A 57,671-nucleotide genomic window follows, 5' to 3' on the forward strand; every position below is an offset into this window, starting at 1 on the left:
TGAGTAGCCGACCTCTCACACCACCGTACGTCAGTCTGTCTAACAATTATTGAACTCTCCGTTTTCGGGCATGGAAATGGATGACCTTTGTCGAATCTCTGTATCTAAGGAGATGAGCGTATATGCCATTTATCGAAGGTGAAGATAGACATCAAATTTATTTATTTCCAAATACGTTGGACGATTTTGTAGAAGAAGAAAATCCTGTCAGAGTTATCGATGCGTACGTCGATAGCTTGACCCTAGAAGAGTTGGGATTTCAGATCTATTCGGGCTCCAAAGCGGGGCAAAAGCCTTACCGCCGGGAAGAGCTTCTCAAGCTCTATCTTTACTGTTATATGAACGGTATCCGATCCTCTCGCAAGATGGAATCCGAGACGAAAAGAAATATTGAACTGATGTGGCTAATTGGTAAACTCCAGCCGGATCACGGCACTTTATCTGCTTTCATGAAGAGTAACCAAACGGCCATAAAAAAGCTGTTTAAAGAATTCACCTTAATGTTAAAAGGTTTCGGGTTAATCGATGGTCGGCTTGTCGCGATTGACGGCACAAAAATAAAGGCGAACTGCTCTAAAAAGAAACACTTTAACGACAACATTATCAGTAAGAAGCTGGAGCATATCGATGAAAAAATCGATGCCTATTTACGCGACTTTTTAACAGAGGACAATCGCCTCAAAAAGCAGGAAATCACAGAAAAGTTAGAAGTCTATCAAGAGAGAATGCACGAGCTACAGGTCATGAAACAAGAACTCAAGGAAACAGGTGAAAAACAGCTTTGTGTTTCCGATTCGGATGCCAAATCAATGAAAAACAACGGGAAGCATGAAGTCTGCTTCAATGTTCAAACTGTAGTGGACAGCAAGTATAAATTGATCGTGGACTGCGATACGGTTAATGATGTCAATGATCAAGGGCAACTTTCCAATATGTCAAAGAAAATAAAGCAAGTTTTCCGTGATCAAAAAAGCACAATTCTGGCCGACACAGGCTACTACAACTACCTTGAAATCATCGGCGTTGTCGACGAAAGCACCGAGCTCTTAATTAAGCCGCAGAAGGGAAAGCAAAACAAAGTAGCTAGCGGATTTGATAAAGAAAACTTTGAATATGATGCCGTAAACAATAGATATATTTGCCCGTTGGGTTATGAATTACCTTTCAAATGGAATGGAAAACAAGATGGAAAAGAGTACAGGCGGTACACATGTGAAGCCTTTGATATCTGTGGACAAAAGGATCTCTGCACGTCTGCTAAAGGCGGAAGGTCGGTAACCAGACTTAAAGATGAAGAACTGATCGAACAGATTGCCGAAAATACACGCAGTCAAAGTCATATTTATAAGCAAAGAGGGGCAATCGTTGAGCACCCTTTCGGAACAATAAAGCGTCACTGGGGCTATACACACTTTTTAACACGAGGGCTGGCATCAGTAGGCACTGAGACCAACCTAATTTGTCTTGCCTACAATCTCAAGAGAATAATAAAAATAAAGGGAGTGAATGAGCTCGTACGTCACTTCAGATACCGAGCTCATTCGATTTCTAAGATGCGCAACGTTTCTTTGGGTAAAATCGCATGAATTTAGATTTTGCAGAATGCTCAGCAATCAATTGTTAGACAGACTGACGTACCGTTCGGTATACGGCGGTTCAACCGTTTGAGTGCAATTGACGTAATCGCTCGTATTGTGCAGGGAAGTCATAATACCCTGCCCGTGCGAGCCTTTCGTTTGTTATGGAGCGAGACAGCACCGGGCTCCCGGCGATCCGCCAGTATCCCAACCGCGTATTTGCCCATTGGTAGGCTTGCCACTCTGGCACTCCCAGCTTGCGCAGGTTTTGTGCCTTGGTCCCCGGTTTCTTCCACTGCTTCCAGATGTACATGCGAAGGCGTCTTCTTAGCCACTCGTTCCAGCTTTGCAGAATTCGTTTCATGTCCGCTGCATAGAAATACCCGACCCAGCCGCGAATAAAGACTTTTACATCCTCCATGACTTGTCGAACATTTTTGCCTCGGCTCCGGCCCGTCAGTTCTCTCAATTTCTTCTTCGCTTTCGCGAGGGATTGCGGATGAGAGCGGATGTACACTCCCTTTCCGTCCTTTCCCAGCGCAAAGCCTAGGAATTTGAAATGCTTCCGCGCCACTACGCTAACCACCTTACTCTTCTGCGTATTCAGCTTGAGTTTCAGCTTGTTCTCCAGGTATATCCGGCAGGATTCCAGAAGCCGCATTGCTGCCCGTTTGCTCTTGGCCAGCACTACGATGTCGTCAGCGTATCGAATGACCTTCACCCCTCGGCTTTCCATCTCCTGGTCAAACTCGTTCAGGTAGATGTTCGCCAGCAGCGGGGACAAGGGTCCGCCTTGCGGCGAACCTTCCTCCGTCTTGACGACTACCCCGTCTTCCATGACACCGCTTTTCAGGTATTTCTTAATCAGCTCCGTCACGCGGGTATCCCGGATTTGTCTGCGCAGCAGGTTCATGAGCAGTTCGTGGTTCAGGGTGTCGAAATATTTCGACAGGTCGATCTCTACCGCGTAGCCGTACCCTTCTTCCGCATAAGCTTTTACCTTCCGAATCGCTTGTTGCGCGCTCCGTCCTGGTCGGTAACCATAGCTGCCCTCCGAGAATTTCGGTTCATACAGCGATTGCAGCTGTTGGGCGATCGCCTGTTGGATGACGCGATCGACTACGGTGGGAATGCCGAGTTTTCGAACTCCTCTGCCGTCTGGTTTGGGAATTTCCCTGCGTCGCACCGGGCTTGGCTTGTACCTTCCTTCCCGGATGTTTCGCAAGAGTTCGTCTCCATGCTCCCGCAGCCACGGCAGCGCCGCTTCGACGGTCATTCCGTCGATTCCCGGTGCTCCGTGATTGCTTTTGACCCGCTTGTAGGCTCTGTTCAGGTTGTCTCTGCTCAGAATCTTTTCCAGCAAGTCGCTTGCACCATCCCTTTCCCTGCTTTCCCGAGCTCCGATACTCCGCGCTCCTGCATACTCTTCGTGTTCCACACTATCCCTTTGCGGGCAGCCCTTTCGGTACTCTGCTTTCATCGCACCGGCTCTCCTTCCTGCATGTACTTGAGACTTACGATTGTTCGGCCCTTCCCGAAAAAAAATTTCGGTATTATGGCCTCTGCTGACTTCTCACAGCAAGCTTTACTCCGTCTTTCGGATTTTTTTTTCCTACTCCACGTCTGTGAGATCTCCCCGGGTAAGAGCGATAACCTTCCCCTCATCTATCTGCCACATTTACAAGATGGGATTCGGGCAGTATTGGACTTTGCTTTGTTACGCAAGCTCGTCCGTCCCATCTTGCCTTGTATGTGATTTCTGTTCGTCAGACCGAGGGTTTGCCTCCGGCTTCCTTCAGATTCCGCCTCGCGGCGGACACCCTTGCCCTTGGCTAACAGTTCCTACTGCCAAGCCTGTAGCGGACTTTCACCGCCAAGTTATCGCCCATGCCGGGCGCACGTAAAAAAGAGAGGACGATTTCTTTTTAAGATCGTCCTCTCTTCTTATCTTGTTGTAGTCTTAATTACTCAACTTTCGCAGCATGAAATCGGCAAACAAGCCTTGATGTAACTAGGCAAAACTGCAATCCATTGCTGGAGTTGACGCTGAATCAAAGCCGAGAGTTTTTTCCCCGCCTTCGCAGCGATTTCGTTGATGAGATCGAGTAGTTGCTTCAAAGCAACCGCCCAATCTAACGTACCGACTTCGTCGCACAGCAAATAAAACAAGCCGCCGAATGAGCGCGAGTCTGTGCTTTGTCGATGCTGCCAAGCAAGCAGAATATAGCGCGAAAACACAATTGTGGTATGGCTGACCATCAAATCATAAGAGCGACCTTGAGACTCTTTTTGTAAACGAAGTAGTGATTTGGTGCATTTGAAGAAGACCTCAATGTCCCAGCGGATCGCATAAATGCGGATGGTATCTTCCACTGTAAGGGAAAGATCCGTTGTTAGAAGTGCGAGCCATTCGTTCTTCTTAGTACGGTGACGAACAAATACCACATGAACCGGAATGTTGAGGGCCAACTCAGTCCGAATGCAGCGAAGGACGCCATGTTTCTTGCTCTCGACAGAAGACGCGACCGCATACAGTTCCTTTAGCGACAATTTACGGCCCTGAACCAGAAAACGCTTATTGGCATTCTTGACCATGCCGATCACGTTCAGCACACGGGCAACGATTTCGCCAATGAGCGGTGCATGCGTGAACCAGCTGTCCATCAATACGTAAGAAGCAGTAGCTCCGGCTTCCAAAGCACGATCCAGCATGGATGCGATTACTTGTGGAGCCGACTGTAGCGCTTCCTAACGGCGCTTGTAGCCATGTGTCCGCTTGTCGATGTTCTCGTTTATGCCGTTGATCGCCGAGTAATTGGAACTGAGTAGCGAAATCGAGCGGCAAGAAGGTGTGACCGTCCGACCAACCCATGGTAAGCATGCGAAATCCTTTATAATATGCGCCAGTGGCATGATCTTTGAATCTGGCAAGCAATTCAACAGCTTTGCTACGATTGCGCTCGAACATCGAATCGTCAACAATGAAAACGGAGTCCCGGTCCGCAGACGTCAGAACACTGACCTTCTGTACCGTGGCGACGCTGAGCGACGTCAAAAAGCCGGTATTATTAAGGAAACGATAAACGGCATCCTTACCAGGAAACGAGTCTCCCTTGCTGCTTTCAAGCAGACGAAACCAACTTTTCTGGTGAAACAAAAGGACGAAGACAAGTTGGAAGAGCCGGAAACAGCTGAAACCAAAACGCTTGCAAAATCCAGCTTGTCGAAGATATTTCATGATGTTCAGTTCTTGAAAAGCAGACTTTAATTCGGTTGGCAGTTGATTTAGATCGTGTTGATGATCTATCATGATGGAAGACACCTCTTCTGTTTGATAGTGATTGCTGGACACTCTCACTGTACCAAACAAAGCGGTGTTTTTCTATTTTGCAAGAAAAGTATCTCATTGCTTACAAAGCCAGTAGCTACATTAGTTTATGCCAATTTTGGCTCTGCGGAGTTGAGTTTATAACAATTAAAATCTTATCATTCAAAATTTATAAACAACAAAAAAACAAACACTTTGACTGCTTGTAGATCAAATTTAAAAGTGATTACTTGACTGACCCTTGTCTCGCTCTTTTATTGCCTCAAGCCTTAATTCTTTTTGTCTTTTTCTATTCAGTTCGGTACCGTTATTGTATACTCTATATCCGTCCTCTTCACAAACAATTTCTTGTTCCATGTCGCGTAGTCGTCTATCCTTTTCGAGTTTGACAAGAGCTCGATTGTTACTATTATCAACTCTTACATCAGCAATTAAATTTGTTGTCCCCCCTAACATTTTTTTTAGTTCGGCAAAGGATATCTCCTTTTTCTCAAGAACCACGATTTTATTTTCCGTTGGGTGAAATTGGATATCTATTAAGCGTCTGTTAGTTCCCTCTGTACGTAATATGGTATCAGCCGAAATTGAATGATTAGACATTGTTTTATTCCCCCGTTAAATTTGATTTTTTTCATTATTTATATATTTATTTTCCTACGTTATTTTAAAATGTTTATAAATTTGGGATCTCTAAAATCCTTTATATTTAAGCTAATTCATGTGTTGGTTAATATAGCCACAAGTGATCGTTACTTATAGTTTTTCGATATGGCATTCTTTAATCCAAATCATAAATCGATCTGGTGTTGATACTAAATAATTCACCATAAATCTTTTCTGCGAAGGAATCTGTCATTCCTGCAATATAATCTAAAACGAATCTCTCCCACCCCCAATCAGGCGACTCTCCGAATCTCTCCATCCAATCTTTTGGTATAATTTTCCCATCCCTATCATTAATAAACGAATCCCATAAACCATTTATTATTTTCTCACTTCTTTTTTGAAGCCTCTGAACCCTCAGATCATTGATCATAGTTACCCAAGCTAATTTCTTTAATATTAATACTTCCCGTAAGATTTCATTATTTTCTGTATTATTGCTCTTATTAACAAACGTTACTTTTTTCCAATCTTCATAATCAATAACCCCAATATTGTTTACGAACCAATTAACTGTGTCTGCCTTCAACTCTCTACGAGCACGAGACTCATCAAAATTGTAATCAGATAGTACTAATTTCCATTTATCAATATAACGCGTTATTACCTCTTTTACTCTTTCTTGAATGCTTCGGCCCTCCCAAATAAGGTGGCCCTCAGGATAGAGTGTAGTTAGTTCAGAAACAACCTTGTCAGAGTAAAGTTCGGCACCTCGTATATTAGTCAGGTCAATTTTTTTTGATTTTATCCCATCTTCAATATCATGGGTGGAATATGCTATGTCGTCACATAGATCCATCAACTGTGCTTCAAGTGTTTTCTTTTTCGATGGAATGCCCCATTCATTTCTTAAATGATTGATAAATTCCCACTCTGTTGGATACATCCCTTTTAAGCTTTCCTGGCTACCTTCAAACGGATACTTGTTAATCCCAAGCAAAACCGCCGAGGTCAAGTTTAATCCGTTTTCCTTCCTTCTTTTCTCTAAAAACATTAATATTCGGAAATTTTGAGCGTTTCCTTCAAAATGCAAGGGGTGATTGTCCCTACCAATTTTAATAAGTGCTTCATTAAGAACTTCTTCACCTTTATGTCCAAACGGGGGATGGCCCAAGTCGTGGGCTAAAGCAGCACACTCTACAATTTCAGGATCAATTACAAAAGCTGGATTTTTAGCCCCCGCCTCAGTATGTTCCTCTCTCTCTGATAGTACGGATGCAGCGTGCCGTGCAATTTGAGCCACTTCTAGGGAATGCGTTAATCTAGTTCTGAAGTAATCACCACTTCCAGCGCCGAAGACTTGTGATTTCCCTTGAAGTCTTCTAAAAGCAGGTGAATGAATTAATCGTGCATAGTCTCTTGAAAACTCTTTCCTAGAATCATTCGGGCGCTCTGTTGTTGAACCATCCATAATTGTGTCAGGTGAAAACCGTTTTCGTCTAAGTGAGTGTGTATTCATTTCTCTTCCTCCGCACAGGTATATTTACTTAGGATAAATATACCATAAATACACACCGCAGTTCACCAAAATTTGGAACCTAATATTATTTGTAAATTTTCCCCTATGCTCAAAGCTAAAGACATTTCTATTATTCTGAAATTCAGGTCGATGGATTACAAACCACTTAGTACTTCGGGCTTATGGAAGATACTTAAATATGAATTAAGAACTTAATTATTGTTTTTGTGTTGTAACCAATACTAAAGTTTTTATGCACTAATACATCCTTTTTATAGACATATTTTGTATACTTGATTAATATACCCATGGTATAATTTTCAAAATCATACCTATAGAGGTGATTCTTATGTCCCACAAAGGAAACGGCCATTTTAACAAAAAGGACATTCAGACACACTTGAAACATATTCTTCTTGAGGATTACCTGAAGAACTGGAGCCAGGTTTTAGCTAACGCTTCAAAAGGAAGGAAAATCACTGAAGTTAATTTTGTCGATGGTTTTGCGGGGCGTGGGTATTTTGATGACGGAAAAATGGGGTCTCCTCAAATTGCCATTCATCGTTTATTACATTTTCAAAATTTATTACAAGAAGAATACGGAAATGCTTTAAAATTTAATATCTTTAATGTTGAAAACGATCAAGATTACTTTCATGAACTCGAAAAAATAAAATTCTCTTCTCCTCTTTCTAGCCAGATTCATAATCTTCACGGTAAATTTGAAGATCACCTGGATGATTTGATTTATCGTACGAAAGGCAAACCTACTCTGTATTTCATTGATCCTTTTGGTTATAAAGGAGTACTCATGAATGATATGCGAAAAATCCTTAGTCATCCATCTAATGAATTATTAATTAATGTAATGAGTTATTCTCTTGTGAGAAACATAACTATTAAATCTAACGAAAAAGAATTATGCAAGTTTTTCGGCGTTAACTACCTCCCTCCAAATATCCCAGAATATCTTAATTTGCAAAATCAGAGTGATGATACACTACCCACCCCCCATTTAGAAAAATTGCTTAAACTTGAGGATAGTATTATCGAATTTTATAAAAATGAAATCAAATCTGGAAATGCAGCTACGTATGCTCTAAGTAAAAGAATACATAGCCAAATTAACAACAATGTTTATTTTCACTTGGTTTTTGTAACGCGTAATCGAAGGGGATTAATTGAAATGAAAAAATCCATGGTTCAATTTGAGGAAAAAAGAAAACAAGCTGAGGATGTGTACATTCTTCAAAATCAATTAAATACCGATTTTTTTATTTGTGACCTTTTTTCCGATGATAATCAACTAATTTCTTATGAATACAAAGATTATGTAAAAGACTTTATGAAACATTTTAATAGAAAGTCGAATATAACCTATGCCCAACTCATTGACTTTTTTCTTCAACATACGCCATTGCCCTTCGAATCCCTAAAAGATGAAAAATCGATCTATAATTTCTCAAAAAAATTACTCTCTAATACCACGTGGATTCGAACAACAAATAAGCAATTTAAAGATTTCAGGAAAGAAGCTGAAGGTAACATTATAAACTCCTTTCTACCAGAGTCTTTTCCAGATCAATTAGATAACAAACATGAGGTTGAAGAACAAATGTGGTTGTTCTAATCAACCTGCTTTTTCCATCTATGCTATACTTGTCCTGGGAGGGATTAATCAATGTCCACATCATCAAGCATTGAATGGACGGAAGCTACATGGAATCCCGTCACAGGCTGCACGAAAATATCGGAAGGATGCCGTCACTGTTATGCTGCTACAATGGCCAAGCGACTTCATGCCATGGGGAATCCGCGTTATGAAAATGAATTCAAATTAACTTTACATCCCGATTTAATTGAATTGCCCTTATCTTGGAAGAAACCACGGCGAATTTTCGTGAACTCTATGTCCGATCTTTTCCATAAGGATGTACCTTTAGATTTTATACAACGTGTATTTGACGTAATGGAAAAAGCACCTTGGCATACTTTTCAAATTCTTACCAAACGTTCGGATCGTCTGTTAGAACTTGCCCCCCATCTTCCATGGCCTCCTAATGTCTGGCAGGGTGTAAGTGTAGAAAATCAAAAAGTCATTTATCGAATTGATCATTTAAGAGCCATACCCGCAACCATTAAATTTCTTTCCGTAGAACCCTTGATTAGCCCCCTTATTGATTTAAACTTAGTAGATATACACTGGGTCATCGTTGGTGGAGAGTCAGGCCATGGAGCCCGACCAATGGAAGAAGAGTGGGTTCTTTCTATTAAAGATCAGTGCCAGCAACAAAATGTTGCTTTCTTTTTCAAACAGTGGGGTGGCGTTCAAAAACATCGTACTGGCCGTTTACTGCAGGGAAGAACTTGGGATGAGTATCCTGTTATTCAACAAACAAATGCCACAGAAATTGTGTTGTGAACCAAAACTGGCTTAGGTACGATACCTAAGCCAGTTTTGGTTATTTTCTCCTCCTTCATATGGGCTACTAATCTAAGGTTGTGCTCAATCAACAGGTAGGAGGTGTCATCTATGCTAGGCCTTTTCAGTATGATTGCTTTATTCATTAAGCAGCTTAGTCTTCTCGTTTTCCTACGTCAAAAATAACGCTATCCCCAACCTGAATGAAGCAGAATCATCAACGCATGGCTGAAGGCGATCCCGTGAGCCGGATGAGGAATGTGCTTTCTCTGAGGTCTGTTCATTGTATGTAGGCCGTGGCCCAGTCGTGCCTGACAGTGGAAAAAAATTCTAACCAACATATTATTCTTCCCAATACCTATTCCATCGGCATTTCAACCATTAATGAACTCTCCTTAAATACATCCTCAGCGAGATACGCAAATATCCACTTTACTTCTCGCTCACATCGGCTTTGGCACATACTACGATTATAGCCGAACCACGCGCTTGTAGAGCAGAAGCCTAATATAGGTGATACTTTGAAATGTTAAATTAAATAGGAGTAAAACACTATACAAATATTTCAAATTTAGGTTATTATTATATGTGAATGAAGTAGGAATGGATGGTGATGCTATGGATCTTTAAATTTTGAATTTATAATAAACTAATATTTTGCGGAGGTATAGGAAATGAAAGATGTACGAAATTTTATTCTGTCCTTATTGTTATTTTCAATGTTTATTGTCCTTCCCACTTCTGCCAAAGCAAATAATGAACCACCTCTAAAAATATCAACATTTTCAAATTATATAGAACTGAACGTTAATAATAACGGCAGTAAAATCATCGTTTCAAATATTGATGAAGAAAATTCTGTTTCTTATGAAGGTTATGACTCTGAAATAATTTTAAATGATTTGATACCTGACACTTTATACCGCTACAAAGTAACTTTATTAAATGAGGAAAATTCTGAAGAATATTTTTACTTTTCTACCCACACACCAGTTTCTGGTTCTTCCAACAAAATTAATTCTGTTGATCTTAGTGACTCAAATTTGAACTTATCTGCTGACGCTATTGTTTCAAAAAATCAAGTACTTCTTTCATGGGAAGAGGTACCAGGTGTCCAAGAATATCAAATTTATAAAGACAGTGAGCTGATTGCGACTGTAAATAATACTCAGTATATTGATAATGAGAATTTCAAAAATGCTTACACCACTTATGAAATACAATTCTTTATTCCATTATCGGAAGAAAAAAAAGAAGAACTAAAACTATTTTATGAAGTATCTAATAATCCACTGTCAGATGAGAAATTAAAAGAGATCGCACAAAAACCATACAGTATAATTAAAGTTGTCGACTCCACAATAGTTGATCCAGATTTACAACTTGCAGCAATCAACAATTCATTTAAATGGACCTACAAAACATTTATCCCTCTTCAATATGCTGAAGATCCTTGGTACAACTTTGAAACATGGGGAGACGGAATAAAGTATTTTAAAGGAGATAACAGATCATTTAGTTCAACATCTGAAGCATACAGAACAAAAACAGTTGGAGATACTATTTTTTATACAGATTCTACTACAGCTTCTGAAAATTTCTTTAAAGATGTATCAAAAACTTATGCATATGATGAAGACTATGTTCTTGTAGGCTCCAAACAAGACTCCGGCGCATATATCAACCGTATTGTAAATAGTACATCTGCAAGTAAGGTTGATGTAACGGTATATCATAAATCCGGGAACCCCTACGCAGTTAAAGGTGCCGAAATTGACTATCAAATGAGGGTAATTACTCAAAAAGGCGGTGCTTACAGCTTCCAAGGAGTTCATGATCGCGCACCGTCTCATGAATTGTATGTTCGACTTAGTAACGGAACTGTCCTAACTATCTTCAATCATGCCCATGAAGGTTTCGAATATTTAGGAGCACCTAGTACTTTAGCTAGATCATTTAGTGTATCGAATTAATAAAAATCAAACGCCTGTGATATCTATGATATTAACAGGCGTTTATCTATTAAACACTTGAGGGGAATGTCACTTGATTAGAATTATCTCAGCATTTATTTCAGCATTGATTTTATCTCTATTATTCACTTTTATTACTAACTCAAATGAAGACAATGTCTTGTATTATACCTTTTTAAGTAAATTTTTGTTCGGATTTGTAATTTTGTTTTTAGTATACTTATTCATTGCTGTTCCTCTATCAATTTATATCGATCAAAGGATTAAAAAATATGGAAAATTCACGCATTTCTTGCTTTACTGTTTAGTAGGAATTATTTTGGGATTACTTTTCTTATTGTTTAATCCTACATCAAATAATATGGCAGGATTTGGCCTGATCTTACTATTTGGATTTGCTGGTGGTTCTTTTTCTATAGTGCAGAATATATTATTTCTACTTTTTAGCAAAAGATAATGAAAAGCCCAAAACTTCCATAGTCTCTAATGTTTAGCAGTAAATATCAAAAGGTCGATTATCGTATTGATTATTTAAGTGCTACACCCACGATCATTAAATTCTTTCCATAGAACTTTTGATCGGCCCTCTTATTGATTTAAATTTATACCTCGGGTCATCATTGGTGGAGAGTCCGTCCACGAAGCAAGACCAATTGGTAAACAGACCACAGAAATTATGTTGTGAAACCAAGATTGGCTTAGGTATCGTACCTAAGCCAATCTTGGTTATTATTTTCTCCTTTAATCCGCTTTGAACTGATCTCAAACAACAATCTAATGAAATCGTCATGACAGATTTTGGCTAACAAATCAAAACCCAGTGCGAACACAATGTCCTTTTAACGAAGACGTATCCTCTTTAAATCACGATTTAAGTCATATATACCGAGTAGAGATGTCTGATCGATAAGGTAATCATCTACATTAGGATTTGAACTCTTTGTGTTTTTATATTTACATCGTTTCGTGTCCACAACCTCTTGACGATGTGCGCCACCAACCGCAGGTTATGCTCGATCAGCAAATTGCGGGAAACCGCATCGCCTTCGGCCATTCGCTGCAGATGCCTCGTTTCCTCTTCCTCCGTTAAGGGCTGGGGAACGCGTTGTTTTTTACGTAGGACACAAGCAGAGTCAGCTGTTTGATAAACAATGCAATGGCAGTAAACAATCCGGGCAAAGAAGACACCTCCTGCTGAATCTCATGACAATGAAACAATCGTTCTTCATGTGGGATCATTTCATTCTATGTGGGCAGGGGCCCAACCGTGCCTGTACGGGGAAAAAGAAACATCGGATAATTAAACAACCCCCTAGCCATGATATCTACGGACGAAGCAGCTTCGAGAACGTGGAGTGAGCGGCTCAAGGAACATCCGCGAAAAGCGCCATGCCTCTCAAAATATAGTATTGACAAATTGTAAAATCAATGAAAAAATGGGATTATCCAACAACCGAAAATGCAAACGTTTGCCTTAATATGAAAGCGCAATCATTTGACACGCCCTCTCTTATTTACTCCTAATCTCTCAAATGAGGTTAGTTGTAAAATAAATTTTAAAGGAGAGTGTAGTATGAGGAGAAAGAAAAGGCCCGGCGGGGCGCGAATCTGGAGTATCGTTCTGTTTGTAGCAATGTTATTGCAAACGATCGGCTTTACTCCCGAAGCACGGGCGGATGCCGATGTTCGGCAGTTAGGCGGTTCGGATGCCCAGCTAACGGCTGCCGCGGATTACGGACTCCCGGAAAGGACGAAGGACGGACTTATTTTTCATGCGTGGAACTGGTCTTTTGACAACATCACCAGGAACCTTCCGGAACTGGCTCAGGCGGGATTTAAAGCGGTGCAAACTTCGCCTATCCAAGGCAGCAAGGAAGGATTGACAGAAGGCAACAAGTGGTGGATTTTATACCAGCCCATTAACTTTAAAATCGGCAACTCGCAATTGGGGAGCAGGGATGATTTCAGACGGCTTTGCCAGGAGGCGGAAAAATACGGCATCAGCATTATCGTTGATGTTATCGCCAATCATACGGGGAATGCGGGCGGCGGAAATCAGCAGTATCACCCGGCGCATAATGTCGATCCGGAGATTAAGAATAACCGCTATTTCTGGCATGAAGCCAGAGGCGTGGAAAACTGGAATGACCGTTGGCAAGTCACACAGTGGGGAATCAGCCTGCCCGACCTTAATACGTCCAACCAGGAATTGCAAAATATCATTATCAGTTTCCTAAATGACGCCATTTCCTTGGGCGCCGACGGCTTCAGATTCGACGCCGCCAAGCACATCGAGCTGCCCAACGATCCCGCGGGCTCCAATTTCTGGCCCCGGGTACTAGGTTCGTTGAACAACAAAGACAGACTGTTTAATTATGGCGAAGTGCTTCAAGGTGGAGCCGACAACTTTGCCGGCTATGCCAATTATCTCAGTTTGGCGGCCCCCAACTACGGAAACAGTATCAGAAGCGCCGTCGGTTATCACGGCGGCATCCATGTTGAGGCAGCCAAATCTTTTAACGCCAATAATGTAAGCCCTTCCAAATTAGTCACCTGGGTTGAATCGCACGACACTTATGCCAACGACAACGGCGAATCAACGGGAATGAACGATTGGCAGATCAAAATGGGCTGGGCCATCATCGCCTCCCGGGCGGAGACGACCTCCCTGTTCTTCAACAGACCGGCGGGCGGCGGGAAATTCGCTCACCGGCTCGGCGACGCGGGGAATACGCTCTGGAAAGACCCGGATATCGCCGCCGTTAACAAGTTCCACAATGCCATGGTAGGTCAAGACGAATACCTTAGAACGCAAGGCAATCAAATCATGCTGGTTGAACGCGGAACTAAAGGTATGACAATTGTGAATCTTGGCGGCAATGCTCAAATCAACTCCCCCACCAGACTGGCGGATGGCGTTTACCAGAACAGAGCCAGCGGGGGTGGATCGTTCACGGTGTCGAACGGCAGAATCACCGGTCACCTGGACGGAGGCAGAATCGCCGTACTGTACAATACGGCACAACAAACTCCGACAGTATCCGTGGATCCCGCGGACGGTGCTTTCTTTACGGATTCTGTTAACGTCAGAATGAACTACTCCAATGCACATTCGGCAACCTACACGTTGAACGGGGATCCTGCGACTCCGTTCAGATCGGGAGATTCGGTCAGCATAGGCGCCGGGGCTCCTATCGGATCGACGTTTGTCTTGAAAATCGTCGCTGCGAACTCGTCCGGCCAAACCGAGAAGATATTCAAGTATTCGAAGGAGGACCCGAGCACGGGCGAAGAGATGAAGGTTTATTTCTATAAGCCGGCGGATTGGGGTGCTCCCAACATTTATTATTACGACGAGACGTTGACTCCCAAGAAGGAAAATGCGGCCTGGCCGGGAGTTCCGATGCAAAGCGAGGGGAACGGCTGGTATTCCCACACCATTTCCGGCTGGAGCCAAGCCAATGTTCTGTTTAACAGCGGCGGAAAACAAATGCCCGGCTCCGGGCAGCAGGGGTACCTGATTAGCGGGACCTCCTGGATCAAGGACGGCATTGTGACGGAGGAAGAGCCCGTTGCCGGCAAGGTGCCCGTGACCTTCGTCATCAAAAATGCAAACGTTTTCCAAGGCCAAAGTGTCTATTTGACCGGCAATATTCCGGAGCTTGGGGACTGGAATCCGGTCCATGCGGTCGAATCGGCACAAAATCCGAATTCCCAGGATTGGACACTCACGATTAATTTGTCGGAAGGCGAAAATATCGAATTCAAAGCAATCAAGAAGTTTGAAAACCAGGTTGTGTGGGAAGGAGGACAAAATCACCGCTACACCGTCTCCAGGGACAACCCTGTGGTCGAGTTCCATTTTTACAATTAGGGCCTAAACTTTGCGGAGATGAAACAGCCTTCCGGGCAGAAACATTGGTTCGTTACCAATGAAGTCGGAGCGGATATTTTGAGCCGGGTCATCTTTGGAGCGTGATATTCCACCATCACGGAAACCTTTGTGCCGACACTGGCGTGACATGGGCAACCGGGAGAGAGTACCATGGACGCAACTATCGAATTTTGGGTAGAGGTAAGGAAATTCCCCTTACCTCTTCTTTTGTTTTTCAACCATAAGAAAGGAACGGTACGATGTTGGGGAAAAGAATTTTGGATGGCAATCCAATTTTGCCGAGGGTTCCTTGATAAGGCTCGGATTTACTCCGTAGGCTCCAATTGCGACATCAACTTTTCGCACCATTTGATATAAAGCTGCTCATATTCTACGCCGAATTCAATCACTGAAATACTTGATATGAGCGGAGCTTTATCGTCCATTCCTTGAACCATCCCCCTGAGCTCAACAAGCTTGTCCTCGTATTCATGCAGCCTTTCCTCATGCTGCTGTTTCACATCCGTAATGCGGCCGATCATCTTATCCGGTTCAATAAGCCAAGAGTTATACACTTTGATCAGGAAATCGTCGCGGATCCGATCTAATTCTCCGGGAGCGATCGTCCATTCAATTAAGGAGTCCTGTCCCGCTGTCGTAATCTCATATACCTTGCGAGCAGGGCGATGCGTATGCTGTTCTACGCGTTGTAGTTGAATTAATCCTTCCTTTTCCATTTTGGCCAGTTCTGGATAGATTTGATTGCTTCCGGCTTTCCAAAAAGGACTGAAGCGGTTCATTTGCAGTTTAATATCGTAACCGCTAAGCGGTTCGCGTGACAATAGGGAGAGCAACGCGTATCTGATCAAGCTCAATCCACTCATCCTTTCTGTAATTCCCTTTATTTTAGCATAAGTCCCAATTCATTTGTTTTCTAAGCTCAATTTAACCTATTTCCTTTACATCTAAAATGTTATATGTTAATTTTGATATAGGTCAATTATGACTTATTGATTCCACTTATTGTAACATCCAGTCTGAGATTTGGAGGAATGAATCATGCGGCTTATTTTTCAAGATCCTACGTTTTCGTTCGAGTTACTTCGCACCTTGGGGTACTCCCCATATGGGGGGGCGGATATCGGGGAATGCCTGTCCACTGCTTATCGTATTGAAGAGGGCAATTTTGACAGCTGGCATACCGAATGGCTGAAGACTGCGGAGCGGGTTTTCGCATTGGGCCAAGAAAGCATGAATCGAGGTAAAAAACAAAGTGCCCAAGAATGCTACCTGCGTGCTTCCAACTATTATCGTACCGCGGAGTTTTTCTTGCATGAGAATCCCGGCGATCCCCGTATGTTGAGAACATGGGATCAAAGCAGGCAGGCTTTTCGGTTGGCGCTTCCATTATTGAATTGTCAGGCGGAAGAAGTAAATATCCCCTATGAAGGGCGTCATCTTCCCGGATATTTTTACCGTCTAGACGATCTTCCCAGACCGACACTGATTATTCACGGCGGCTATGATTCGACCGGGGAAGAGCTTTATTTCGGAGGAGCGGCCGCAGCATTACAGCGCGGTTATCACTGTCTAACCTTTGAAGGCCCCGGTCAAGGAGCAGTAATCCGTGAGCAGCTGGTTCCGTTCCGTCATGACTGGGAGCATGTTGTCACGCCCGTTGTTGATTACCTATTCAGCCGTCCCGAGGTGGACAAAAGCCGGATTGCCTTAATGGGCATTAGTATGGGGGGATATCTGGCGCCGCGAGCCGCAGCCTATGAGCATCGTCTTGCGGCCTGTATCGCTAATGACGGATTATTTTCTTTTCAGGTCGGAGAACTCAAAAACCTGGCCCCGCATATTGTCCACGACAGACCCGATCAGTTGGAAGCCTATATTGAACATCTGATGTCCGTCAATTCGTCAATTCGTTGGGCGATGCATAATGGATTGTTTACTTTCCAGGCTCGCTCCATAACCGAGCTGATTAACAAAACGGAAGTTTTTACTTTAGAAGGCGTCGCCGAGCTTGTCAAATGCCCGGTCCTTGTCTGCGAAGCTGAAGGGGACCATTTTTTTGGCGGACAACCCGAGAAATTGTACGATGCGCTTCAATGCAGAAAAACAATGATCCGCTTTACAGCGGAGAATGCCGCTGAGGAGCATTGTCAATTCGGCGCACTGCTGTATTTTAATCAACGATTATTTGAGTGGCTTGATGATACTCTAGAGGTGACGTATGAGTAGTTGTGTTCCTTTGGGGTATCCTGCTCTATCATTGGATAAGTAAGCACAACGCGGCTTCCAGAGGGGTTCGGAGGCCGTGTTTTTTTATGTAAAATGGTTAACTTTCAACTTTTTTTCAACCTATGAGTCAAATAAAGCCGGACGGCAACAAGCTTTCTCCCGTTAGGGAATTCCCGCACAAATTAACGTGTTAATCAGAAGAATAAGCGGCAGTCCTCCACCGATGGTTGAAAAAACTTCATAACAACCGTCAAAGCCGGTGACCCCCCCTGAATCAAAGCAGGGCTTTATTTTGAACATAGGCAGCTGTTTCTTTTAATAAATATTGAGCATTTTGGAACGTTCCACCACAAAAAAACACTGCGCATCTCAGATTGAGATCGCAGTGCTTCATTCATTTAAGAAAAGGAGCGAACTTATCCGACGCATTCCGAATATCTTGTGCCAACTTCTCGTATTCCACGGATAATTTGATCGAACGAACCCAAAAGCTCATGTCATGCCCCATTGATTCAAGACCGATCTGATGCTTACCTCTGATCCTCGTTGCCATCGCTGTCATCTGACTGAATTTTTCGATGACTAAATCCATAGGGAAATAACTCTGTTATTTTTCTCCCAGAGTTATCTAAATACTCCCCTTAGATCCGTTAAAGTAATTGAGGTTGAGCAGCCGTTCTTGTCAAAAGCAACCTAAAAAATATATACTTTCTCTGCTGCCTCTTTATCTTGCGCAGATGGTGGCACATCGGTTAAATACGAATTAGTCTCCGAATCATAGACCCAACTCAGAATATCAAAGTCAGGAGCCTTATGACCGTATATCTTTCTGACTTCTTCTTTCGTCATTCCCAATCTTACACCGTTGCCAGTTTCGTAATCGTCCGAAAAAATCGCTAAAGCCACTACTCTATCATTTCGATACCCAATCCTCACTCCCGACTTATATTTAATATAACCATATGATCCGGGAGTTCCTTCGCCAACAATTTTCTCCGCCTCTGTCCTGCTCATCCCATACAGCTCCCAACTTCTTCATTCCCATCATCCATGTTCCCAATAGTATGGATCTTTCAAAGTCTGGTAAGGGGGGCAGTACTTTTTTACGCTTTAAAACAGGGTTATTCATCCGCATGCTTTGATTCATTATTATTAATGTGCTAGTATATATTTAATAAAGACCAAGTGCGCTAACACTTGGTCAGTACAATTGGCTTGGATGGTATCCCTTCTAAGTCATTCAAGGATGAAAACCCACCTTCAGCTACCAACCTTGGGGTGGGTTTTTACTTTCTCTTGTTGTTATTATTAATGTAAGTTAAAAGAGCAAGAATGAACGATCCAAATAGAAACATGATCGTCAATGCGTCTTTTTTTCCATGGCTTCACCCCCTTTCGAAGGGAAACCATGCCCACCCAAGATTCAATTGTAGTTATAGTTTACCTTGATTCGAACATACAAACAAGCGTTCTACTCGTTCTTACATGGGTTCTCCTTTAACACTCAATCAACGTAGTCGTTCTTTTCTCTTAGAATCTCGAGGTCAGCTATCCCGGTCAGTTTCCTCTACGCTAAACTTGATATCTATCGACTCCAACCATTCCGCGACACGTTCCCGGTTCCGTTCCTGAATAAAAAGATAATATCGCTCCAACTGTTGGCGATCGGATGACAACGCATCTTTGAATCTCCGTAATATTCTCTTTCCACCGCTCAATATGTGCAACAAGGTTGTTCTTAGTTTTTTATCTGCTACCGTTTCTGTAAAATCAACCATATCCGCGTACCCTTCATCCGACTCCCGATTCGGTATCCGAAAATAAATTTCATTAAAGCCTTCTTCAACGATCTCGCTTAATTCTTCGTCCTCTTCATCCTGGTCAAACGTTCGTAAAATGACCACATCGCCTGTTTCGATATTCAAAAAGACTTCCATCCCGTCAACAAAAATATCGTAAAACTCCACCTGCCGCGCGTATAAATCTCTCCGCCTATATCTAACTACCCTATTTGAGTGTGTAGGTCAGCCAATCTCTCCTGGAGCTTCCAGCTCGATTCTGCAAATATAAACCATTATCGTTTCTTTCCCTTTCAAAATTAGAAGTTACATTCATCAGCCGTATTTGCTAATTCAGCCCATCTTGCCGACAATAACTTCGCATAGTCCACACTAAATAAGCCGTAATGCCCCAGCGCATACCCATCATTAACTTCAATCAATAAGGTTTCCCCCCGATCCGTCAATCCAATATCGACAGCGTATCCACGGGGAGCGGACTTGAATTGGGCGACCATGTTTTGAACGGCTCGGTGATCAAAATGCAGCCTCCAGTCTCCTCTGTACCTGCGAACATCCAAAATCTGCCCATATCTCACGAAGCATCTCCACTCTGCTTGAAATTTGACGACTTCCGAGCACCATACTTCGGGATCCTCGCCAAAAGACCCGCTTCCGACCAGATCCCTTGTGCTTCTGACCACAACACCGGTAAATTTCTTATCTTCAACCGGCTTAACGAATACGTTCCAATTTTCCGGATGATTGGCAATCGCACTCAGCCTTGATTTCCATACTTTTCTGCCTAAATAAACCGCTAATTCTTCGGGGTAATCTATCTCGGGTGCGGCAATATCGTATTTACGGAGCATGGATCTGACGTCATCGACATAACCGACCACGATGTCTTCCTTTTGATGATCGGACAATTCACTTACATCTTGAAAATAACGCAATTCGAAGCCCATCTGCTTAAATCCGTCATAAGCGGCATAAAAATTATGATTCGCAAATTCATGATCCGCGCCTTTTTTCAGGTATACCTTCAAGAAACGTTCCACCTACCTCATATTCATCATTATTGTTCTAATGTATGCGTGCGATCTTTCGGTTCGTTGGTATATGTTCGTTCTAAATAACGGGAAAACCTCCCGTTACTATTTCGCTATTGCTCCTTGGACCCGATTTAGCCGGAAAAGTTCCATCTATTTTGCGGCCCCATCGCCGATATACGCACTTTCGGGCAAATTAGCAGGAGGTTTTCCAGGTAATTCGCCTTTGCAGCAACCTAGGCACCAATTTAGCGGGAAAAAATCCAGTTATTAATATCGGTTTCGTGCACTCCATCGGAAATTCAGACTGCCTCCTACACATAGGGAGATATGGTGTAGCAGCCCATTCCGTATTCATGCTTTCCCTTGTGCCTGCGTGTTATTTCCTTTGAAAACATCGTATTCAGGCAGATTAGATAAACTATGAATAAGCCAGATAACAGCAAAGCGTACACTATTGCACCACCTAACCAATTGGCCTAAATTAGCCTATTTAGAACGAGTCAAATGTATCCAAATTATAACATAGGATAAAATCTCGTCCATCGGTCAAGACCAATAGCGGCCTGCCGCAACCATAGCATTCCGAAGGACACCACAAAGTGCCCGCCAAAAGGCAGGCACTCTGAACAAGCATTCTAACAAACAAACTATAGATATTTCAGCGTCTCTGCCCCATCAGCCAGGCATGCCCCGGATCATTGTAAAACTTCCAAGTCCGGCGCGGGCCCGCCATAACGTTAAGATAGTAAACTTCGTAGCCGGGCGGCGCGGAAACGGGATGATAGCCCTTCGGCACCAACACCGTTTGCGCGTCCCGAACCGTCAGCGTTTCGTCGATCGACAGGTCCTCCGTGTAAATCCGCTGCACGGCAAATCCCTGCTCGGGAGCGATCCGAAAGTAATAGGTTTCTTCGAGCAGCGATTCTTCCGGAAGAGCGTCGCGGTCATGCTTGTGGGGCGGGTAGCTGGACCAGTGGCCGCCGGGGGTGAACACTTCGACAACGAGCAGACTGTCGGCCGGCTCCTGCTCCGGCAGGATGTTGTGAACCAGCCGGCCCATACTGCCGCTGCCCCGGTGCTCCACGCCCACCGCTTCGGGCGCAATCAACCGGGGCGGCAGCGTCCCCCGGCCAGGCGCCCGGCAAACCGCCAGTTCCAGCTCGGTCGACGCGCCGACGGTAAATCGGGTGCCGGAAGGGACATAGACGGAGTAAGGAGGAGTTTTCTCGAACACACTCATCCGCCGCCCGATTCCCGTCCACACTTCATCTCCGGCACTCACGTCCGCTTTACCGCTGAGAAGGACGACGCAAGCTTCCTGGTCCCCGGTTTCTTGACTCAGGGTCTGGCCGGGACGCAGCCGATACACTTCGAAACCCACATACTTCCATTGTGCCGATTCCGGCGTCACGGACAGAATGCGTCCGGATTCATCCGGCTCCCGAGCAGCCGAGATCAAATATTGCGACATGCTTCTTCCACCTCCCGCTATGGATGTTGTTTTTCCGCCGCTTCCAGTTCGCTGAGCAGCACCGGACGACCGAGCCGGGCCGAGCGTTTGGCGGCATGGGCGATCCGTTCGGCCTGAAGCCCGTCAAACCCGTCGACTTCCACCGGGCTCCCCGTACGGATGCTATCCATAAACCATCGAATCTCTTCCAAGAAAGCCTCCTTGTATCGCTCCAGAAAAAAGTAAAGGGGCTTCTCGCGGACAACGCCTTCTCCATGGCTGATCACCACGGAATTCGGAAAATCATTGTCCGCCGTAACGCTTCCGCCTGATCCAAAAACCTCCACGCGTTGGTCATATCCGTACACGGCGCGGCGGCTGTTGTCGATCACCCCGATCGCCCCGTTTTTGAAGCGCAGCGTCGTGATCGCCGTGTCCACATCGCCGCACTCGGCAAACATCGGGTCCACCAATACCGCGCCTTTGGCGTAAACCTCCTCGACTTCGCTGCCCGCCAGGTAGCGCGCCATATCGAAGTCATGGATCGCCATGTCCATGAACAGCCCTCCCGAACGCCGGATATAATCCGCGGCGGGCGGAGACGGGTCGCGCGAGGTGATTTTGACGATCTGCGGCTCGCCGATCCGGCCTTCCCGCACCAGCTCGCGAACCCGCTTGAAATTATGGTCAAACCGGCGGTTAAACCCGATTTGCATCATGACTCCGGCGCACCGCACCGCCTCCAACGCCTCCTGGGTCCGCTGTAAATCCATGCTGACCGGCTTCTCGCAAAAAATATGCTTCCCCGCGGCGGCTGCCGCCAAGGTCAGAGGCACATGGGTATCCGTCGGCGAGCAAATGAACACGGCATCGATCTCCGGATCCCCGATCACCTCCCCGCTGTCGGTCGTGATCCGTCGGATTCCCCGCTTGGCGGCCCAAGCTTCCAGTTCCCCGCCGGCTAACGGATCGCTGATCGCCGCCACCTCCACGTCATCCAGCCGCAGTAAATTTTCCGCATGAATTTTACCAATCCGGCCGGCTCCGATAATCCCCACTTTTACCGCTTTCTCCATCCTGATTCCTCCCGTTCTCTCTCCTGCGGTTCAAAGAGAATAAAGATATTCTATCGCCCGTTTGGCGTAATCATATGGATGGTGCGTTGCCGGATCCTGCTCTCCCTCCAGCATGGCCCAGCCTTGATAACCGCGACTTCCCAGTTCCTGGACAATCGGGGCGAAATCGATGCACCCATCTCCCGGGACGGTAAAAACGCCCCGGCGAATGCAGGTGATAAAATCGCAGCCTTCTTCCCGGGCGGCCGCAAGCACTCCGGGACGGACATCCTTCAAGTGAACGTAAGCCACGCGCTCGTAATAGGTGCGCAGCAATTCAAGCGGATCGGCCCCGCCGTAAAAAGCATGGCCGGTATCAAACAGCAGGTAGACCAGATTCGGATCGGTCGTCTCCATCAACCTTTCGATTTCATGAGGCCTTTCCACCGCGGTGCCGGCATGATGATGATAGGCCAGCTTGAGGCCGAAGCTTTGGGCGATTCTCCCCGCTTCGTTCATCCCCTCGGCCAGATGCTTCCAGCCTTCGTCGTCCAGGCCCCGCTGCGGAGCCCCGCCCGCGCCGCCTCCTCCCAAAGCATCGGCAAAAAAAGAACCTCCCGTCTCGCAGGTACTGATCACCCTACTGCCGAAGCCGGCCAGAAAATCCGCATGCCGCCGGTAGGCTTCCAGCTCCGCCGCTCGCCGGGACGGATCGGAGAACCGCACCGATTTCCATTGGGACACGAGCTGAATACCGCGGGAATCCAGTTCCCGGCGCAGCACCGCCGGATCCCGGGGATATTTGCGGCCCATTTCCGTCCCCTTCAACCCCAGAGCCTGCATGTCGTCCAAGATTTGTTCATAGGAAGTATCCGCGCCATGCTCTGCGACATCTTCGCCTACCCAGTTAATGGGATGGGCGCCCAGCTTAAAACTCCATTTTTCCATTGGATAACCTGCTCCTTTACGATCGAATTTTAGAAAGGCCGGGCTTCTCCGGTTCTTTGCAGCATGCGCCGGTGGGCCGCGTTGACCTCGTTCGAGGTGGAATGCTCCGGCACGCCGACCCGCCACCAGGACTCGTATCCCCCGGTATGGGTTCCCGGCAGAACGGAAATCGCGATCAGCGTGGTGACCTCCTCTTCCTTGGCGAGCTTCAGCGCGGCTTCCAGTTCCTCCGCCGTTGTCGCGCTGTAGGCCTTCACGCCAAGACTCCGGGCATGGGCCGCGAAATCGAAGCTCAGATAATCCCCGCTCAAGCTTTCCGTTTCCGGGCTGCGGTAGCGGAATTCGTTGCCGAAGCCGCCGCTGCCGTTTTCCCGTTGCAGGTTGTGAATGCATTGATATCCATGGTTGTCAAAAAGCAATATGGTGATCTTCCGCCGCTCCTGCAGGCTCGTGATCATCTCCGAATGCAGCATCAAGTAACTGCCGTCACCCACCAAGGCATAGACGTCCCGGCCGGGCTCCGCCAAGGCGACGCCGAACGCGCCGCTCACCTCGTATCCCATGGTCGAAAAGCCGTATTCCATATGGTAGGTTTTCGGGTGGACGGAGCGCCACAGCCGCTGCAGGTCTCCCGGCAAACTGCCCGCCGCGTTTACGATGACCGCTTCCGGATCGATCGTCTGGTTGATGATGCCGAGCGCCCGGGTCTGCGACAAGCCTCCCTCCGTTTCGTCCGCGTACAGCCGGTCCACCTCCGCGTCCCACTCCGCTTTAAGTCTCGCCAGCTCATCGGGGTCATAGCCGCTCCGATAAGCCTTGGCGGAAAGAGCCGCCTTAAGCGCGGGCAGGCTTTCCTTGGCATCGGCGATCAAAGGCAAGCCGTCCAGCTTGATCCCGTCGGCCCCCTGAACATTCAGGTTCAAAAAAGACGCCTGCGGATTGCGGAACAGCCACTTGGACGCGGTGGTAAAATCGGAATACCGGGTGCCGACGCCGATGATCAGATCCGCATCCCGGGCGAGCAAATTGGCCGCCTTGGTGCCGAGCACGCCGATGCCGCCGACGCTTAAAGGATGGCGCCAGCTCATGGCGCTTTTGCCGGCCTGCGTTTCCCCGACGGGGATGCCGAAGGCTTCGGCAAAGTCGGTCAGCTCCCGGATCGCCCCCGCATAGTGAACGCCGCCACCGGCGATGATCAGCGGGCGGCGGGCGGCCGCGATCCTCCCGGCGGCCCGCTTCAGGCTTGAGGCCGCGGGAGGGCGGCGGTCCGGCACATGCACCCGCTTCGCGAAGAAGGAAGCCGGATAGTCGTACGCTTCCGCCTGCACATCCTGGGGCAGCGCCAGCGTCACCGCTCCGGTCTCCGCCGGGTCCGTCAGCACCCGCATGGCCTGGAGGGCGGCCGCCATCAATTGCTCGGGCCGGGTAATCCGGTCCCAATAGCGGCTGACCGGCTTGAAGGCGTCCGTGGCGGAGACGGTGTAATCGCTGCCCACCTCCATTTGCTGGAGCACCGGATCCGGCTGGCGGCAGGCGAAATAATCTCCGGGCAGGAGCAGCACCGGAATCCGGTTGACGGTGGCCGCCGCCGCGGCCGTCACCATATTTAGCGATCCGGGCCCGATGGACGCGGTACAGGCAAAAATCTGCCGCCGGTTGGTCTGTTTGGCAAAAGCGGCGGCGGCATGCACCATGCCCTGCTCGTTTTTCCCCTGGATGAAGACAAGCCGTCCGTTTCCCTGCTCCAATGCTTCGCCCAGGCCGGTCACGTTGCCGTGGCCGAAGATGCCCATCACGCCTTTAAAAAAAGGAACTTCCTCCCCGTCCGCCTCAAGGTACTGGTTCTCCATAAACTTCAGCAAGGCTTGAGCCATCGTCAAGCGCAGCGTTCCCGTTTGCTCAGACATCGCGCTTCATCTCCTTTTTCACTTTTCATCCGCGGACGCGCCGCGTTCATCCCGAAGCGGAAGGGCCAGGCATTCCTTCATCTTCCCGACCTCCACGCCGGCCAGCATCATAATGCCGATACCATGGTTGTCGTTGATCACGGTCCTTAAATCATATTTGTAATAATCCGGGGTAAAAGAGTACCTCGACCCGCTGCACACGCCATGGACGTTGCCTTGACGGTCGATAGCCTCCCGCACCAGTCCCCGCCAGGCCCGGATGGCGGCTTCGCCGTAACCGTCTCTCGGCAGCCAGCCGAAACTGACGCCCCGGGCGAAAGCGTAAGCGAACATCGCCGTACAGGAGGCTTCTTCATAAGCATCCTCCTCGGTCAGCACCTGCCGCCACAGCCCGGATTCGCCCTGTAAGGCGGCGATGCCGCCGCAGAGCTCGCCGAAGAAGTCCAGCAACTCCGCCCGGTCCTTATGCTCCGGAGGCAGCGCCTCCAGAATTTCGGAAAGGGAAAACACCGTCCACCCGTTGCCCCTTCCCCAGGGAATTTTTGTGGCTTTGCCCACCTTGAAATCAAACACATGGGACATAACACTGGACTCCGGCATATACAGGTACCGGCGGAACAGCAAAAACTGCCGGGCGGCCTCGTCAAGGCAGGCCGGGTCGTCCGCCGCTCGGGCGTAGCGGGCCAGAAACGGGCCGCTCATATACAGGTCATCCGCCCACATCGTGTTTGCGGAATATTCGCCGGGGCACAGCCGATAGAAGGCCCCGTCTTCCCTTCGTTCCAGCCGGTTTTTGATGAAATCGGCAATGGCGCGGGCGATCCGGAGAAAGTCCGGTTCCGGGCAGCGCTTATAAGCCTCCAGCATAGCGGAGCCGAAGGAGCCGCAGTTGTCCAGCATCCGGATCAGCGCCAGTTGATGATTGACGGAAGGAAAACCGTAGATTTCTTTGTCCCATAGCGCATAGTCGTAAAAATCGGTGCAGGCCGTAATATGCCGGTAAGCATAATCCGCGATATCCTTCCGTTCCAGCGTTTCCGCCGCGCGAAGCAAGCCGTACATGGTCACGCCCAGGGGATAATCCCAGCGCCCGAAGTTGGTGGCGGAGCCGGTCGTCCACTTGTTGCTGAGCATGGCGTTTTCGTAGAAGGGCCGCACCGCGCACCCGGGCGCGTCTAGCGACCAATACACCTTGCCATGCGCCCCTTCGCCGCCGTTCGCATGCTCGAACAGCCGCCGCAAAGAAGCAGCCTTCGCCGGGGCGGCCGTCACATCGGGAGCGAGCGGGCCGACATAGAGCCAAGGGCCTCGGCTCCCGCGAACCCCGGCGGGCAGCGTCAGCGGGATCGGCCCCCGGGTACCGCTCAGATCGAGCTCGAATCCCCAGCCCGCTTCCGAAGAAGCGGTCTGCACCAACACCTCGCCGCCCCCTTCCCCAAGCGTCACTTCTTCCCGAAAGGTGCCCGCCTGCTCCATGCGGACGACAGGGGTTCCGTCCAGCCAGAGGGTGGTCGCGCCCCAAACCCGGCCTTCCCATACCGTTCTCTCGCCCGGCAGGGCCCCGCCCAGTCGGCTCCAGGCCAGAGCCGACACGGGCTTCCCCGCGTCCGGGCTGCCAAAGAGCCGCTCACAGTTGGGGCGCGCCAAGCGATCCGCGCTCCACTCCCCCGCGGGGAGCCAGCGGAGCCCGCTGCTCTTCTCGGATCGCCGGTAATCGGGAAACGCCCCGTTTCCCTGCTCTCCGAAGAGCGGCACGGCGGTGGGCTCGGAATACAGCCAGCCCGCCTCTTCCTTGCGCTCGGCGAAGGGGGCCAACACCTGGAGGATGCGGACCTTTGCCTCCTCCGCCCCAAGCCGGCAGCCGAAGCCGGCTTCGGTACGGCGGGCCTCGATCAGCAGCGTGTTCCAGCCGCGTCCCAGCGTCAGCGGCACGACCGCCTTCGCCTGCGGATCGAGTTCATCCACCGCGCTCGAACGGTACAGCAGCCGTTCGTTCACGAACAACCGGATCGGTCCGAGCGGCATAATTCCCGTATCCAGCGAGCGTTCGTCGTCGCTCCACACCAGACCGAAGACGTAAGCGTAATCGCCCTGTCCGGCCTCGGGCAGGCGTGCCGTCAGGTCCATGTCATACATGCCGTCCCCGGTCTGCAAAATGCCGTTCCGGCGAAATCCCCGGAAGGCGAACGGGAGCGGCGGATTCGCCCCGATGTAACGTCCGGCGAGGACGGGCAGAATATTCTCCGGATCTTCCCCCAACCAGTAGCCGATACTTTCCCGCGATTCCAAATAATCCGCCATCGTTTCGTTTTCCCTCCATCTCTTTATCCGTTTGGTCGCGTTTACCCGACAATGACAAGGCGGATTTACCGCTTTAAACTGTTCAACCCGATACCGCCAACGGTTCCCGTTTCCCCCTCACTTTTCCCTTTTCGTTCCCGGCGAAAGCGTAAGGCCGATCGTCTTCGCGAAGGGAGTCATCACATTGACGAGCAGAGTTTTGCAGTGAGGGGGGAGACCCGCTTCGCGGACGCCGGTCGATAAATGCGCCAGCTCTCCGCCCGTCAGTTCCACCCAGTCTCCACCGCATTCGTACCGGGCGGTGCCGCCGCTCCACAGCAAAGTATCGCTGTCGTTATCCTGAAATTCCCCGGCGACGAACTCGCCTTCGCTGCCGAATACAAGCGAAATTTGGGTCATGACATCCAGCGGCTCCGCGCATACGACCTTAAGCTCCCAGCCGCGATCCGAACGGAGCGCCTCCACCGTCACGCGGATTTTCTGCTCATGGGTGATGAGCCGGCTGTGATGGGGCAGGAGATACCACGGGCTGACCGGCTCTCTGGACGTGGCGGGGAGCAGCGTCTCCGCAACCGGTCCGTAATAGCCTTTCTTATGTTCCCCTTCGAGCTTGTAGCCGTTTTCCAGCACGGTCATTTCCTGCATCGGAATGTAGCCGGGGCAGAAATAGGAGGCGATCTGAACCGCCAGAAGCCGGACTTTGCCGTGACGGAGCGCAAAGAACGAAGGGGTCTCCGTCATCAGCGTCACGCTGGTATCGCCGTCCCGGTAGCGGGCCACCGGCGCGCCAAATTCGGTGTGCAGCCGGCTGTGGAAGATGCGGCCGTTATGTCCTGCCGCCTCCATCCCGGCCAGATAGTCGGCACGCAAAAACTCGCCGTTCAGCAGCTTTTCGTAACGGGTCGGAATCAGGGCCGGCTCCACGGAAGGTTGCCTTAATTCGGGCTCCAGCATCATCCGGACCAGCACATTGGTGGACACAACGCCGGGCCCCGTGAGAGCGTCCCCCGCCAGCCGGGCCATGCCGGCAAACACCGGATCGCGGTCCAGATGGGCCAGGATCGCATAAGGCAGATAGTACGGCGACAAATCATGATATTGGCCCAAATCCTGACGTCCCGAATAATCCGTGACAATTTCACCGGACGGATGAACGAGGTAGGTCATCATCCGCAAATTCCGGCGGACCGGCTCAAGCAGTTCGGGACGCTGCAGAAGACGAGCCGCGTGGATCAGCATAAGATCGCTGACCGCGCTGTAAATGCCGTTGCTCCGTTCGGTCCATTCGCCGTCCGGCGTGATGTCCATCCCTTCCGCCAGCCACTGGTCGGCCCGCTGCACGGCTTCTTCGAGGCCGAAGATCTCATGAAGAAATCCCAAAGCGGCGCACAACACCCAGCGATGATTCGGGGTGTGGCAGCCTCCGGTCAGCAGAACCGGAACTGTCCGCTCCAGGAACAGCTTCATTCGTTCCACAACGGGGGCCAGCGGCTCCCAGGCAGAGGCATCTCTGGCAAGCAATTGAACCAACTGCGCATAACCGACGACGACAAAGGCCGTATCCGGCGGGGAATGGGAGTTGGTCCAGCCCGGAGAAATGGAGCCGTCCTCGTGCTGGAGCCGCAGCACGAATTCCGCCGCCAGCTTAAGCCGCTCCAGCAGCACCTCATCCCGGTAAAAGGCGGAATCGGGATTGACCAAAGCCGCCCCCCAAAAGGCCATGACCGTCGGTGTTCCCGTCGTATGGTTGACCCAGGCGATGCCTGTCGCCGGATCGACGGTTCCGCCGTAATAGCGGCTTTCCGGTTCCAATATTTGACGGGCCTTTCCTTCCTCCGCCCAGGCATCGTTCACAGCCACCAGTTTTTCGTACATCCTGCTCACTTCCCCCATGTTTAGTTCAGCGGATCAAGGCCAATTCTTTCCGCATGCGTTCGGGAATCTCCGCATACAATCGCTCCCACGGAACGAACCGCTCCGCTTCCTTTTCCCAGCGAAATTCTGCATATTCCCGGGAAGGCCGGAAGCGGAATTTTTGCAGATGCTCCCGAACCCGGCGGTCGGTTTCATCGTCCTTCCATGTCAATCCGGCAAACATGTCCCCATAGATGACGCCGTCCGCCCCCGCTTCTTCCATCGCGCAGCGCTCGAAATCCGGCCGCCGTTCAAACCGCTCCGCTAGCGGCGCCATCGCGTGCTTACCGGGCTGCACATACAGCGTCACCCGGCCATGGCTTACATTGGAGCGGTCGGGTCGAAGCGCCTTCAGGTATTTCCCGTGAAAGCTGGCTTCCGCATCCACAACCTCGCCTTCCTTACCGATGTAAATCCAGACATGCTCCAGGTCATAGAGATGCTGGATGTCGTAATCATAGTAAATCGCGTATTCGAGCACGCTTTGCACCTTCCGGTCCGCGAATGCCATGCGGCGCCGGAAAGAAGGGGAATCCTCTTCCGTTTCAAATTTCGTCACCCCGATCCGCACGGGGAAGAAGGGCTCCCGTTTATCCATTAGCAGCCGGGGCGCATACCATAAGGCGCTCTCGCGAACGAACGCATCCGATATCCGCATTACGTCAAACTCCCGTCGCCTTCGCCGGATATCTTGCTTAGGATCAGCTCATGGCTCTCGTGAATTTCATCCGGCCGGCAGGCCGCTTTCAGCTCATACACTTTGACCTTGGCCTTTTCGATCATAGGCAGAAAACGGTCAAACGAGTGCATATCCTTGCTGTGCACATAAGGGCACCAATGGTCGGAAAGACCGATCGTTTCGTGAATATGGACCCCCAGGATGGAATCCATCAACCCGTCCATTTCCTTGTCATTGTCGTACAGGCCCAAACGTTCCATCATGGTGGCGTGCCCGATGTCGTACCACAAGTACACCGGCGCGCCCTTCAATCTTCCGATGATCGTCTTTGCTTCCTGTAAACTTGGTATCTGATTCGGGCGGGAGCGGGTTTCGATGCCGAAGCCCACCTTGTAGCCCTTGGCCGCGATCCGGTCGCACGCTTCCTCCAGACTGCGGCAGATTTGATCCACATAACGGCCGCTCCCCGCCTGTCGCCGTTCCATCATCTCCCGCCACTTCGTCCGGTACATTTCGGAGTCTCTCCCCGACTCGTTGTACAATCTTTCCAGTTCTTTGATCGTCTCATGTGCCATAGGCACCTCTCCGGGATGGACGACGACCGCCTGCGCCCCGTAACGATGGGCATATTCCGCGGACCGCACCAACAGCTCGATGGCCCGCTGCCGCTTGTCTTCCTCCTCGAACCCGAGCAGTATGGAATCCGTGCCGTAGTCCGGATCGGGGAGATGGGGGAACGTGTTGTGCACGCTGGATACGCCGATTTCCCCCCGCTCGATCATCGGCTCGATCGTCGCAAGCATCTCCCGGGTTACGTTGTAATTCAGCTCGATATAGTGAAAGCCGAGCTCCCCGATTTCACGGACCATGTCCCGTCCAACCGTATGCCTTTTGATATTCCAGCTGGTCGAAAATGAATACGTTCCTTTATCGTTCTGCATTGCCTATCCTCCCTTCCGTTGCTTCTACCCTTTCACCGCGCCGAGCATGACGCCGCTGACGAAGTACTTTTGCAGCCAGGGATAAACCAGCAGAATCGGCACGGTGGCGAACACCACGCTGGCCGCCTTGAGGCTTTCCGGGGTCAGCGCCGTTCTGTTCGAGCCTTCCATCTGGGTCAATTCCGTGACCATGTTGTTCTGTACCATTTGGTACAGCTTTAGTTGAATCGGATAGAGGTCCGGATTGTTGATATACATCAGGGAATCCTGGAACCCGTTCCAGCGGCCGACGGCGTAGAAGAGCGCTAATGTCGCCATCACCGGCATGGAAAGGGGGAGCACGATTTTAATCAGCGTGTGCAAATGAGAACTCCCGTCGATTTCCGCGGATTCCTCCAGACTTGGCGGAATATTGTTGAAGAAGGAAATGAGAATAATCAGGTTAAACGGACTGATAAGCCCCGGCAAAATCAGCGACCACACCGAGTTGATCATGTGGAGATCGCGAATCAGGAGGTATTCGGGAATGATGCCGCCGCTGAAAAACATCGTGATAATGATCAGATACATGAAAAAGCGGCGACCCTTGAGATTCCCTTTCGTCAGCGGATAGGCGGCGGCGACCGAAAACACCATGCAGAGCAGCGTGGTCGCCACGGTCAGGATGATCGTAAACCCGAGAGAGCGGATCATCGATACATCGGAGAACACTTTGATGTAAGCCTCCCAGTTGAACTCGATGGGAAACAGCGTCACTTCGCCCGAAGTGATCGCCCGGTTCGAACTCAAGGAAATCGCAATAATATGCAAGAATGGCGCAAGGCATAGCATGACGAAGATAAACACACAGACGATTAAAAATGCCTCGAACATGCTGTTGGATGCGCGTTCGCTCACGAAAATCAACCCCTTTCCCTAAAAGATCTACATGATGCCGTCTCCGGTCAGTTTCTTGGAAATGTAGTTGGAGCCGAGAATAAAGACAAGACCCACAACCGCCTGGAACAGACCGACTACGGTGGCCAGCGTGTACTGCCCCGATTCGAGGCCCACCCGGTAAACGAAGGTACTGAGTACGTCGGAATACTCCCGGACCGCCACGTTGCCGATAATATAGGGACGATCGAAGCCGATGCTGATCATTTTGCCCAGGTTGAGAATCAACAACGTCACGATGGTCGGCTTGATGGAGGGCAGGGTGATGTTCCAAATCCGCTTCAACCGTCCCGCTCCATCGACTTCCGCCGCTTCAAACAGCTCCTTGTTGACGCCGGTCAGGGCGGCAAGGTACAGGATGGTCCCCCAGCCGGCGCTCTGCCAGACGCCCGTGAACAAATAGGTGAGCAGCCAGGGATTTTTTTCGGTAAGAAAAGGGATCGGATCAAGCCCCATGTTCATCAGCAGGTTATTGATCATGCCGGATTGGTTGCCGAACAGCTGGTAGACAATCCCCCCGATAATGACCCAGGAAATAAAATGGGGGATGTACAGAATCGTCTGCGAGATTTTCTTGAACCAGACCGATCTCATTTCAAACAACATGATCGCCAGGAGGATCGGAGCCGGGAAAGATACGATCAGATCGAGAAAATTCAGCATGAACGTGTTTCGCAAGGTCACGTAAAAATCAGGCATGGCAAAGACTTGGCGGAAGGCGTCAAAACCGATCCATTCGCTGCCCTCGATTCCCTGAAACAAATTAAAATCCTTAAAAGCGATTTGGACGCCATACATCGGCCCGTAGCGGAATATCAGAAAGTAAACGATCGGCAGAAGCAACAGCGCGTACAGCTGCCAATACCGTTTGAGATAAGCTGATCCTTTCAACGTGGTCCCCTCCTATCCGGAAAAAAGCGGGCGCAAAGGTACAGCATGAGTCTTTACGCCCGGACATTCGTCATTTCCAGCTTCCGGCTATTTCAGCTCTTTGAGCGCTTCCTCAAGCTCTTTTTGCAGCTCGGAACCGCCTTTGGCCATGAAGTCTTTCATTTCCTGCTCATAGATCTGTTCGAATTCCTCCGGTTTGCACATCGTGCTTTTTACGATAATCACGTTCAATTTATCGAGGAGGGCGGTGCCGTACTTGGCTTCCGCTTCAATCGGTTTGCCGAAAGCGATCGGGCCGATCGTGTCCTGGTTGGCGATATCGATCGATTGCCGCAGCATCTCCTGGTTGCGTTCCGGGAAGCCGAAAATCCAGGCTTTTTCGTTGGTCTTCACATCCCCGAAGTTTTTCCCGTTGGAGATAATCGCCATGTCGCCGCCGTTGTAAATCCGGTCCACCGCTTCCTGGGGCGCATCGGGCTTCATAACAGGAATGCCGTCCACCAGTTCATAGTTCTCGCCTTCCACCCCGCTGTACATATGAACCAGGTTGTCTCCGGACGCCATCCAGTCGAGATATTTAATCGCTTCTACGGCGCGTTTGCTGCTTTTCGGAATCATGATGTAGAGGCCGTTGGAAGCATAGCGGGATTTGGCGTGCTTGCCTTCCGCATTGGTATAGGCGTCGATGGCGCCGAGTTTGCTACCGCTTACATTTTTCAGCAGATTGTCAAGAATCCCTTCGTCATAGAAAATACGGTCCACATCGTCGGAGAAAAAGCCCACATTGCCGTTCTGGATATCCTTGACCAGTTGGCTCTTGTCTTCGTCCAAGCTGAAGTCCTTGCTGATCAGCCCTTCGTTGTACAATTTGTTCATAAATTTTATGGCATCCTTGAAGCCTTCGTGAAAAGGCAGCTCATAACGCTGCGGGTAAGTCAAATCGCCCTTTACCGGCTTGATGAAGGAGTAAATCAAAGGCTCGTACTGGGCGGGAGCCAGCGCCATGCCCATCGGGATCGCTTTTCCGCCCAATTTGCCCGGGTCCTTCTCCTTAAACGCTTTCAAAGTGTTGTACAGTTCCTCCGTCGTTTGCGGAGCCGGCAGGTTCAGGGCGTCGAGCCAATCCTGACGTATATAGGAAGCATAACGCCCGGTGATGGCCCGCTTGCCCGGAATCGCATACAGCTTGCCGTCCAGTTTGCCGTATTGCAGGGTTTCCTCGCCGAGGAATTTCTTCAGGTTCGGACCATGCTCATCCAGCAGAGAAGCGACTTCCGTCAACCCGCCCTGCTGGGCATACCGGTAAAATACGCTGGAATCATAGACGAATACGATATCCGGCACATCGGACGCACTGGCCATCAGAACGTTCAGCTTGGTGACTTCCTCCGAGCGTTGAATCGGTACAAACTGCACGTCGATGTTGTTCGGATCGCCGAATTCCTTTTGCACGAATTGAGTCAGATAATTGTTGGTAATCGTGTGAGGCGCGGGCGAATTCCCCCGATCGAACACTTCCACTTTCAAAGTAACTCTCTTGCCTGACTCCGCCGCGGCATTCTTTGGAGAAGCTTCTCCTTCGGCGGATTTGGAGGAACAGCCCGCTAGCAGGGAGACCGTCATCGCCGTGGCCATCGCTAATGCCAGCGCCCTTGTAAGTACCCCTTTTCTTGCCTTTACTGCCATAATCCCATCTCCTTTGCAAGTGCTTTGTAAAGTGTGACCCCTTCGTTCCCGGTAGGCTACTTATGATGCTTAAGCGGTGCTGTATCACGCTGAATCGCCCGGCACCCTAACCGCTCCCTTGGGATGGCCCTAGTATGTCACACCGAAAGTTCCGGTGACAATAAACCTGTTTCGGAGGGGAAAATCGGCGATATTTCTTCCTTTCGGATTGCGGCTGACCTTTTTCCGAGGCTAAACCGTTTTCAAAAATCACGGCCGGCGCTTCGTTAACCGAATTCAATAAACCGTTTTCGCGATAAGCCGATCCCACCGGAAATGCCCGGCCGAAACAGACAAACCCGCAGCGTGCCGCCTCCCTTCCCGGGCAGGTATCTTACCGGCATACTGCGGGGTCTTCTCCGTCACCGCCGACGGCAGCGTATACAATAAAGAACTACATTTTGTATTCTAACGGTCGTCACAGCCGTTATTTGCCCTGAAAACGACAACTTCTAAGCCTAACGGTCGTCACGGCGCTTATTTCGCATAATCATAGCTATTTGGCTGGGAGAGAAGGAAGATAACGGCGTTTACGACCGTTAGATTTTTGAAAGACTTCGTTTTCGCAAAATAGCGGCTGACACAACCGTTAGAATTCCGCCGCGAGCGGGTACCGGCCTGAACGCCTGCACCTTGATTCTTGCCCTCATTCCCGGGTCAGCGTAAACCGCTTGATCCTGCGGTAATCTCCCGGGGTCATGCCGACAATCCGTTTGAACACTCTGCCGAAGGTGATGGAATTGGCATAGCCCACCTTCCGGGCGATTTCCTGCAGCGGGTCTTCCGTTTCCAACAACAGTTTTTCCGCTTCTTTCATGCGCAGTTCCATCAGAAAATCGACGAATTTCATCTCGAATTCCGTTTTGAACAAATAGCTGGCGTATTTTCCGGAGACTTGAAAACGATCGCTGAGATGTTTGAGCGACAAATCGGGATTCGTAAAATTTTCCTCAATGTATTGTTTCATTTCGCACACCATCGCCCGGTAGCTTTTGGTTTCGCTGACCGATACATAGGTCCGAAACACGTCCGTGAGGTCCCCGAACAACAGCGCCTTCAATTCGCCGATGGACTCGGCCTCCTTCAGTGCCTGCTGGCGCTTCGCGGCTTTCTCCCCGGCGAATTCCCGCTGCAGTTCCTCCGACATCACGGCCACTTCCCTGCCGAGCATCTGCAGAAGCGCCTGAATCAACGAGCGGATATCGTCATCCTTCATAAAACCGGACTGGAAGGAGTCGAAAATCTCCTCAAGCCGAAGCCGCCAATTCCCGCTGGACATCCGAAATTCTCGCACAAAATCGGCGATCATCTGCATATACTTGTACGTCTCGATCAGATCGGTCCGGGCGCTCTCCCCGCCCGTCATAATGATGCTCTCGCCTACGAGGAGCTTATGCTGCAGCGCGGCCTCCGCTGCTCTGTATGAATCCCGTATCGCTTCCGGGCCTTCGGCCATCGAGCCGATGCCGAAGCTTAAGGAAATGCGCAAATGCTTCTCCACCCAATCCCGGCAGTCGTCGGCGACGATCCGCATCTTCTCCCGCATTTCGGCGTCGCTGGCGGTCACCGGAAAGATAATGGCCACCCGGTTCGTGGTTACCCATTCCGCCCAGCCCTGCAGCTCCGCGTTTCGCGCGAGATCCTGATAAACATTCATGAGCGCGAATTTTAAAGTGTTCTGATCTCCTTTGGAATAGGTGTTCTGAAAAACGGCGTCATACCGGTTAATTTCCGCGATCACCACCGCAAATCTAGCCCTTTGGGGAATCCCGGAGAGCGGACCGAGCTCCTCCATCCGTTGAAGAATGCCGTCCATCCGTTCTCCCTGCAGAATATCCATGAATAATCGGCTCCGCTGCAGGAGCAGGTTTTCCTTGTGCTGCTTTTCATAATCCAGCGTATGGTTGATCAGACTCTCCAGGGTGTTCTCGATCAGCTTCATTTCGTCCCGGATGAATCCGCTTTCAGCATTGCGGAGCTGCAGCGATTCGATGCGGTTCATCATCACCTGAATCGGCTTGTAGTTTTTCCGGGTGATATAGATGATGTAAACGACTGCGCCCGTTACCGTAATCAACCCGAGAATGACCCAGATATACGAGATCACAGATACCCAACCGAACAGATTTCCGTCCTTGATACCGCTTACAAATGTCCAGCCCAACGTCTCCGAATGGATCGTGTTGAGGACTTTGCCTCCCCCCCGGCTTTCACCGTTTGCATGCGCGTTGTAAATCGTGTTGCCCTGCCGGTCCCGGATTTCCACAAAGGAAATTTGACCATCCACCATTTCGTCCACAACCCGTTCGATCCCGCTTATTTTCACATTGATAAAAAGAACGCCTTGCGAACCGAAAGGAAGCGGCATCCGCTTGTACATGGAAATGACGCGAACGGGCGTCTTGTCAAACATATCCTTGTATTCCCGGACCGGCATCCAGCCCTGCTCCTGTTGTCCGGACAAAACCTTTTCCACCCACGCCTTATCCGCGAAGGTCTGCAACTCGTTCAGTCCATTCTGGGTAAGAATGCTTTGGTCCGCTTGGCGGTACAGATAGATCGACTTAATAAAATCGGGATTGCCGGACAGCTTGCGAAGGCTGGCTGCAACCGCATACATCGAAGTGGTGTCGCCGACGTCTCTGTTGAAATATTCCTTGTAGCCGGGATTGCTTTCCACTTCTTTCAAAACACCCATCTCAATTTCCCTTAAAGTCCGCTGCAGGCTTTCCACGAGATAGTTGTTCGTAATCCGGTCCGCCTTCTTGGTCTCCGCGCGGGAGATTTCATTCACGAACAGAAAGGCGATAAAAATCAAAATCGTTACGGTAATCAGGAAAATAGGAAAGTAAGATAAGAGGAGACGACGATACCAAGTGCGAGACAACAGCTTCACTCCCTTATGATTCGTCTTGATTCACGGAAGAGGCTATAATGCGCCGATCTGTGGCCGAAATGGGCCAGCCTATCAAGCAGGGGCTTTTAGTTAAGCTAAAATACCACGTCCTTTAAGGTTAGTCAAGATTGCGGAAAGGCCCCGATCCGAGGCAAATAACGAAACGGCGCCGCTATCGGGCTAGAAATCAAGCAAATCCGGTTGCTGAATACAGAACCGGATTCCCGTGTATTTCTATTTCATTCATGACCCAACTTTCCGTTAGGTTAGGTTGAACTAAAGAATTGGCGTTGGTAGATATTAGGCCTCACGTCGGAGTCTACACCATTAACGGGAAAATTTCCTGTTAATATACCGCTCTTGGCTCTTCGATCGGATTTAGCTGAAAAAGTTCCATCTATTTTGCGGCCTTATTGCCGATATACACAATTTCAGGCGAATTAGCGGGAGGTTTTCCAGCTAATTCGCCTCCGCAGCCACATACGCACCAAGTTAGCGGGTAGAATTCCCGTTATTTTGAACCAAACCGTTAGTTGCAGGTCAAGAGTGTGATAAGAACCCTTTACACCGCTGTCTAATATGCAAATCAATAGTTCAACCTATATAACTTAAAACCCAATGCCGCAGCTCTTCAGCCAACTCGCTCACGCAGTCCGTACCCAAACCCAAATCCAAAAACACAACCCTTACCTCCACACCGTCCCCGCTGTCGTAAACGACAGGCGATTCAAGCTCCGAAATACGGGGGACTCCGGGATACAAAAGATAGACCCTGCCCGCTCCGTATTTTTTTCCGTAGGCATAGGCCTGGTACATATCCGCTTGTGAAATGCCATAATCCTTGACTCGGGAAAGGATCTTCCACTTCGTATCAAGCACGGCGACCCCGGCGGGTCCTTGCACAACGATGTCCGGTTTCAGTTGAAACCTCGCCGGAGTTTGAAAAAGGCGGTAGGACCGATCCTGGGACTTGACCCTGATTTCGGGATGGGAAAGTCTTTTTTTAAGCTGCTTGGCCACGTAACGTTCATATATGTTTTCCATCGGAAAAAGGAGAGCGTATGCGTTATTTTCGCCTTTAAACGGCGTAAAGCTCAGACCGGACAAGAATAAGCGGCACCACTCCAGCAGCGTCCGGTATTCCTGTGTCGTTCGATCCATCGATATGCCCGCCCAGTCCCGCTCCGGCTGTTCGGATTTCTTGACCTGATCGAAGGCGGCCGACAGGATATGGAGATCCTTCCGATTTCTAGGGATGCTGCTTATTTTCATCAACAACTCGATTGTCGTTTTGACCAGTCGGTTTTCCGGCCGATCGACGCTGAATTCATCGAATTCGATATAGAAGCGCTCCTTGTGGGCGGCATTATGCTTGATATGCTCGGCAAATCGGAGCTTCCCTTTATAAAACGTTTCATTGTCCCGATGCTCCCGGTAATCCGATTTCAATCCGTGCTTCACCAGGATTACCGCCTCGTCGATAAACATCCGGATAAACAAGTCAAGAATGTGGTTCTTTCCTGCGTCGAGATCCGTATGGCGGAACACCTTCCCCGGAATATCGCCGACTGATTTTAACATGTGAAGGAAAATTCGCTTGGTTTGCAGCATCGAAATTTCTTCATTTCCGGTGTACACCTTGGGCAAAATTTCAATCCGGGTCCCCTCCGACATGGCGATGACACCGACGTAGTTTTTGGCGCTGATGATTTTACCGATTCCTTTCCTGCTTGCCACGGTCATCAGTTCCAGAGCCTCGGTCCCCTTCCCGTCTGCCCGATTTTCCAAAATAAAGCGCTCAAGCCGGTCAAATACGGACTCGTCTATGCATTGGTAGCCATAAGCCGCCCCCGCCGGATTTCGGCATAAGGTTCCGTACTCCTTCAGCGTAATGTCGGAGCCTTTTCGATTCTTATCGGTTAGATTCGTCCTCGCGTTCATGGGAACAACCTATTCCTGACCGCTGGAGCCGTAAATTTTCCGGTAAGCGCCGATTCGCCGAAACGCATGGGGATTTGTTCGGTAAGTCACGCTATCCTCCAGATCGGTCTCGCTCAGATCGCCGAACAGCTCGACCATGTTGACAGGGTTTACATGAATAAACTGATCTGTTTCCGGTTTGTTGTTGTCCCCCAGCACCAGGCGTATCTTCTCATAATCATCGTAGAAGTATTCCTGAAGCAACGGAATAATCGTATGCTCAAACAAATGCGCCAGTTTTTCCAATGTAGAGTCGCTGTTCAAACCTATAAAGTAGGCATGTCCAATCCTATGCTCCCGGTCGTATAATGCTTCGATGCGTCGGTTTATCGTATCCAGCATCCGACTCAGGTTCAGCATCTCCCCGTCAATCACTATGGCGGCCAGACACCCCGGATCAGGCATCATTTCGGCAAAAGAGAAACGCCGGCGCAGCGCCGTATCCAAGCGGGCGATCGAACGGTCGGCCGTATTCATGGTCGCCAGCAGATAGACGTTGCCGGGCACTCCGAAAAGTTTTTGCGAGTACGGGAGTTTTAGCCTTAATTCCTCCGGCATGCCGATTCGTTTCGTCGGCTCGATCAAGGTAATCAACTCGCCGAAAATTTTGGAGATATTGCCCCGGTTAATCTCATCGATAATAAAGACATAGTTATCGGTGTTCTGCCGGATCACGGAAGGAAGCTGCCCTTTCTTATGCTTCTGCAAAATCGCCATGACATCCGCCAGCGTAATCCGGTTCAGGCGATAAACGGACCCGAGCGTCATCACCGTGTTTCCGTTTAATTCCATAATGTTCTCCCGGATATCCTTGACCAGCCAGTTTACCTTCCGGGACCGCTTGTAATCCTCCATCTCCTCCAACCATTCGTAACCCCCGGTAACCACGCCAATCGCATCGATCGTCTCCTCGTCGTGCAGGACCAGCACGATATCCCCCGCCCGCATCTCCGTCATAAACCGGGCAAGGATCATCCTGCCCCCATGCCTGCTATAGTCCGTTTCTTCATTGACCGTTTCACCGTAAGAATCCCATCCAATGCGGATTCTTCCATTGTCGAAGCAATCCCGTTTGACGGGGTTCTCTTTGGAGCCGCCCAGGGATACCTTCCATACGGTCGGATCTTTCCGGATTCCATAATCATTGCTGGACATGACGATAGGCTCCTGTGCCGCTTCACAGAAACGCTTGAACACGCCGGGTGTAATTTCGTAAGCCACGTCCCCGGGTTCCGCGGACCCGTCGTCTTCTTGGGACAGCATTTTCGGTTTGATGCCTTCGATAAACTCCTCATATCCATAGGATTGATGGAATGTTGTAAATTCAATTTGTCCTTTAGCCTTGTAGGCCTCGTACCTCTGCTTGATTTGCGGATAGCCGTCCGACTCCGATTCCTGCAGAACGGCGGACAGCGGCTTATTTTCGATCATCGCCACCGAATAAAGAACCGTATGGTAGGTTTTCCCCGTTCCCGGAGGACCGTAGAGGATGATATTTTTATCAAGTAACGGCTCCGCTCCCGAGTACTTTATCGCGATCGCTGGATCACCGTTTTCTGAGATAGTCCCGTTTTCCTGCTCCCGCAGAAACGCTTCATATAAAGCAAGACCATATTGAAAAGCCCGGTTTCCCGCCTTTTTATTGACTTCGGCAAAATTCTCCGCCTGCTCCATCATCATTCGCATGCTCTGGAACCGACCTGCATCGGCGATCTCAAACACATCGACGTTTTCCAGTTCAAGGCCCGTTAATCTGGAAGGAGCTGTCGTCAGGGCGGAGACATAGGAGATCACCGTATTTTCGGAGTACGCCTGCCCGTTGTCCCGCTTCTTTCGTCTTAACCAATCGGTATATTCCTTTTTGCGCCATTTGGCTTGTACGTTCATTCCGATTCACCTTTCACTAGCAAGTCATAACCAACGTACCATTTTTCGACACAAACTCCGGTTCTTCCTGCCTCTGACCCGGGAACTGACAGCAGCTCTGCCGGTAATTCCGCCGTTTGCCTTGGGAGGCCAGATGCCAAACTCCATAAAAGAACCGCCAGGGAATTTCACCTGACGGTCTAACGTTTTGATGGTCTTCAAACAACTCAATACTCAAACCCAAACTGCTCCCCAAGCCATTCCAGGCAAAGCGGAAACCAGGTAGCCAAATGCGGATCCGGGCTGCCCACCTCCGTGGTACACATCGACATCCCGTGGCGGCCCCTCTGATAAATGTGGCATTCAAACGGCACGCGCGCGCGTTGCAGTGCGGCGGCGAATTGCAGGGAATTCTCCACCGGCACAGTAGCATCTTCCACCGTGTGCCACAAAAAAGCCGGCGGCGTGGAAGAGTTAACATGTTGTTCGAGCGAAAACACCGCCTCTCTTTCCGCTTCGCTCAAACCGGAGCTCAGCCGTTCGATCGACCCGCGGTGTGCAAATTCGCCGGCCGAAAGGACCGGGTAGCACAGCACCATAGCGTCAGGTCTGCCTTGGCCGCTGTGGAGATCGGCCCGCTGTTTCAGCTTGGGATGATCCCACAACGTCCCAGCAGCCGCCGCGACATACCCGCCGGCCGAAAAGCCGCAGACGGCGATTTTATCGGGAAGAATGCTCCATTCGGCCGCATTTTCCCGAATCGTCCGGATCGCGAGAGAAATGTCCACCAGCGGCCGCAAATCGTCCGCTTCGTCCCTAATAGAATAGTATAGAGTAAATACATTATAGCCTTTCGCAAAAAATGCTGTAGCCGGCGGATCCGCTTCCCGAGGAGATAGAATCTCGAAACCGCCGCCGGGACAGACCACGACGCAAGGACGCTCGACGCGGTTCCCCATGCTTTCCTTCTCGATATCATGCAAATATCCGACCAGTCTGGCCCGGCTGCCGGGATTCGGGTTCAATTCTATGATTCTCATATATCGATTCCCCTTCGCTAAGTTATTTGCTTCAATTATACTCCAATACTGCTACCTTATGGGTAGAAGAAGAGAACCTGAAGATAGAGGAGGAAGGCGCAAACGAATTGAGCAGAAGTTGTTTTCTAGAATCGTTGAACCACCGGGCATGGTGGACATTTACCGGGAAATCCTCCCGGTAATTTTGGCTAAACGGCCTGCAAACCGCGATTACCTGGAAAAACTCCAGTTATTTTGCGCCGCAAACCCATTTTGTCGACTAAAGGGTGAAATTAGCGGGAGCTTTTCCCGCTAATTCGACTCCCGGAGGCGAGACCGCCAGAATTAACGGGAGGTTATCCCGTTAATTCTCGAAGAGCCGGCCTGCTACCCCTCCTAACCCTCCGGCCGCCGTGCTAATCTCCTCGGCCCGACCCCCTCGAAGGTCAGGCGGACCGGCCGTATTTTTCCCGCCTCGTCGAATTCCATCTTCTCCAGGCAAACCACGCGGTGGTTGGCCGCGGTTTCCCCCAACGGCCGCCGGTGATAGACGATATACCACTCATCCGTTCCGGGGATCTGGAGATAGCCGTGATGGCCCGCGCCGGTCGCAACGCCCGGGTCCTGGGACAATATCTTCTCGATGCGCTCAAAGGGACCGAGCGGCGATTCGGAGAACGCATAGGCGACGGAATAATCCGGACCGCCCCAACCGCCCTCCGACCAGGAGAAATAGTACAACCCGTCCCGCTTGAACATACAGGGGCCCTCCACATAGCCCTCCGGCGTGACCTCCTTGAAAACCTCGCCGTCTTCGTGCGTCCCCAGGCTGATCAGGTCGGCCTCCAGCTTGACGACGTTGCAATGTCTCCAGCCGCCATAATACAAATAAGGCGACCCGTCATCATCGATAAAAATATGCGGATCGATCGGCTGCGCCCCATGCACGAACCGATCGATCAACGGCCGGCCGAGCGGGTCCCGGTATGGACCTTTCGGCCGGTCGGCGACCGCCACGCCGATGCCGCCATGCTCGCGATCATTTTGGATATCGTTCGCCGCGAAGTAAAGGTAATACTTTCCTCGATGCTCGATAGGCGAAGGCGCCCACACCGCCCGCCGCACCCACGGGACGCCCGATAAATCCAGAACCCGCGCGGCCTTGTGCCAGGTCACCAGATCGTCGGAGCAGAATGCGTCAAAAAACGTCTGTTCCTCATATACCGCCGAATACGTGGGGAAGATCCAGTACCGGTTTCCGAAAATCCGCGCCTCGGGATCCGCATACCATCCCGGAAACAGCGGGGGGTTGCCTGTTTGGAAGCCCATCTTGCAGTTCCACCTCTCCAACTTGCTTGAATATAACTCACGCTCCCGACATGCTACTCCGCCTCCGCAAGCTGCGGCGTATCCGGCGCATCCGCCCCTTCAGGCCGAGCCTCCGGGGCCGCCAATGCAGCCGACTCCCGGCGGACCAGCTTGACGGGCACCGTCATCTTGTCCCGGCAAGCAGTCCCTTGTTCCAGCCAAGCCACGACCATTTCGGCCGCCCTGCGGCCGATCTCGTAAAAGTTTTGCTCCACCGTCGTGAGCGGTACCGCCACATGTTCCGCCAGCGCATGGTTATCGTAGCCGATGATCGACAGGTCCTGCGGCACCCGAAGCCCCGCGTCCAGACAGCTGTTGAGCAGGCTGGCCGCAACCAGGTCGTTCTCCGTCTGCACGGCCGTGATCCCCTCGCTTATGTACAATTGCAGCAGTTCCTCAAAAAAGCGCTCCCGCTCCCGCCCCCGCTCCTCGATCATCATCCGCGCATCCAGTTGGACAAAGCGGCTGTCCACAGGAATTCCCCCGTCTTTCAGCGCCTGACAATAACCGAAATAGCGGTCAAGCACCGATGAAGTCAATTCAATGGACACGCTGGACAGAAATCCGATGCGGCGGTGGCCAAGCGCGATCAGATGGGAGACCGCCTGATAGGCGCCGTCAAAATTATCCGAGACCACGCTGCCGATCGAGAGGCTTTCAAAGCTCTTGTCGATTGTCACAAGCGGGTAATCCTCCAGAGCTAGCTTATGAAGGACATCGAAATGGCTGGGCGTCCGCGGATAATAGATGATCGCCGCAACCCCGCGGCGCGGCAGTTCCTCCAGAAGCTTCCGCTCCTTGCTGTTGTCATAATTGCTCTGATGCACGCTCAAGAAATAGCCATGCCGGTTCAACCAATCGGAGGCCCCGCGGATATACCCCATCGCCCCGCGATCGTCTTCCTCCGGCAGAATCAGCGACACCATCTTTCCGACCCGGTCTCCCTGCTGCTCGGCATGAAGCCGGCTTAGCGGCTTGACGAAGCTTCCGCTTCCCTGAATCCGGTAGATGTAACCCAGCTTCTCCAGCTCTTCCAGCGCCCGCCGGCTGGTCACGCGGCTGACCCCGAACCGTTCGGTAAGCTCGGCTTCCGTCGGCAACTGCTCATCCGGCCTGTATGCCCCCGAGGCGATTTTCGCCTTCATTTCCTCCACGATTTTACTGTACAGCGTTCCTCTCATCGTCCTTCTCCGTTCCTTTTCCCATGATTAACCTGCTATTGCTCATTTTAACATATTTTGCGTGCCGGGTTGGACCCCCGAAGGCTTCCTCCGGGAGCCGCCCAGTAAGCCCATCTACTTCACGGTTTTATAGCGCTCATACTGACTTTTCTTGATTTCCAGATATTTTTGCGCGCCCATCCGGTCCAGCGTACTGACATAGTTGTCCCAATCGGCTTCCAGATTGGCTTTGCCGGTGATGAACTTGACCCGCATTTCCGTAATGTACTTGTTGATATCGGTCAAAATCGCGCTCTGCTCCTTGCTCTCCTCCGGCGTCGGGACGAAGGACGGCCAGATTTCCTCCGGCAGGAACTTCTCCAGCTCCGCGGAGTTCGTTTTGAAATCCTCGTCCACGGTCTTGCCTTTGGCCGCGGAGCGAAAATCCGCCGGCGGTTCGACATAGGGATAATACCCGCCGTAGACATTATCCACGTACTGAAAGGCTCCCAGCTGCTGTCCGCCTTCGTATTTCCGGATCTCGTCGATGTATGCCGGCTTGCCGTCCACCATATTGTACGTTTCTCCCTCGATTCCGAAGAAGCCGAACATTGAGCCTTCTTCCCCGTAAAAATAATCCACCCATTGGATCGTCTTTTCCGGGTGCGGGTTCGCCTTCGTGATCGTGAAGGACGAAGTGCCTCTCGTCATCGGATCCATCCAGCTCACGACCTGATCGCCGCCCGGCCCCGCGAGTACATTGATGCCGACAAAGTTTTTGGGCCCGGCATTTCCGATATAAGCAGGATCGCCCCAGGAGAAGGCACCCACTTTGTCATTCGCCGCGTCGCTTACCCATTTGGCGTATTCGTACTCGGAGTAATTGAGCAGCGGCAGCGTTCCGTCCTCATACAGCTGTCTCAAGTATTGCAGCACCTCCTTGTACTTCGGGTCGTTGAAGATCAGCTTCATCGCCCCGTCCTTATCCTTGTAAACCCAGTTTTCCGCCGCTTTGAGCCCGCCGTTCCCCATGCCGAAGCTGCCGAACAGCTGGCGTTCGAACATGCTGTTGATCGTGCCGGATGGCATGATCCAGCCCATCTCGTCATCCGCGTCTCCGTTGCCGTTCGCATCCTGCTCCTTAAAAGCCAGCAGCACCTGCCTCAGTTCCTCGGTCGTTTTCGGCAGTTCGAGCCCGAGGCGGTCCAGCCAGGTTTTGTTAATATAGAGCCGAATGGACCGGTAAGGCAGCGCGCTGTCGATATAGGGCAGCGAATAAATATGCCCGTCCGGCATCGTCAGCGTTTTTTTCACTTCGGGATAATCCTGAAACAGCTTCTTCAGGTTGGGGGCGTGCTGTTCGATCAGGCCTTCCAACGGCACGAAAATCCCCTGCTCTCCATACCGGATGAGTTCATCATTGCTGAAACCGAGCTGGTAGAACGCGTCGGGAAGATTGTTGGAGCCGAGGATCACATTTTTGCGCTCCGTCACGCTGGCGCCCGGGATTTCCTCCCATTCGATGCGGACACCGGTTTTCTCCTCGTATTTCTTCCACATCCACAGTTCCTTTGAAGGTGGGCGGACATCGTTATAGCTGATCCGCGTAAATTTCAGCGTTACGGGCCCGTCAGTTTGGCCTTCTTCCCCCCTGTCGCCAGCCGTTTGTTCACCGCCGCTGCAGCCCGCCAAGCCGGCCGTAACAGCCAGCAGGAAGGCCAACAGCACCACGAGCTTTCTCTTCATCATTCATCCCCTCTTTCTCCAGTTCATTTCGTCGATGATATCAACCCCAGCTGTTTAAGTTCAGCCTTTAATGGCACCGACCAGAATCCCTTTTTCAAAAAATTTCGAAAGCAGCGGATACAACACCAGCAGCGGAAGCGAGGAAACCACGACCACCGCATACTTGATCCCTTCCTGTACCATCATCCGGTCCGCATACCCGTCGTCGATGGCGATCGCGGTCATTTGCTGAAAATCGTTCTGAATCAGAATTTCCCGCAGAATAAGCTGGAGCGGATACAGCTCACGGTCCGAAAGATAAATCATGGCGTCGAAGTAAGAATTCCAGTGACCAACCCCGTAGAACAGCAGCATCACGGCGAGGATCGGCGTCGACAACGGCAGGACGATCTTATACAGCAGCCGGTAGTCGCTGCAGCCGTCCACGTACGCGCTCTCTTCCAGCTCGACGGGAATTTGCGTCTGAAAAAAAGTCCGCATAATGATCAGGTTATAGGCGCTGATCGCCCCCGGCAGAACCAGGGCCCACATCGTGTTCACGATGCCGAGCGATTGATTGACCAGATAGCTCGGAATCAGGCCGCCGCTAAAAAACATCGTGAAGGTGAACAGAAACGTGAAGATATTTTTTCCGAAGAATCTCCGCCGCGACAGCGGATAGGCGCCCAGCACCGTCATGGTGACATTGATCAACGTACCCACCACAGTGTATAGCAAGGTATTACCGTAACTGCGCCAGATGTCCTGATTCTCAAAGATCTTCGCATAGCTTTCCAAATGAAAGCCCTGCGGCCAAAGCAGCAGCGGATTTTCATATATCAGGCGGGGGTCCGACACCGAAGCGAACAGCACGAATACCAGCGGGTAAAAAATCAGAAACGTTAGAAGCAGGACCAGCGCGAAATTGACCGCATCGAACACTTTTTCGCCCGCCGTCCTTTGGATACTGAGATTCATCTACACAACCCTCCCGATCTCACGCGATTTACCAGAGGCTCGTTTGCCCGGCCCGTTTGGCAATGGCATTGAACGAAATCAGCAGCATGAAATTGATGATGTTGTTAAAGAGGCCGACCGCGGCGGAAAAGCTGTACTGGGCGTTTAAAATCCCGCTCTTGTACATGTAAGTCGAAATGACCTCCGAGGTTTGCAAATTGAGGTCGGACTGCATAAGGAGCACCTTTTCAAAGCCGACATTCATGATGCCGCCGAGGCTAAGAATGGAAAGAATCACGATCGTCGGCATGATCCCCGGCAGGGTGACGTGCCAAATACGCTGAAACTTGTTGGCCCCGTCCATATACGCCGCTTCATATTGGTCCGGCGAAATGCCGGACATGGCGGCCGTGTAGAGAAGCGAGGACCAGCCGATACTTTGCCAAAGTCCCGACCAGACGAACAGATGCCAGAACGAACCCGGGTCGGCCAGGAAATCCCGGCTGGAACCGCCAAACCACAGGATTAGCGAGTTTATGACCCCTTGATTCGGAGAAATAAAGAAAAACAGGATGCCGACGGCGACAACGACGGAAATAAAGTGCGGAGCATAGGAGATCGTTTGAGCGACCGTCCGGAAGCCTTTCGATCGAAGTTCATTGAACATGAGAGCCAGAATAATCGGGGCCGGGATGCTGATGAGGAGTCCGTAGATGCTGATGCCCAGCGTGTTGCGCAGGATGTTCCAGAAATAATAGGCATTGAAAAAGCGTTCGAAATGCTCAAAGCCGACCCATGGACTCCCGTTGATGCCGAGTGCGGGCATAAAATCCTTGAAGGCGATTTGCACTCCGTACATCGGTAAATAGTGCCAAATGATAAAGTAGAGGACGGCGGGGGATATAATGACGTACAAGGCGATGTTGCGCCTGAATTGACCGCGGATGGCCGTTTGTCTCATTTTCCACGGATGAGGCATTCACATTCACTGCTCCTTTCCCAAGAGGTGATTAAGGCCGGCATGAATAGAATGAAGACCGGAAATGTAACCGCTATCAAAAGTAAACAGCCGCATCGTTTCCTTAAATTAGTTGATCAACTCCTTAATTAGTTTGGTAAAATTTACATTTTTGTTATGACATATATTATAATATATATACAATATGGTCAATGTGTTATTACAAATTCATTTTTTTCACTAAAAAAAGAAACGGCATTCGGAAGGAATTTCCTTGCCGAAGCCGCTTCAAGTTAACTGACCTGCACGTCAAGGATGGGGCTGTCTTAATGTCGGGTAGTCGACGCCCTCCTTGATTTCCCACACCTGGATAAAATCCCAGTTTGCAAAAGTCGCCTGTCGCTTCATTTCTTCCGTCGTTTTCGGCTCGCCGCCACCGCCGATCACACGGGTTGACTCGCTGTCATAGTAAGTTTCCGAAATCCATGCGGCGTTATTGCCGGAGATGCCGCCTGTTCGCGATGTTCCCTGAACCCATCCGGCCGCATAGCACTTTTGGATCGTACCGAAGGCCACGCCCGCGATTCCCCCAACATTGTTCGGAGCCGTCACAGCTGCCAAGGCGTAAGAATTGAGAATGTGGCTGCCCGTCTGAGCGTTGCCGGCAATTCCTCCCGCAACCCCCGAGGTTGCTGTGACGCTACCTTTTGCGGAGGCCTTCTCGATTCTCCTGTTGACTTCAAGAACACCGGTTATCCCGCCGACCCAGTAACTCCCGGATACTTCCGCATCGATGGCGATGTTTTTGGCACTACCATACATCACCCCGCTTAAGCCGCCAGCGGATTGGGCTGCAGAAACAATGACGCCCTGCACGGATACATTTTCAATATGACCGTAATACAAAATCCCTGCCAGACCCCCTACCTCCGGGGCGGACGACGTAATATCCACGCCGGTCAAATGAAGGTTGCGAATCTCCGCTCCTTGGAGGATACCGAACAAGCCCGCGGGAGCCTGATCCGTATTGCGAATCGTTAAACCATGGATCGTATGGCCGTCTCCATCCAGGCTGCCATATACCGGTTGGGCTCTGGTTCCAATAGGCCTCCACCCCGCATCGGCGGTATAAGGCGGCGCATCCAGATCAATGTCGGCGGTCATTTTAAAATGGGATCTTGTAAAATCCCGGACCATATCGAGCTGCTCCGCAGTGCTGATCAAAAACGGATCGCTCTTCGTGCCCTTTCCCCCATCGAAAGGATGCGGGCCAAGTTCGACATCCAAGGTGCGGTATCCCTCTACATGGAGGATTTTAACGACAAGAGAAACCTTGCCGGATTCATGGACGGCCAAGCTGACCTTCCGCTTCCCCTCCTCAAAGGGTTCGACTTGACTGGACAGAATCGGAGTGTAAGGATTGGAGCTCAAGAAGACCTCCACTTGGTGAGCCCCGTTTAAGGGCAACCCGGCAGCGTCCTTGGCCCCGGTAATCAGCAACTGAAACAGCTTGCCATGCGTCTTTGTTCCTTCCTCCAGCAGCTTGACCTGAAAGCAGTCCGAGGCAGGGGCTTCCTTCTGCCAGGACAGATACGGATACCCGCAGCCCTCCGTCATCGACCAGGTGCCGGGAAATTCCCAACCTGCGTAATTGGCTTGCTTCCGCATGTTCTCCGTATTCAGCGGGGTACCTTTTCCGGTGTCGGACCGGCCGGATACTCCGCTGTCGTAAAAGGAGGCCGTGTAGTCCGAATAGCCTAAGGAGAGACCGACGAGACCTCCGGTATTTTCCGTCGGGTCCGTCAGCAGTTTTACGGCAGCGTAAGAATTTCGGGTATAACCGTTTTCCTGCCGGCCGATAAGCCCGCCTACCCCATCCCGGGACAAAGGGGAGTCGACTTCTATGCGACCTTTAGCATAGGTGTCGGTGAGCGAACTTCCATAGGTTGCTCCAACCAGTCCGCCGACCCGTGTCCCCCGCTTCATGCGAATATCGACTTCGGCATAAGACCGGTCCAGCGTTCCCTTGTAATGGATACTTTCTCCGGCAAAAAATCCGAACAACCCGCCTACCCCGACATCATACGCTTCGTCATCGGTAGTTATGGTACCCACAGCGTAGGAGTCGGTAACGGTCCCGTATTCCATACCCCCGGACAGGCCTCCGATATACCCTACGATCGTCAGTCTGACGTCCGAGGATGCCTGAATCGCCGTTAACTGCACCCTTGCTGAAGAACGGGCAATCACGGTTTCATAAGCATAACCGCTTAGTCCTCCAAAAGATGAGGTCCCGCGGATCGTCCCCTCCACACTGCTGTCGGTGATGCTGCTTTCCCTGACCTGACCGACCAAACCGCCGGCATAAAAAGTACCGTCCAGGTCCAAGTCTTTTAAATGAATATCCTTCAACTCGGCGTTCCGGGCATGACCGAACAATCCAAGCCAGCCGCGCTGTGACTTGACTGTTAAATGACGTATGGCAAACCCGCCCCCGTCGTAGGATCCTGTAAACGAGTCATACGTCAGCGTTCCGTCCAATAGCCCCTTTCCGATCGGAGCCCATCCTTCCCCTGCGGAGTAGACCGATAAGTCGATATCGCTGGTCTGCCGAAATGAAGCCTCCGGATAATAACGGACTTCATCCAGCAGTTGTGCCGAATCGACCAGGTAGGGATCGGCATCGGTCCCCCTTCCCTGGAATGGAGCTTGGATGGTAATCGGGTATGTCTCATAGGCCGGTAATCCTTCCGCCGTAATGTTAAGAATGAACCGCCCGGTTCCCCGTCCGTATAAATCGCTGAAGACCGCCTGTCCATGGACGGAAAGGACTTCTTGGCTTCCAATCAAATCGGGGCCGTCCTCTCCGGTGTTTTTGACGGACACCCGCACTTTCTTGTTTGTATTCGAAGCTATGTTGTCATAGGGATCCAGCAAATCGACCACGAGGTTCAAAAACATGCGGCCCGATTTCGCCGTTCCGCTCGCCTGCATTTTACTGACGACAACCCGGGACGCTTGTTCCGGAGTTGGTCTAAGCATCAGACTTGCCTCAGGAACTTTCACATCTTCAACTTTGACAGTAATCGTATGAGGGTCGGTTTTAAACAATACGAGATTGGTGTTTGAAACGCCGTCCACAAAAATAATCTCGGTTTCGTGGATCCGTTGCGTCATCTGCTCCTTATTCCAGACACCGTAGCCGTACACAGAACCGATTGTAGGTCCGCTTAGGCTCAATAACACTTTCTTTTTTCCATTAAAACCGGTGTCCACACTTCCATCCGACCGTTTAACGGTCAGCACCAGAGCGTTGTCCGACCCGACCAGTGGATCGACACTGCTTATCGAAGCTATTACCGTCGCCGCGTCCAGAACGGTATCAGACAACGCTACATGTACCGGAATGTTTACGGCTATCCCTTCATACTCGGCTTCAATCCGCGCCACGCCTTCTCCGGCGGCCTCGATCAGACCGCTGTCGCTGACGGCGGCCACATGCGGATCCAGCGAGCGCCATTTTGCCTTGCCGGCGATGTCTTCAACCGTCCCATCGCTCCATTTGGCCGACAGTTCCAACTGTATGCGCTCCCCAAGCGATGTGAGCCGAACGGATTCCGGTCTGTACACCAACTCCGTTACGGTCGATGCAGGCGTCCGGTAGACCACGTCCACGGGAATCCGGACAGAACGGCCCCTATACGCCGCCGAAATGAACGTGTAACCTTCCCCTGCCTCCGTAACGAGTCCGCTCTCGCTCACGGCGGCAATCGCGGGATCATCCGACGACCACTCCGCCGCCAGAGTCGCATCCGTTGACCGGCCGTCGCTCCACTTCGCCTCCAGCTTCAACTGGAGACGGTCTCCGGGGGCCGACAGCACGACCTGCCGAGGCTCGTAGACCAGCGCGGTGACGCTTGCCTCCGGTTTTTCTCCGCCTCCTGAAGTTCCTCCGCCGGAAGAATCGGAATAAGTGGATGTGGGTTTTCCCGCATGGGTTCCGCATAGAGCATGGCTTATTCCGGACGGGCAGCTTACCCTATCCGGGTTCCGCTCAAAGCGGACGCCGGAGGTGCGAATTTCTGCATGAGCGATCACACCTTGACCGCGAAATACAGCCGGACCCGCGATGATCGCATCTTCGACCCGCGTCCCTTCGGCAAGCCAGATACCCCGGTTTCGCGAGCCTTCCGGAAGGTCCAGTCGGCCGATGCTGCCCCGCTCCAGCTCTATTCGGCCTTCTCCGGATCGCACGGTGAGCGCTTCGAAATCACCACGCAGCCGGATCAGGCTGTCCGCCTTCATTTCCTCCGCGGTCCCAACCCGCTTGAATCCGGAGCCTTCTCTAAGATCCTCCTCCTCCAAAACGGCGGAGTCATGAAGCAATGTCTCCTCTACGACGGTGCTTCCCTTTGCCGCAAGGCGTACCGGAGTCCCCGCTTTCTTATGGACGTCCAGTTCGCGGATCTCCGTATCCTGGAGGCCGATCGAGTTTTCCCCACCGCCCTGCACGCTAAGCTTGCCCTTCACCACCACGCCCCGAAGCAGGACATCTCCGTCGCCTACGTCCTCCGTCAACGTCAAATCGCCGGAGACCGTTACATTCCGCAAGGTTATTCCGTCCGCGGCCACGGTCACGTTGCCTTCGATGACGCGCCGGCCTACCTCGGGCCCGTAGGTTCCGCTTCTTGTATAGCGAACCTCGTCCTCGTCGTTCGCCTTCCCTTCGGCTTGCATAAAGCGGCCCAGAATCACAACGGCCTCCGCACGGGTAAGCGGTCGCTCGGCTTTAAAGCTGCCGTCCGGATAACCCTGCATCCAGCCCGCCGCCGCGGTCGCCCCAACCGCTTCCCGGCTCCAGCCCGGAAGCGGATCCGTGAAGGACGGGATCATCCCCGCTTCATCTTCGTCATAGCGCACCAGTCGCGTCAGCATGACGGCCATTTCCTGGCGGCTTACCGCCCGGTCCGCCCCTATCGTGCCGTCGGCATAGCCATGCATGTATCCTGCGGCAACCGCTGCCGTAAGGGGACCCCAATCCCATCGGCCTTTAACTATGTCGGGAAACGCCGCGGTTTCCGCTTCTTGCCCTTCGGGAATGCCCAGCGCCCGGTTAATCAGCGCCGCGGCTTCCGCTCTTGTAAGGCTCCGGTCCGGCCGAAACGTTTGATCGAGGTACCCTTTGACCCGGCCGCCGGATACCCACTCCTGAATTTCCTTCCGGGCCCAATGCTTTTCCGTATCGGAAAAGGCCAGCGCCGTTCCTCCGGGACCAGGATTCAGACTGAACAAAAGGAATACGGCGAATCCCGTCAAAATCATGCTCACAAGCAGGCGCTTCATACAATCTCTCCTTTTAAAATCGATCTCCTCCTCTTTTTGTCGAGTTTATAGTAAAGTTTAATAGTTTTAATCCACAAAAAAACCCCCTAAAAATATAGACAACACTCCGCTTTTCAATGCTTCATTTCAGGAGTTTGTCTATATTTTCGGGAGTAATCGCTCACCTTTATGGCTCCGCATCTACATCGAGCCACCCTGCCCGGTATGCTTTTAGAACCGCATCCTTCCGTTTGTTTACCTCCAGCTTGGAAAATATCCTTTGAATATACGTATGCACCGTCCCGGTACTTACCCCCAAGGAAATGGCGATCTCCTTGCTGGTCCATCTTTTCGAGGCGCCCAGTAAAACCCGCCGCTCCATCTCGCTCAGCGGATTGCGGCCGGCCGCTTTCTCCCCGTGCCGCCTTGCATCCTGCGCTTCAAACGCAAACAGGATTTGATCGATATACCGGACGGAAACTTGCCTCTCCTCCATTTTGTAAGTCTGCCTCGACTCACGATAACGATAGGCGATATTTCGCAGCGGCTCCCCCTCATCCAAATAGGTCCGAAGATGTCCGTCTCCCGCCGAAAGATGAACCGCTTTAGCGAAGGTTCTCGCGGCCAGACTGCTTTTGCCCTGTTGATCGTACATCAGAGCCAGAAGAACGCACGCCTCCAACTGCTCCATCAACAGCCCGCGCGCCGCGGCGTATTTCTGGATGCTTTTCAGCAAAATTCGCGCCTCCTCTCCCCGATCCGCAAGGATCAGCGCCCGTGCCCGCACCAGCGAGCGCAGCAATTCATTACTGCCGCTCCCTTCCGCAAGGGGGTCGGGATAGGTCGCCAGATAATACGGACCGGCCTTCGGGTCCCCCTCGGCGGACATCAAGTGGAGCTTGGTTTCGCAAGCCTTTAACACACAAGCCCATTCCTGCGCTTCTTGACCATGGAGGCGCGACCGAACTTCCCGCAGATGCCGCTGCGCCCGCTCCCACTGATTTCTAGCCGAGGCGAGCCGGCTTTGTAAAATCGCCGCGGGAACAAACAAGGCGGCCTTCCCCAGTTCCTCCCCAATCGAGCGGGCCAGCGAAGCATAGACTTCCGATTCCCGCAGCTGATTGCGCTCGTACAGCAGCTCTGCGTAACCGATCGCATAATAGGCGGTATTGTAGGAACGAATTTTTCCCCACCGCTTCATAATCGGTTCGAAACAGCGCTCCGCCTGCAGCAAGCGGCCCTCGACCCCCGGAAAACTTCTTAAACGGGAGAAATGACGTTCGTGATAATCAATATAGGAAAAAATGTTATCCTCCTGCGGAAAGCCTTGATCCAGATAGTCGTTCAGTTGGTGGACAAGACCTTGCAGATCCCGTTTAAAAATACATACATAGGCGCGCATGACCTTGATAACCCGCATGGAGTAAGCCTTTTGCGCGTCGTTCAGCCCGCCTTGGCCCGACGTGACTCTCCACTCGATCGAATCCAGCTGTTCCCATGTCCGTTCGGGATCCTGTTCACCGGCCGCAAAGAAGAGTGACGACAAATACAGCTTGGGCCGTTTTTGAATCGTTTCCTCGGGAATTTTGGCAAAAAAGCGCCGGAGCGTCCAAGCTTCCCGAAGAATAAACTGATTGAACAACACCTCGAGCAGCCGGCCCGCCTCGTCATAGTGTCTGCCTCGAATATAGTGTTCCATCGCTTCCATCGGGAATCCGTTTTTCTCCAGCCAATCTCCCGTTCGCCGCTGAAGGGAATGCCACAGCTTCGGGTCCTGTTCCTGCAGCAGGTCGCGCAGCTTGCGGGCGATTAGCGGATGATATCTGTACCATACCTCCGAACCGTCGCGGATTCGTTGGAAGAACAATCTTTCTTTTTCCAGCTCGTCCAGTACCTTCCCCGGCTCCGAACTTTCGGTCAGCTCCCCGCTCAGGGACCCGTTGATGCGCTCCGGTACGGCCGTACGCAGAAGGAAAGAAATCGATTCCTGCGTCAGTCTGGACAGGAGCTGTTCCAGAACGCGTCCGCATACCGTGGTCTGCCGCTCCCAGGACCCGGTTCCGCAGGCGTTTCGGGCCGCCTTCCCTTCATTTCCATCCAAGCTTGGAGCCGCTCCCAGCATGCGCAGGCCAAGCGCCCAGCCCTCTGTCTGCTCCTGGAGCATAAGTGCCCGCTCCCCGGAATAGCGCGGAGGGTGAAGTTTTTGACAGAAACGTTTCGTCTCCCCCAACGTGAACGCCAAGTCCGGCCAGCCTATGCGGTAGACCAAATTCTTGGACAGGTTGAGGGGCAGTTCGTCATGGGTAATCATGATGATGTGCAGTGGCTCGGGCAAGCTTCGAATCCAGCCGGCCACCATATCGTGGATTTCTGCGATTTCAATGGAATGATACCCGTCCAGGACCAATATCATGGGCACCTTCTGCCTGGCGCACGCCGAGTTTAACTCCGCCAAAGCGCGGGAAGGCTGCCGCATAAACTGTTCGATATACCGGCTTGTCAATCCGTCATCAAAACCCGGTATCGCCCGGTCGAGAGCCGCAATGAGCTGCAGCCAAAAACGGAGCAGATGGTTATCCGCCTCTTCAAGCGCGATATAAGCGAGGCGGATCGCGGACTCCTCCTTCCATCCGCTGACCAGCGCCGTTTTGCCCGATCCGGGAGGCCCTTCGATGACCGTCAGGCGGCGATGAAGCGCGCCCTGCAGCTTCTTGTCCAAACGGGGACGCTTCACGTAGCCTTCGGGCACAGCCGGAATCTCAAATTTCGAGGGCACGATCATAAAATCGAGCCAATGGCGCCTAACGCTTGTCCCTCCTTCCCCCGAATCTCCCGATTCAACGACCGGATGGTCTATCACTCGGATCACTTCCCCTCAAACTCATTGCCCCCAGTCTATCTCAATCACGTCATCCCGTAAATCCGCTCCCCACGAAAAGAAACCCCGCATTTTATTTTTAATTATATGGTTGAACTAAAGAATTGGCGTTGGGCAAGGATAGGATAGGGTTCGGATACACGTTGCCAACATCCACAATTGTAGATATAAGATCCCACCGTCGGAGTCTAGACCATTAACGGGAAAATTTCCTGTTAATGTACCGCTCTTGGTTCTTCGATCGGATTTAGCAGGAAAAGCTCCATCTATTTTGCGGCCCTATTGCTGATATACACTATTTCAGGCGAATTAGCGGGAGGTTTTCCAGCTAATTCGCCTCTGCAGCCGCTTACGCACCAAATTAACGGGAAGAATTCCCTCTAATTCGAACCAAACCCTTAGTTGCAGGTCAAGGGTGT

The 57,671-nt window shown here is 51.0% G+C and carries 37 protein-coding genes and 2 pseudogenes; 7 read left to right on the top strand and 32 right to left on the bottom strand.

Annotation, left to right across the window (positions count from 1 at the left end):
• Positions 1–122: 122 nt before the first annotated feature.
• Positions 123–1,586, top strand: coding sequence for an IS1182 family transposase (locus tag V4U84_RS24185; RefSeq protein WP_334077415.1), 1,464 nt, complete (start codon positions 123–125; stop codon positions 1,584–1,586).
• Between the two features lie 70 nt (positions 1,587–1,656).
• Here V4U84_RS24185 and ltrA read toward each other — a convergent pair whose 3' ends face one another.
• The 4 genes and pseudogenes from ltrA to V4U84_RS24205 all read right to left on the bottom strand — a co-directional run bounded on the left by ltrA (position 1,657) and on the right by V4U84_RS24205 (position 7,027).
• The gene (gene ltrA / locus V4U84_RS24190) at positions 1,657–3,057 is read right to left on the bottom strand and encodes a group II intron reverse transcriptase/maturase (protein WP_334078135.1); all 1,401 of its coding nucleotides are present in this window, start codon (positions 3,055–3,057) and stop codon (positions 1,657–1,659) included.
• A gap of 488 nt (positions 3,058–3,545) precedes the next feature.
• Positions 3,546–4,887, bottom strand: a pseudogene (locus V4U84_RS24195) (IS4 family transposase).
• Between the two features lie 234 nt (positions 4,888–5,121).
• Complete coding sequence (locus V4U84_RS24200; protein WP_334078136.1) at positions 5,122–5,505, bottom strand: hypothetical protein; 384 nt, start codon at positions 5,503–5,505, stop codon at positions 5,122–5,124.
• A gap of 178 nt (positions 5,506–5,683) precedes the next feature.
• The gene (locus V4U84_RS24205) at positions 5,684–7,027 is read right to left on the bottom strand and encodes a deoxyguanosinetriphosphate triphosphohydrolase family protein (protein ID WP_334078137.1); all 1,344 of its coding nucleotides are present in this window, start codon (positions 7,025–7,027) and stop codon (positions 5,684–5,686) included.
• 349 nt (positions 7,028–7,376) lie between these two features.
• Between V4U84_RS24205 and tcmP the strand changes: the two genes are divergently transcribed.
• The 4 genes from tcmP to V4U84_RS24225 all read left to right on the top strand — a co-directional run bounded on the left by tcmP (position 7,377) and on the right by V4U84_RS24225 (position 11,879).
• A complete protein-coding gene (tcmP, locus tag V4U84_RS24210; RefSeq protein WP_334078138.1) occupies positions 7,377–8,657 on the top strand; it encodes a three-Cys-motif partner protein TcmP in 1,281 nt (426 codons plus the stop codon).
• 51 nt (positions 8,658–8,708) lie between these two features.
• Complete coding sequence (locus tag V4U84_RS24215) at positions 8,709–9,449, top strand: DUF5131 family protein (RefSeq protein WP_334078139.1); 741 nt, start codon at positions 8,709–8,711, stop codon at positions 9,447–9,449.
• A 674-nt stretch (positions 9,450–10,123) separates the two neighbouring features.
• Complete coding sequence (locus V4U84_RS24220) at positions 10,124–11,422, top strand: DUF3238 domain-containing protein (protein ID WP_334078140.1); 1,299 nt, start codon at positions 10,124–10,126, stop codon at positions 11,420–11,422.
• A gap of 73 nt (positions 11,423–11,495) precedes the next feature.
• Positions 11,496–11,879 (top strand): hypothetical protein, encoded by a 384-nt coding sequence (locus tag V4U84_RS24225; RefSeq protein WP_334078141.1) that lies wholly within the window; start codon positions 11,496–11,498, stop codon positions 11,877–11,879.
• A 519-nt stretch (positions 11,880–12,398) separates the two neighbouring features.
• On the opposite strand, the pseudogene V4U84_RS24230 reads toward V4U84_RS24225, so the two are convergent.
• A pseudogene (locus V4U84_RS24230) lies at positions 12,399–12,601 on the bottom strand (RNA polymerase subunit sigma-70); the annotation flags it as partial.
• Between the two features lie 394 nt (positions 12,602–12,995).
• Between V4U84_RS24230 and V4U84_RS24235 the strand changes: the two are divergent.
• Positions 12,996–15,296 (top strand): starch-binding protein, encoded by a 2,301-nt coding sequence (locus V4U84_RS24235; protein ID WP_334078142.1) that lies wholly within the window; start codon positions 12,996–12,998, stop codon positions 15,294–15,296.
• A gap of 326 nt (positions 15,297–15,622) precedes the next feature.
• Here the strand turns inward: V4U84_RS24235 and V4U84_RS24240 are convergent, their stop codons facing one another.
• On the bottom strand, positions 15,623–16,171 hold the full coding sequence (locus V4U84_RS24240; protein WP_334078143.1) for a PadR family transcriptional regulator: 549 nt from the start codon (positions 16,169–16,171) through the stop codon (positions 15,623–15,625).
• A 361-nt stretch (positions 16,172–16,532) separates the two neighbouring features.
• On the opposite strand from V4U84_RS24240, the gene V4U84_RS24245 reads away from it, so the two are divergent.
• Positions 16,533–17,543 carry an alpha/beta hydrolase family protein gene (locus V4U84_RS24245; RefSeq protein WP_416367296.1) on the top strand — a complete coding sequence of 337 codons (1,011 nt, stop codon included), beginning with the start codon at positions 16,533–16,535 and terminating at the stop codon, positions 17,541–17,543.
• Positions 17,544–18,236: 693 nt separating this feature from the next.
• Here the strand turns inward: V4U84_RS24245 and V4U84_RS24250 are convergent.
• The 26 genes from V4U84_RS24250 to V4U84_RS24375 all read right to left on the bottom strand — a co-directional run bounded on the left by V4U84_RS24250 (position 18,237) and on the right by V4U84_RS24375 (position 57,234).
• Complete coding sequence (locus tag V4U84_RS24250) at positions 18,237–18,557, bottom strand: hypothetical protein (RefSeq protein WP_334078145.1); 321 nt, start codon at positions 18,555–18,557, stop codon at positions 18,237–18,239.
• Positions 18,558–18,829: 272 nt separating this feature from the next.
• On the bottom strand, positions 18,830–18,898 hold the full coding sequence (locus tag V4U84_RS24255) for a putative holin-like toxin (RefSeq protein ID WP_220482927.1): 69 nt from the start codon (positions 18,896–18,898) through the stop codon (positions 18,830–18,832).
• A 189-nt stretch (positions 18,899–19,087) separates the two neighbouring features.
• On the bottom strand, positions 19,088–19,510 hold the full coding sequence (locus V4U84_RS24260; protein ID WP_334078146.1) for a UPF0158 family protein: 423 nt from the start codon (positions 19,508–19,510) through the stop codon (positions 19,088–19,090).
• Positions 19,511–19,641: 131 nt separating this feature from the next.
• Positions 19,642–20,370, bottom strand: coding sequence for an ATP-grasp domain-containing protein (locus V4U84_RS24265; protein WP_334078147.1), 729 nt, complete (start codon positions 20,368–20,370; stop codon positions 19,642–19,644).
• A gap of 664 nt (positions 20,371–21,034) precedes the next feature.
• A complete protein-coding gene (iolB, locus tag V4U84_RS24270) occupies positions 21,035–21,847 on the bottom strand; it encodes a 5-deoxy-glucuronate isomerase (RefSeq protein ID WP_334078148.1) in 813 nt (270 codons plus the stop codon).
• Between the two features lie 17 nt (positions 21,848–21,864).
• The gene (gene iolG / locus V4U84_RS24275; protein WP_334078149.1) at positions 21,865–22,902 is read right to left on the bottom strand and encodes an inositol 2-dehydrogenase; all 1,038 of its coding nucleotides are present in this window, start codon (positions 22,900–22,902) and stop codon (positions 21,865–21,867) included.
• Between the two features lie 30 nt (positions 22,903–22,932).
• Entirely contained in the window at positions 22,933–23,829 is an 897-nt protein-coding gene (gene iolE / locus V4U84_RS24280) for a myo-inosose-2 dehydratase (protein WP_334075167.1), read from the bottom strand.
• A gap of 29 nt (positions 23,830–23,858) precedes the next feature.
• A complete protein-coding gene (iolD, locus tag V4U84_RS24285) occupies positions 23,859–25,736 on the bottom strand; it encodes a 3D-(3,5/4)-trihydroxycyclohexane-1,2-dione acylhydrolase (decyclizing) (protein WP_334078150.1) in 1,878 nt (625 codons plus the stop codon).
• 18 nt (positions 25,737–25,754) lie between these two features.
• Positions 25,755–28,037, bottom strand: a complete 2,283-nt coding sequence (locus V4U84_RS24290; RefSeq protein ID WP_334078151.1) for a glycoside hydrolase family 88/105 protein — start codon at positions 28,035–28,037, stop codon at positions 25,755–25,757.
• 117 nt (positions 28,038–28,154) lie between these two features.
• Positions 28,155–29,912 carry a prenyltransferase/squalene oxidase repeat-containing protein gene (locus tag V4U84_RS24295; protein ID WP_334078152.1) on the bottom strand — a complete coding sequence of 586 codons (1,758 nt, stop codon included), beginning with the start codon at positions 29,910–29,912 and terminating at the stop codon, positions 28,155–28,157.
• 25 nt (positions 29,913–29,937) lie between these two features.
• The gene (locus tag V4U84_RS24300) at positions 29,938–30,609 is read right to left on the bottom strand and encodes a hypothetical protein (protein WP_334078153.1); all 672 of its coding nucleotides are present in this window, start codon (positions 30,607–30,609) and stop codon (positions 29,938–29,940) included.
• Positions 30,609–31,571 carry a sugar phosphate isomerase/epimerase family protein gene (locus V4U84_RS24305; RefSeq protein WP_334078154.1) on the bottom strand — a complete coding sequence of 321 codons (963 nt, stop codon included), beginning with the start codon at positions 31,569–31,571 and terminating at the stop codon, positions 30,609–30,611. The genes V4U84_RS24300 and V4U84_RS24305 overlap by 1 nt, the downstream gene beginning before the upstream one ends.
• A gap of 24 nt (positions 31,572–31,595) precedes the next feature.
• Positions 31,596–32,468, bottom strand: a complete 873-nt coding sequence (locus V4U84_RS24310) for a carbohydrate ABC transporter permease (protein WP_334078155.1) — start codon at positions 32,466–32,468, stop codon at positions 31,596–31,598.
• 27 nt (positions 32,469–32,495) lie between these two features.
• Positions 32,496–33,398 (bottom strand): ABC transporter permease, encoded by a 903-nt coding sequence (locus V4U84_RS24315; protein WP_334078156.1) that lies wholly within the window; start codon positions 33,396–33,398, stop codon positions 32,496–32,498.
• 87 nt (positions 33,399–33,485) lie between these two features.
• Entirely contained in the window at positions 33,486–35,084 is a 1,599-nt protein-coding gene (locus tag V4U84_RS24320) for an extracellular solute-binding protein (protein WP_334078157.1), read from the bottom strand.
• A gap of 685 nt (positions 35,085–35,769) precedes the next feature.
• The gene (locus V4U84_RS24325; RefSeq protein ID WP_334078158.1) at positions 35,770–38,010 is read right to left on the bottom strand and encodes a helix-turn-helix domain-containing protein; all 2,241 of its coding nucleotides are present in this window, start codon (positions 38,008–38,010) and stop codon (positions 35,770–35,772) included.
• 603 nt (positions 38,011–38,613) lie between these two features.
• Positions 38,614–39,960: an McrC family protein gene (locus tag V4U84_RS24330; RefSeq protein ID WP_334078159.1), complete on the bottom strand. Its 1,347-nt coding sequence runs from the start codon at positions 39,958–39,960 to the stop codon at positions 38,614–38,616.
• A gap of 9 nt (positions 39,961–39,969) precedes the next feature.
• Positions 39,970–41,886 carry an AAA family ATPase gene (locus V4U84_RS24335; protein WP_334078160.1) on the bottom strand — a complete coding sequence of 639 codons (1,917 nt, stop codon included), beginning with the start codon at positions 41,884–41,886 and terminating at the stop codon, positions 39,970–39,972.
• 206 nt (positions 41,887–42,092) lie between these two features.
• Positions 42,093–42,905 carry an alpha/beta hydrolase gene (locus V4U84_RS24340; protein ID WP_334078161.1) on the bottom strand — a complete coding sequence of 271 codons (813 nt, stop codon included), beginning with the start codon at positions 42,903–42,905 and terminating at the stop codon, positions 42,093–42,095.
• 375 nt (positions 42,906–43,280) lie between these two features.
• Entirely contained in the window at positions 43,281–44,213 is a 933-nt protein-coding gene (locus tag V4U84_RS24345; protein ID WP_334078162.1) for a glycoside hydrolase family 43 protein, read from the bottom strand.
• 53 nt (positions 44,214–44,266) lie between these two features.
• Complete coding sequence (locus tag V4U84_RS24350) at positions 44,267–45,433, bottom strand: GntR family transcriptional regulator (RefSeq protein ID WP_334078163.1); 1,167 nt, start codon at positions 45,431–45,433, stop codon at positions 44,267–44,269.
• 114 nt (positions 45,434–45,547) lie between these two features.
• Positions 45,548–47,161 (bottom strand): extracellular solute-binding protein, encoded by a 1,614-nt coding sequence (locus tag V4U84_RS24355; protein WP_334078164.1) that lies wholly within the window; start codon positions 47,159–47,161, stop codon positions 45,548–45,550.
• A 57-nt stretch (positions 47,162–47,218) separates the two neighbouring features.
• Entirely contained in the window at positions 47,219–48,115 is an 897-nt protein-coding gene (locus tag V4U84_RS24360) for a carbohydrate ABC transporter permease (RefSeq protein ID WP_334075151.1), read from the bottom strand.
• Positions 48,116–48,143: 28 nt separating this feature from the next.
• Positions 48,144–49,073 (bottom strand): ABC transporter permease, encoded by a 930-nt coding sequence (locus V4U84_RS24365; protein ID WP_334078165.1) that lies wholly within the window; start codon positions 49,071–49,073, stop codon positions 48,144–48,146.
• 288 nt (positions 49,074–49,361) lie between these two features.
• Positions 49,362–54,395 (bottom strand): S-layer homology domain-containing protein, encoded by a 5,034-nt coding sequence (locus tag V4U84_RS24370; protein ID WP_334078166.1) that lies wholly within the window; start codon positions 54,393–54,395, stop codon positions 49,362–49,364.
• A gap of 166 nt (positions 54,396–54,561) precedes the next feature.
• A complete protein-coding gene (locus V4U84_RS24375; RefSeq protein ID WP_334078167.1) occupies positions 54,562–57,234 on the bottom strand; it encodes a winged helix-turn-helix domain-containing protein in 2,673 nt (890 codons plus the stop codon).
• Between the last annotated feature and the right edge of the window lie 437 nt (positions 57,235–57,671).

The sequence above is a fragment of the Paenibacillus sanfengchensis genome (assembly GCF_036864765.1).
Classification (GTDB): domain Bacteria; phylum Bacillota; class Bacilli; order Paenibacillales; family Paenibacillaceae; genus Fontibacillus; species Fontibacillus sanfengchensis.

Excerpts from the sequence above, each read along its gene's own strand:
- V4U84_RS24300 (WP_334078153.1), bottom strand. The coding sequence starts at position 30,609 with ATGCGGATATCGGATGCGTTCGTTCGCGAGAGCGCCTTATGGTATGCG.
- V4U84_RS24305 (WP_334078154.1), bottom strand. The coding sequence starts at position 31,571 with ATGCAGAACGATAAAGGAACGTATTCATTTTCGACCAGCTGGAATATC.
- iolD (WP_334078150.1), bottom strand. The coding sequence starts at position 25,736 with ATGTCTGAGCAAACGGGAACGCTGCGCTTGACGATGGCTCAAGCCTTG.
- iolE (WP_334075167.1), bottom strand. The coding sequence starts at position 23,829 with ATGGAAAAATGGAGTTTTAAGCTGGGCGCCCATCCCATTAACTGGGTA.
- V4U84_RS24295 (WP_334078152.1), bottom strand. The coding sequence starts at position 29,912 with ATGTACGAAAAACTGGTGGCTGTGAACGATGCCTGGGCGGAGGAAGGA.
- tcmP (WP_334078138.1), top strand. The coding sequence starts at position 7,377 with ATGTCCCACAAAGGAAACGGCCATTTTAACAAAAAGGACATTCAGACA.
- V4U84_RS24330 (WP_334078159.1), bottom strand. The coding sequence starts at position 39,960 with ATGAACGCGAGGACGAATCTAACCGATAAGAATCGAAAAGGCTCCGAC.
- V4U84_RS24235 (WP_334078142.1), top strand. The coding sequence starts at position 12,996 with ATGAGGAGAAAGAAAAGGCCCGGCGGGGCGCGAATCTGGAGTATCGTT.
- V4U84_RS24320 (WP_334078157.1), bottom strand. The coding sequence starts at position 35,084 with ATGGCAGTAAAGGCAAGAAAAGGGGTACTTACAAGGGCGCTGGCATTA.
- V4U84_RS24220 (WP_334078140.1), top strand. The coding sequence starts at position 10,124 with ATGAAAGATGTACGAAATTTTATTCTGTCCTTATTGTTATTTTCAATG.
- V4U84_RS24370 (WP_334078166.1), bottom strand. The coding sequence starts at position 54,395 with ATGAAGCGCCTGCTTGTGAGCATGATTTTGACGGGATTCGCCGTATTC.
- V4U84_RS24345 (WP_334078162.1), bottom strand. The coding sequence starts at position 44,213 with ATGGGCTTCCAAACAGGCAACCCCCCGCTGTTTCCGGGATGGTATGCG.
- V4U84_RS24360 (WP_334075151.1), bottom strand. The coding sequence starts at position 48,115 with ATGAATCTCAGTATCCAAAGGACGGCGGGCGAAAAAGTGTTCGATGCG.
- ltrA (WP_334078135.1), bottom strand. The coding sequence starts at position 3,057 with ATGAAAGCAGAGTACCGAAAGGGCTGCCCGCAAAGGGATAGTGTGGAA.
- V4U84_RS24215 (WP_334078139.1), top strand. The coding sequence starts at position 8,709 with ATGTCCACATCATCAAGCATTGAATGGACGGAAGCTACATGGAATCCC.
- V4U84_RS24340 (WP_334078161.1), bottom strand. The coding sequence starts at position 42,905 with ATGAGAATCATAGAATTGAACCCGAATCCCGGCAGCCGGGCCAGACTG.
- V4U84_RS24290 (WP_334078151.1), bottom strand. The coding sequence starts at position 28,037 with ATGGCGGATTATTTGGAATCGCGGGAAAGTATCGGCTACTGGTTGGGG.
- V4U84_RS24200 (WP_334078136.1), bottom strand. The coding sequence starts at position 5,505 with ATGTCTAATCATTCAATTTCGGCTGATACCATATTACGTACAGAGGGA.
- V4U84_RS24335 (WP_334078160.1), bottom strand. The coding sequence starts at position 41,886 with ATGAACGTACAAGCCAAATGGCGCAAAAAGGAATATACCGATTGGTTA.
- V4U84_RS24365 (WP_334078165.1), bottom strand. The coding sequence starts at position 49,073 with ATGCCTCATCCGTGGAAAATGAGACAAACGGCCATCCGCGGTCAATTC.
- V4U84_RS24250 (WP_334078145.1), bottom strand. The coding sequence starts at position 18,557 with ATGAGCAGGACAGAGGCGGAGAAAATTGTTGGCGAAGGAACTCCCGGA.
- V4U84_RS24185 (WP_334077415.1), top strand. The coding sequence starts at position 123 with ATGCCATTTATCGAAGGTGAAGATAGACATCAAATTTATTTATTTCCA.
- V4U84_RS24205 (WP_334078137.1), bottom strand. The coding sequence starts at position 7,027 with ATGAATACACACTCACTTAGACGAAAACGGTTTTCACCTGACACAATT.
- V4U84_RS24355 (WP_334078164.1), bottom strand. The coding sequence starts at position 47,161 with ATGATGAAGAGAAAGCTCGTGGTGCTGTTGGCCTTCCTGCTGGCTGTT.
- iolB (WP_334078148.1), bottom strand. The coding sequence starts at position 21,847 with ATGTCGCAATATTTGATCTCGGCTGCTCGGGAGCCGGATGAATCCGGA.
- V4U84_RS24350 (WP_334078163.1), bottom strand. The coding sequence starts at position 45,433 with ATGAGAGGAACGCTGTACAGTAAAATCGTGGAGGAAATGAAGGCGAAA.
- iolG (WP_334078149.1), bottom strand. The coding sequence starts at position 22,902 with ATGGAGAAAGCGGTAAAAGTGGGGATTATCGGAGCCGGCCGGATTGGT.